53 protein-coding genes, 3 tRNA genes and 1 pseudogene (2 of these 57 running past the window's edge) are annotated in these 55793 nt (G+C 69.8%); 32 read left to right on the top strand and 25 right to left on the bottom strand.

Annotated elements, in window-relative coordinates; genetic code table 11:
• Positions 1-477 carry the 3' portion of a DUF7858 family protein gene (locus CK500_RS02300; RefSeq protein ID WP_095635633.1) on the top strand. 75 nt of this gene lie to the left of the window's left edge, so the window shows 477 of its 552 coding nt (coding positions 76-552); its start codon lies off the left edge, out of view; the stop codon is at positions 475-477.
• 56 nt (positions 478-533) lie between these two features.
• Here the strand turns inward: CK500_RS02300 and CK500_RS02295 are convergent, their stop codons facing one another.
• From CK500_RS02295 to rnz, 4 genes and pseudogenes are all read right to left on the bottom strand, one after another.
• Positions 534-1328 carry an AAA family ATPase gene (locus CK500_RS02295; RefSeq protein ID WP_095635632.1) on the bottom strand — a complete coding sequence of 265 codons (795 nt, stop codon included), beginning with the start codon at positions 1326-1328 and terminating at the stop codon, positions 534-536.
• Between the two features lie 76 nt (positions 1329-1404).
• Positions 1405-1836 carry an HIT family protein gene (locus CK500_RS02290; RefSeq protein WP_095635631.1) on the bottom strand — a complete coding sequence of 144 codons (432 nt, stop codon included), beginning with the start codon at positions 1834-1836 and terminating at the stop codon, positions 1405-1407.
• A gap of 194 nt (positions 1837-2030) precedes the next feature.
• Positions 2031-2525: pseudogene (locus tag CK500_RS02285) on the bottom strand (hypothetical protein); the annotation flags it as partial.
• 142 nt (positions 2526-2667) lie between these two features.
• The gene (gene rnz, locus CK500_RS02280) at positions 2668-3600 is read right to left on the bottom strand and encodes a ribonuclease Z (RefSeq protein ID WP_095635629.1); all 933 of its coding nucleotides are present in this window, start codon (positions 3598-3600) and stop codon (positions 2668-2670) included.
• A 133-nt stretch (positions 3601-3733) separates the two neighbouring features.
• On the opposite strand from rnz, the gene CK500_RS02275 reads away from it, so the two are divergent.
• Positions 3734-4051: a DUF7538 family protein gene (locus CK500_RS02275; protein ID WP_095635724.1), complete on the top strand. Its 318-nt coding sequence runs from the start codon at positions 3734-3736 to the stop codon at positions 4049-4051.
• A 148-nt stretch (positions 4052-4199) separates the two neighbouring features.
• A complete protein-coding gene (locus CK500_RS02270; RefSeq protein WP_095635628.1) occupies positions 4200-6146 on the top strand; it encodes an ABC transporter ATP-binding protein in 1947 nt (648 codons plus the stop codon).
• An 18-nt stretch (positions 6147-6164) separates the two neighbouring features.
• Here CK500_RS02270 and CK500_RS02265 read toward each other — a convergent pair whose 3' ends face one another.
• Positions 6165-6512: a DUF5789 family protein gene (locus CK500_RS02265; protein ID WP_095635627.1), complete on the bottom strand. Its 348-nt coding sequence runs from the start codon at positions 6510-6512 to the stop codon at positions 6165-6167.
• A 170-nt stretch (positions 6513-6682) separates the two neighbouring features.
• Here CK500_RS02265 and CK500_RS02260 point away from each other — a divergent pair, with 170 nt between their 5' ends.
• Complete coding sequence (locus CK500_RS02260) at positions 6683-7444, top strand: creatininase family protein (protein ID WP_095635626.1); 762 nt, start codon at positions 6683-6685, stop codon at positions 7442-7444.
• Positions 7445-7468: 24 nt separating this feature from the next.
• Here CK500_RS02260 and CK500_RS02255 read toward each other — a convergent pair whose 3' ends face one another.
• From CK500_RS02255 to CK500_RS02250, 3 genes are all read right to left on the bottom strand, one after another.
• On the bottom strand, positions 7469-7894 hold the full coding sequence (locus CK500_RS02255; protein WP_095635625.1) for a DUF5790 family protein: 426 nt from the start codon (positions 7892-7894) through the stop codon (positions 7469-7471).
• A gap of 139 nt (positions 7895-8033) precedes the next feature.
• A complete protein-coding gene (locus tag CK500_RS17140) occupies positions 8034-8195 on the bottom strand; it encodes a hypothetical protein (RefSeq protein WP_158224018.1) in 162 nt (53 codons plus the stop codon).
• A gap of 188 nt (positions 8196-8383) precedes the next feature.
• Complete coding sequence (locus CK500_RS02250) at positions 8384-9190, bottom strand: aldo/keto reductase (protein ID WP_095635624.1); 807 nt, start codon at positions 9188-9190, stop codon at positions 8384-8386.
• 106 nt (positions 9191-9296) lie between these two features.
• Between CK500_RS02250 and CK500_RS02245 the strand changes: the two genes are divergently transcribed.
• The 3 genes from CK500_RS02245 (at position 9297) to CK500_RS02235 (ending at position 12464) form a co-directional block, all read left to right on the top strand.
• On the top strand, positions 9297-9851 hold the full coding sequence (locus CK500_RS02245) for a DoxX family protein (RefSeq protein WP_095635623.1): 555 nt from the start codon (positions 9297-9299) through the stop codon (positions 9849-9851).
• Between the two features lie 149 nt (positions 9852-10000).
• Positions 10001-11674 (top strand): methyl-accepting chemotaxis protein, encoded by a 1674-nt coding sequence (locus tag CK500_RS02240; protein WP_095635622.1) that lies wholly within the window; start codon positions 10001-10003, stop codon positions 11672-11674.
• Between the two features lies 1 nt (position 11675).
• Entirely contained in the window at positions 11676-12464 is a 789-nt protein-coding gene (locus CK500_RS02235; protein WP_095635621.1) for a bacteriorhodopsin, read from the top strand.
• Between the two features lie 27 nt (positions 12465-12491).
• On the opposite strand, the gene ahbB is transcribed toward CK500_RS02235, so the two are convergent.
• Complete coding sequence (ahbB, locus tag CK500_RS02230) at positions 12492-13550, bottom strand: siroheme decarboxylase subunit beta (RefSeq protein ID WP_095635620.1); 1059 nt, start codon at positions 13548-13550, stop codon at positions 12492-12494.
• A 72-nt stretch (positions 13551-13622) separates the two neighbouring features.
• Positions 13623-13781: a DUF7317 family protein gene (locus CK500_RS17300; protein ID WP_198951483.1), complete on the bottom strand. Its 159-nt coding sequence runs from the start codon at positions 13779-13781 to the stop codon at positions 13623-13625.
• Positions 13782-14120: 339 nt separating this feature from the next.
• Between CK500_RS17300 and CK500_RS02225 the strand changes: the two genes are divergently transcribed.
• Both CK500_RS02225 and CK500_RS17295 read left to right on the top strand, forming a co-directional pair.
• Positions 14121-15218: an anthranilate phosphoribosyltransferase gene (locus tag CK500_RS02225; protein ID WP_095635619.1), complete on the top strand. Its 1098-nt coding sequence runs from the start codon at positions 14121-14123 to the stop codon at positions 15216-15218.
• Positions 15219-15515: 297 nt separating this feature from the next.
• On the top strand, positions 15516-15665 hold the full coding sequence (locus CK500_RS17295) for a DUF7563 family protein (protein WP_198951482.1): 150 nt from the start codon (positions 15516-15518) through the stop codon (positions 15663-15665).
• Between the two features lie 49 nt (positions 15666-15714).
• Here the strand turns inward: CK500_RS17295 and CK500_RS02220 are convergent, their stop codons facing one another.
• The 3 genes from CK500_RS02220 to CK500_RS02210 form a co-directional block, all read right to left on the bottom strand.
• The gene (locus CK500_RS02220) at positions 15715-16548 is read right to left on the bottom strand and encodes an NAD+ synthase (RefSeq protein ID WP_095635618.1); all 834 of its coding nucleotides are present in this window, start codon (positions 16546-16548) and stop codon (positions 15715-15717) included.
• A 93-nt stretch (positions 16549-16641) separates the two neighbouring features.
• Entirely contained in the window at positions 16642-17232 is a 591-nt protein-coding gene (locus CK500_RS02215; RefSeq protein ID WP_095635617.1) for an NUDIX hydrolase, read from the bottom strand.
• Positions 17229-17612 carry a hypothetical protein gene (locus CK500_RS02210; protein WP_095635616.1) on the bottom strand — a complete coding sequence of 128 codons (384 nt, stop codon included), beginning with the start codon at positions 17610-17612 and terminating at the stop codon, positions 17229-17231. The genes CK500_RS02215 and CK500_RS02210 overlap by 4 nt, the downstream gene beginning before the upstream one ends.
• A 148-nt stretch (positions 17613-17760) precedes the next feature.
• Between CK500_RS02210 and CK500_RS02205 the strand changes: the two genes are divergently transcribed.
• The 4 genes from CK500_RS02205 (at position 17761) to CK500_RS02190 (ending at position 21589) form a co-directional block, all read left to right on the top strand.
• The gene (locus CK500_RS02205; protein ID WP_095635615.1) at positions 17761-18717 is read left to right on the top strand and encodes a DUF5787 family protein; all 957 of its coding nucleotides are present in this window, start codon (positions 17761-17763) and stop codon (positions 18715-18717) included.
• Between the two features lie 253 nt (positions 18718-18970).
• Positions 18971-19378 carry a CBS domain-containing protein gene (locus CK500_RS02200; RefSeq protein WP_095635614.1) on the top strand — a complete coding sequence of 136 codons (408 nt, stop codon included), beginning with the start codon at positions 18971-18973 and terminating at the stop codon, positions 19376-19378.
• Between the two features lie 137 nt (positions 19379-19515).
• Positions 19516-20892: an LLM class flavin-dependent oxidoreductase gene (locus CK500_RS02195; RefSeq protein ID WP_095635613.1), complete on the top strand. Its 1377-nt coding sequence runs from the start codon at positions 19516-19518 to the stop codon at positions 20890-20892.
• A 322-nt stretch (positions 20893-21214) separates the two neighbouring features.
• Positions 21215-21589 carry a tautomerase gene (locus tag CK500_RS02190; protein ID WP_095635612.1) on the top strand — a complete coding sequence of 125 codons (375 nt, stop codon included), beginning with the start codon at positions 21215-21217 and terminating at the stop codon, positions 21587-21589.
• A 68-nt stretch (positions 21590-21657) separates the two neighbouring features.
• Here the strand turns inward: CK500_RS02190 and CK500_RS02185 are convergent, their stop codons facing one another.
• Positions 21658-22131, bottom strand: coding sequence for a deoxyuridine 5'-triphosphate nucleotidohydrolase (locus CK500_RS02185; protein ID WP_095635611.1), 474 nt, complete (start codon positions 22129-22131; stop codon positions 21658-21660).
• 266 nt (positions 22132-22397) lie between these two features.
• On the opposite strand from CK500_RS02185, the gene CK500_RS02180 reads away from it, so the two are divergent.
• On the top strand, positions 22398-24383 hold the full coding sequence (locus CK500_RS02180) for an aconitate hydratase (RefSeq protein WP_095635610.1): 1986 nt from the start codon (positions 22398-22400) through the stop codon (positions 24381-24383).
• Between the two features lie 171 nt (positions 24384-24554).
• Here the strand turns inward: CK500_RS02180 and CK500_RS02175 are convergent, their stop codons facing one another.
• The 3 genes from CK500_RS02175 to CK500_RS02165 all read right to left on the bottom strand — a co-directional run bounded on the left by CK500_RS02175 (position 24555) and on the right by CK500_RS02165 (position 26039).
• The gene (locus CK500_RS02175; RefSeq protein ID WP_095635609.1) at positions 24555-25238 is read right to left on the bottom strand and encodes a DUF309 domain-containing protein; all 684 of its coding nucleotides are present in this window, start codon (positions 25236-25238) and stop codon (positions 24555-24557) included.
• Positions 25239-25387: 149 nt separating this feature from the next.
• Positions 25388-25678 carry a hypothetical protein gene (locus CK500_RS02170; RefSeq protein ID WP_095635608.1) on the bottom strand — a complete coding sequence of 97 codons (291 nt, stop codon included), beginning with the start codon at positions 25676-25678 and terminating at the stop codon, positions 25388-25390.
• Between the two features lie 94 nt (positions 25679-25772).
• Complete coding sequence (locus CK500_RS02165; RefSeq protein WP_095635607.1) at positions 25773-26039, bottom strand: hypothetical protein; 267 nt, start codon at positions 26037-26039, stop codon at positions 25773-25775.
• 449 nt (positions 26040-26488) lie between these two features.
• On the opposite strand from CK500_RS02165, the gene CK500_RS02160 reads away from it, so the two are divergent.
• Positions 26489-28330, top strand: coding sequence for a cation:proton antiporter (locus tag CK500_RS02160; protein WP_095635606.1), 1842 nt, complete (start codon positions 26489-26491; stop codon positions 28328-28330).
• 162 nt (positions 28331-28492) lie between these two features.
• On the opposite strand, the gene CK500_RS02155 is transcribed toward CK500_RS02160, so the two are convergent.
• Positions 28493-28565 (bottom strand) — tRNA-Arg (locus tag CK500_RS02155).
• 132 nt (positions 28566-28697) lie between these two features.
• Between CK500_RS02155 and CK500_RS02150 the strand changes: the two genes are divergently transcribed.
• The 4 genes from CK500_RS02150 to CK500_RS02135 all read left to right on the top strand — a co-directional run bounded on the left by CK500_RS02150 (position 28698) and on the right by CK500_RS02135 (position 32552).
• Positions 28698-29258 (top strand): hypothetical protein, encoded by a 561-nt coding sequence (locus CK500_RS02150; RefSeq protein WP_095635605.1) that lies wholly within the window; start codon positions 28698-28700, stop codon positions 29256-29258.
• Between the two features lie 185 nt (positions 29259-29443).
• Positions 29444-30955 (top strand): single-stranded DNA binding protein, encoded by a 1512-nt coding sequence (locus CK500_RS02145; protein ID WP_095635604.1) that lies wholly within the window; start codon positions 29444-29446, stop codon positions 30953-30955.
• 160 nt (positions 30956-31115) lie between these two features.
• A complete protein-coding gene (locus CK500_RS02140) occupies positions 31116-31547 on the top strand; it encodes a histone (protein WP_095635603.1) in 432 nt (143 codons plus the stop codon).
• Positions 31548-32552, top strand: a complete 1005-nt coding sequence (locus CK500_RS02135) for a histone deacetylase family protein (RefSeq protein ID WP_095635602.1) — start codon at positions 31548-31550, stop codon at positions 32550-32552.
• A 245-nt stretch (positions 32553-32797) separates the two neighbouring features.
• On the opposite strand, the gene CK500_RS02130 is transcribed toward CK500_RS02135, so the two are convergent.
• Both CK500_RS02130 and CK500_RS02125 read right to left on the bottom strand, forming a co-directional pair.
• Positions 32798-32870: transfer RNA gene (locus tag CK500_RS02130), tRNA-Asp, on the bottom strand.
• 29 nt (positions 32871-32899) lie between these two features.
• Positions 32900-32972: transfer RNA gene (locus CK500_RS02125), tRNA-Asp, on the bottom strand.
• A 303-nt stretch (positions 32973-33275) separates the two neighbouring features.
• On the opposite strand from CK500_RS02125, the gene CK500_RS02120 reads away from it, so the two are divergent.
• The 9 genes from CK500_RS02120 (at position 33276) to CK500_RS02080 (ending at position 43612) form a co-directional block, all read left to right on the top strand.
• Positions 33276-33503 carry a DNA-directed RNA polymerase subunit H gene (locus CK500_RS02120; protein ID WP_095635601.1) on the top strand — a complete coding sequence of 76 codons (228 nt, stop codon included), beginning with the start codon at positions 33276-33278 and terminating at the stop codon, positions 33501-33503.
• The gene (locus CK500_RS02115; protein WP_095635600.1) at positions 33500-35065 is read left to right on the top strand and encodes a DNA-directed RNA polymerase subunit B''; all 1566 of its coding nucleotides are present in this window, start codon (positions 33500-33502) and stop codon (positions 35063-35065) included. The genes CK500_RS02120 and CK500_RS02115 overlap by 4 nt, the downstream gene beginning before the upstream one ends.
• Position 35066: 1 nt before the next feature.
• Positions 35067-36896 (top strand): DNA-directed RNA polymerase subunit B, encoded by a 1830-nt coding sequence (rpoB, locus tag CK500_RS02110; RefSeq protein WP_095635599.1) that lies wholly within the window; start codon positions 35067-35069, stop codon positions 36894-36896.
• Positions 36897-36902: 6 nt separating this feature from the next.
• Positions 36903-39824, top strand: a complete 2922-nt coding sequence (locus tag CK500_RS02105) for a DNA-directed RNA polymerase subunit A' (RefSeq protein WP_095635598.1) — start codon at positions 36903-36905, stop codon at positions 39822-39824.
• Entirely contained in the window at positions 39817-41031 is a 1215-nt protein-coding gene (gene rpoA2, locus CK500_RS02100) for a DNA-directed RNA polymerase subunit A'' (protein WP_095635597.1), read from the top strand. Before CK500_RS02105 ends, rpoA2 begins: the two co-directional genes overlap by 8 nt.
• Entirely contained in the window at positions 41031-41450 is a 420-nt protein-coding gene (locus CK500_RS02095) for a NusA-like transcription termination signal-binding factor (RefSeq protein ID WP_095635596.1), read from the top strand. Before rpoA2 ends, CK500_RS02095 begins: the two co-directional genes overlap by 1 nt.
• 45 nt (positions 41451-41495) lie before the next feature.
• On the top strand, positions 41496-42308 hold the full coding sequence (locus CK500_RS02090) for a DUF7537 family lipoprotein (protein WP_095635595.1): 813 nt from the start codon (positions 41496-41498) through the stop codon (positions 42306-42308).
• Positions 42309-42533: 225 nt separating this feature from the next.
• Complete coding sequence (locus CK500_RS02085; RefSeq protein ID WP_004048726.1) at positions 42534-42962, top strand: 30S ribosomal protein S12; 429 nt, start codon at positions 42534-42536, stop codon at positions 42960-42962.
• On the top strand, positions 42959-43612 hold the full coding sequence (locus CK500_RS02080) for a 30S ribosomal protein S7 (RefSeq protein ID WP_095635594.1): 654 nt from the start codon (positions 42959-42961) through the stop codon (positions 43610-43612). Before CK500_RS02085 ends, CK500_RS02080 begins: the two co-directional genes overlap by 4 nt.
• A gap of 591 nt (positions 43613-44203) precedes the next feature.
• Here CK500_RS02080 and azf read toward each other — a convergent pair.
• From azf to CK500_RS02060, 4 genes are all read right to left on the bottom strand, one after another.
• A complete protein-coding gene (gene azf, locus CK500_RS02075; protein WP_095635593.1) occupies positions 44204-45091 on the bottom strand; it encodes an NAD-dependent glucose-6-phosphate dehydrogenase Azf in 888 nt (295 codons plus the stop codon).
• A gap of 99 nt (positions 45092-45190) precedes the next feature.
• A complete protein-coding gene (locus CK500_RS02070) occupies positions 45191-45541 on the bottom strand; it encodes a cell division protein SepF (protein WP_004048756.1) in 351 nt (116 codons plus the stop codon).
• A gap of 61 nt (positions 45542-45602) precedes the next feature.
• Entirely contained in the window at positions 45603-48464 is a 2862-nt protein-coding gene (gene mutS / locus CK500_RS02065; protein WP_095635592.1) for a DNA mismatch repair protein MutS, read from the bottom strand.
• Positions 48465-48529: 65 nt separating this feature from the next.
• The gene (locus tag CK500_RS02060) at positions 48530-49084 is read right to left on the bottom strand and encodes a DUF7344 domain-containing protein (RefSeq protein WP_095635591.1); all 555 of its coding nucleotides are present in this window, start codon (positions 49082-49084) and stop codon (positions 48530-48532) included.
• 319 nt (positions 49085-49403) lie between these two features.
• On the opposite strand from CK500_RS02060, the gene CK500_RS02055 reads away from it, so the two are divergent.
• Positions 49404-50342, top strand: a complete 939-nt coding sequence (locus CK500_RS02055; protein WP_095635590.1) for a hypothetical protein — start codon at positions 49404-49406, stop codon at positions 50340-50342.
• A 623-nt stretch (positions 50343-50965) separates the two neighbouring features.
• On the opposite strand, the gene CK500_RS02050 is transcribed toward CK500_RS02055, so the two are convergent.
• Entirely contained in the window at positions 50966-51529 is a 564-nt protein-coding gene (locus CK500_RS02050) for a DUF7344 domain-containing protein (protein WP_095635589.1), read from the bottom strand.
• 456 nt (positions 51530-51985) lie between these two features.
• On the opposite strand from CK500_RS02050, the gene CK500_RS02045 reads away from it, so the two are divergent.
• From CK500_RS02045 to CK500_RS02035, 3 genes are all read left to right on the top strand, one after another.
• Positions 51986-53515: a vWA domain-containing protein gene (locus tag CK500_RS02045; RefSeq protein WP_095635588.1), complete on the top strand. Its 1530-nt coding sequence runs from the start codon at positions 51986-51988 to the stop codon at positions 53513-53515.
• Positions 53516-53648: 133 nt separating this feature from the next.
• Positions 53649-54992 carry a SipW-dependent-type signal peptide-containing protein gene (locus CK500_RS02040; RefSeq protein WP_095635587.1) on the top strand — a complete coding sequence of 448 codons (1344 nt, stop codon included), beginning with the start codon at positions 53649-53651 and terminating at the stop codon, positions 54990-54992.
• A gap of 118 nt (positions 54993-55110) precedes the next feature.
• A protein-coding gene (locus CK500_RS02035) for a vWA domain-containing protein (protein WP_095635586.1) crosses the window boundary here: on the top strand, positions 55111-55793 show its beginning. 1033 nt of this gene lie beyond the right edge of the window; 683 of the gene's 1716 nt are visible here — the first part of the coding sequence; its start codon is at positions 55111-55113; its stop codon lies off the right edge, out of view.

Below are 55793 nucleotides of genomic sequence, written 5' to 3'. Positions count from 1 at the left end.
GACACGGAGACGCCGCTCGCCGACCGGCTCGCGGAGCACGCGGACGACCTCCCGTGCACGCCCGAGGCGACGGCCACGCTCGTCGACGCTTACACCGCCGGCCGGAGCGTCGGCGACGCCGCCCGCGAGGCCGGCGTGACGCCGATGACGGGCGCGAAGGCGCTCCACCGCTGCGGCGTCGAGGGCGTCTGTCCCCTCGCGCCGAGCCGCCGGGGCGCGGTCCGCGATTGGCTGGACGGTCGGCTCGCACGCAGCGAGGCGGTCGCGCTCGCGGGCGGCGATGAGGCGGAGTTCGCGCTGGCGACGTACGTCGAGACGCACGACCCGCCCGCCGCCGTCGCCGAGGCAGTCGACGCCCACGTCGCCGGCTCCGCCCCGCTCGGCGGCTCCGGCGGCTCCACCGGCTCGGCCGGATCCGCCCGCGGCGACGATGACGCGCTCGGCGGCGCGCTCGGATCGCCCGACGGGCTCCGCTGAGTGGCGCGCTCTTCCGCCGTTTCTCCTCGCTTCCTCTCCGTTTCTCTCCGCCCCGCTCAGGGGGTCAGGCGATCAACCAGCCCGGGCTCCTCGAACTCGATCCCGACCGTCGCGTCGAAGGCGTCCTCGAACGCCGCCGCGACGGCGCGCGCGTACTCTCCCTCCCCCGTCGCCGCCGTCGGCGCGCTCGCGACCTCCGGATCGGTCGGCGGGAGGCGGACGTCGGCGTCGCTCTCCGTTCCCGCCTCACCGTCCTCGCCGTCGACGCCCCGTGCCACCGCGATCGACCGGTCCACCCCGGCGCCCACGTCGGCGACGCGGCCGCGGAGCCGCTGGAGGGCGTCGCGCCCGTGCGTCGTCGCCGGGAACACCGCCGCCGTCCGGTCCGCGGCGGTGACTCCCGCGACAGCCTCGTTCGAGCCGACCGGCGCGGCGTCGACGATCACGGCGTCGTAGTTCGTCGCGGCCTCGTCGATCCGCCGTTCGAGCTTCCGGGCCGCCTCCGCGGTCTTCGCCCGCGCGACCCGCTCGAAGGGCGCGCGGGCCGGGGTCGCGTCGACGCGACCCGGGAGGGCCGGGGTGTCGTCGGCATCGGTGGCGCCCCCGCGGTCCGCGGCGATCGGATAGGTCGCCGCCGACAGCGACGCGCCGGCCTCGTCGGTGACGAGCGCCGTGAGGTCGGTCCCGATCCGGCCGGAGACGTACTCGGAGAGGCCCTGCGTCGTGAACGCGGCGTCGACGACCGCCACGTCGCGGCCGTCCCGCGCGCCGAGTGCCGCCAGTTCGACCGCGGTTCGCGTCGTCCCCGCGCCGCCGGTCGCCCCGACGAGCGCGAGCGTCGTCGCCTGCATGCTCCCGCCTCCCGCCGTCCGATTCTTAAGGGCCGCGAAGGCCGGCGAGAGCGGGGGCCTCCGGGGGCCGTGCCCGTCAGCCGTCGAGCGCGGCCGACACGTCCGCCGCGATCGCGTCCAGCTCGTCGTCGGAGAGGTCGGGCCGGTCGCCGCCGACCGCGTGGAGGGGCGCGCCGCCGTCGCCCTCGAACCGCGGGATGATGTGAACGTGGACGTGCGGGACCTCCTGTCCGGCCGCCTCGCCGTCGTTGATCCCGACGTTGGCGCCGTCGGCGTCGACGGCGGCCTGCACGCGCGGCGTGAGCTCCGTCACGGCCGCGAAGAGGTCGCTCGCGAGGCCGTCGTCGAGGTCGCCGACGTGTTGCGCGTGCGACTTCGGGATCACGAGGGTGTGCCCGCGCGCGAGCGGATTGGCGTCGAGGAACGCCAGCACGTCGTCGGTCTCGTGGACGGTCCGGGCCGGGATGTCGCCGTCGACGATCGAACAGAAGATGCAGTCTGCGGACATACGCGGTGGGTCGTCGCCGCGACCCATCAAGGTTTCCCGGCGCGCGGCGAGCGCGGTCCGGCGCCCGACCCGCGGCGGCCCGCGGTCCGGCGACCGGCTCGCCCCGCGGGCTACCTCTCCTCCTTCTCTTTCTCCTGCTTCCGTTCCTCCTCCTGTTTCCCCTCTTTCTCCTTTTGCTGCCCTTCCTGCTCACCTTCCTCCTCGTCCCCGCGGACGGTCCCGCCGACGACCAGCGCCGCCCCGATGATCACGAGGTTCTTGACGATGTACTGCCCCTCCACGGTCAGTTCGTGGGGGAACGTGGCGAACACGACGTCCGGGAGCAACACCACCGGGAGGAAGGTCCCCGGCATCTGGAGGAACAGGAGCAGGATGCCGACCCGGATCAGCGGGCGGTACAGCAGGCACAGTCCGATGAGCACCTCCCAGACGCCCAAGATCGGGACGAACACCTCCGCCGGAACCACGTACACGGTCGCGGCGACGAGGTCCGCGGCCGGGCTCCCGCCGATCACCTTCAGCCCGCCGAACCAGACGAAGACGACACCGAGCGCGACGCGCAGCGCCGGGATCCCGAGCCGGTTCATCCGCCGCGTTATCTCGCGGTCGACCCGGTCGAACCGCTCCCGGACCGCACGGAGCCTCTCCCCGTCTGTCGAGTCGCCGTCGGCGGTCTCCGGTGACGCCATGATCCCTCTCGTGTCTCGGGACCAGAAACAAAAAACCTCGGCAGGAGCGTTGACGCCGGGGAGACCGTCGTTCCCTCGGGATCGGCCTCCGGGTGATGCCGTTCGGGACGAGCCTCGCTCGTCGACCCGCCGGAGGGGACCCTCACCCCTCGACGTCGGGGAACGGCACCTCGATCAGGTCGCCGTCGTCGGGGAGGAGACACTCGCCGTCGAACGCCTCCCGCGCCTCGCGGCGGATCGGCGAGGCGTCCGCGGCGTACCGCGAGGAGATGTGCACTAACGCGAGCCGCTTCGCGCCGGCGCGCTCGGCGACCGATCCGGCCTCCCGGCCCGTTGAGTGGGCAGTGTCGCGGGCGCGGTCCGCCATGTCGTCGGCGAAGGTGGCGTCGTGGACGAGCAGGTCGGCGTCCGCCGCGGCCTCGACGGTCCCCTCCCGCGGGCGGGTATCGGCGGTGTAGACGAGCTTCCGGCCGGGCCGCGGCGGCCCGACCACCTGGTCGGGCTCGACGACTGACCCGTCCTCTGCTTCCACCGGCTCGCCCGCGTGAAGCCGCCCGAACTTCGGCCCGACGGGGACGCCGAGTTCCTCGGCCTTCGGCCGGTCGAACCGGCCGGGGCGGTCGTCCTCCTCCAGGACGTATCCCTGCGAGACGGTCCGGTGGACCGTCTCGAACGCGCGGACCTCGTAGCCGTCGGCGTCGAGCGCGACCTCGCCGGGCGAGACCTCCTCGATCCGGATCCGGAACGCGGGGTCGTGCCCGACCGCGTGCACCAGGTCGCGGAGGTCGTCTCCGGTCCCCGGCGGGCAGTGGATCGTCAGGGGCTCCGTCCGGTCGTTGAACCCGAGCGTCTGGACCAGCCCCGGAATCCCGAGGACGTGGTCGCCGTGGAGGTGCGAGACGAACAGGTGGTCGATCCCGAACCCGGTCCCGTGCCGCATCATGCCGCGCTGCGTGCCCTCTCCGCAGTCGAACAGGAGGCGGTCGCCCTCGCGGTTGACGAACAGTGCGCTCGGTGCGCGCTCGGTGGTGGGGACGGCGCCGCCCGTCCCGAGGAACGTGACGCGAAGGGACATACACGGGTGTGGGAGCGGGGTTTGTAAACCGGTATCGATGAGAGGGCGCCCGGGAGGCCGGCGAGTAGCGACGCTCCCGATCGCCGCGAGCCGCCGGCGACACCGACATGTGTCCGCCGACCCGAACCCGACCGTGCACGACTCGATCGCCGCGCTGGTCGGACAGGAAGGGTGGCGCGCCGAGGGCGACGCGGCCCGCGTCCACTACGACGGCGGGGGCGACCGGTTCGCCGTGGAGTTCTACGCCGACGCGGAGCGCGTCCTCTACTGGACGGTGCCGACCGCAGGGCCGGACGCGGACCTCGACTCGGACGCGACTGACTCGGACGCGGGCACGTCCACGGCCGCCCCCGTTCCCCGCGAGCGGGTTCCCGACCCCCTCCGGCGGCGCATCCGCGAGGATCTGGACGCCGCCGGCGTCGACCCGGACGTGGAGCGCCGCGCGGTGTGACCCGCGTCCGAAACCGCGTCCCGCCCCCCGGAGTTGCTCCGTTTCGATCCTCCGATCTCCCGTTCTGGCGCCCGTTACCGGAGATTTCCGCCGATGCATTTCGGTTCGAAGGAAACCTATTTGCCGCGCGATACGATAAGAAAGGCTAATGAGTAGCGTCGAATGGGAGGAAGACGACCCCTTCGAGGAACAGCGGGACAAGATCGAGAACCCGATGAAACGGCTGTTCCTCGCGTACGGTCGCGACTACCTCCCGCAGGTCACCGTCGGCATCCTCGCCAGCGTCTTCGCGCGGCTCCTGGACCTCCTCCCGCCGCTCATGCTCGGGATCGCCATCGACGCCGTGTTCTACGAGGACGCGCCCTTCAGCGAGCAGATCCCGCTCGTCCTCTTACCCGACGCGTGGCTCCCGACGGGACAGACCGAGCAGTTCTGGTTCACCATCGCCGTCATCGGCGGCGCGTTCGGCATCGGGGCCGCCTTCCACTGGATCCGCAACTGGGGGTTCAACGCCTTCGCGCAGAACATCCAGCACGACGTGCGGACCGACACCTACGACAAGATGCAGCGGCTCAACATGGAGTTCTTCTCCGACAAGCAGACGGGGGAGATGATGTCCATCCTCTCGAACGACGTGAACCGCCTCGAACGGTTCCTGAACGACGGGATGAACTCCCTGTTCCGGCTGTCCGTGATGGTCGTCGGCATCGGCGTGCTGCTCTTCTGGATCAACTGGCAGCTCGCCTTGGTCGCGCTCCTCCCGGTGCCGATCATCGGCGGGTTCACCTACATCTTCATCAAGACGATCCAGCCGAAGTACGCGGAGGTCAGGTCGTCGGTCGGGAAGATGAACTCCCGGCTGGAGAACAACCTCGGGGGCATTCAGGTGATCAAGTCGTCGAACACGGAGCCGTACGAGTCCGACCGCGTCGACGACGTGTCGATGGACTACTTCGACGCCAACTGGGACGCGATCAAGACCCGGATCAAGTTCTTCCCCGGGCTCCGCGTGCTCGCCGGTATCGGCTTCGTGGTCACGTTCATCGTCGGCGGGCTGTGGGTGTTCCAGGACGCGCCGCCGGGCCCGTTCACCGGCGACCTCTCGGTCGGGATGTTCGTCGTCTTCATCCTCTACACGCAGCGGTTCATCTGGCCGATGGCGCAGTTCGGGCAGATCATCAACATGTACCAGCGCGCCCGCGCCTCCTCGGCGCGGATCTTCGGGCTGATGGACGAGCCCTCGCGGCTCGCCGAGGACCCCGACGCCGAGGACCTCGTCGTCGGCGACGGCGACGTGGTCTACGACGACGTGAGCTTCGGGTACGACGAGGAGACCATCGTCTCCGACATCGACTTCGAGGTCGAGGGCGGCGAGACCCTCGCCTTAGTCGGCCCGACCGGCGCCGGGAAGTCCACGGTGCTCAAGCTGCTGCTCCGGATGTACGACGTCGACGAGGGGTCCATCCGGATTGACGGACAGGACGTGCGCGACGTGACGCTGAAGTCGCTCCGCCGGTCGATCGGCTACGTCGGCCAGTCGTCGTACCTGTTCTACGGCACCATCCGCGAGAACATCACCTACGGCACCTTCGAGGCGACCGACGAGGAGGTCCGCGAGGCCGCGCGGGCCGCGGAGGCCCACGAGTTCATCGAGAACCTCCCCGACGGCTACGACACGATGGTCGGCGAGCGCGGCGTGAAGCTCTCGGGGGGCCAGCGCCAGCGCGTCACCATCGCGCGGGCGGTGCTGAAGGACCCCGACCTCCTCATCCTCGACGAGGCGACCTCGGACGTGGACACCGAGACGGAGATGCTGATCCAGCGCTCGCTGGACCGGCTCACCGCCGACCGCACCACGTTCGCGATCGCGCACCGCCTCTCGACGATCAAGGACGCGGACACCATCCTCGTGTTGGAGGGCGGCGAGGTCGTCGAGCGCGGCACCCACGAGGAGCTGTTGGACAACGGCGGGCTGTACGCGCACCTCTGGGGCGTGCAGGCCGGCGAGATCGACGAGCTCCCGCAGGAGTTCATCGACCGCGCGCAGGAGCGCACCGCGCGCCTGATCGAGAACGCCGAGAGCGACGACGACTGAGGCGCCGAGAGCGGCGGGCTACTCCGACAGCCGGCTCCAGTTGCCCGCGCGGTCGATCTCCGGTGCCTCGCGGTCGTCGCCCTCCCCGTCCGCCGGCTCGCCGCGATACCCGACCACCGCGTCGTCGCCGAGCCTGTCGAGGATCGCGTCCCGGACCTCCCACGGCTCGGAGAACGTCGTCGCCTCGCACCCCTGAAGCGCCGCCTCCAGCCGTCGGTCCTCCGCCGCGGTCTCCAGCTCGAACCCCCCGTACTGCTCGATCAGCTCGCCGACCGTCACCGGGTACCGGTGCTCGCGGAGCGCCCGCTTCAACGGTCCGAACGTCACCCCGTACGCCCGGGCTTGATCCTCGTTGTCGTTGCTCATGGATGGTTTCTCATCGCCCGTCGGATTAATACCCCCGCCCGTGCGGAGCACACGTTCCGCCGGGCTCGCGTAGAACGCGGTCGATTACGCTCTGCGCTCGCGGTCGATTACGCCTCGCAGTCGCGATTGCGGACCGTCGCCTATACGGCGCGTCCCGCCGACCGGCCCGTATGCGACTCGCGGACGCAACCTGGACCGACGTGCGCGACGCCGACGTCGACGTCGCGTTCGTCCCCGTCGGCAGCACCGAACAGCACGGCCCGCACGCGCCCCTCGGGACCGACACGCTCGACGCGGTCGCGGTCGCGGAGGCCGGCGCGGCGGCCTACGAGGCGGTGGAGCGGGGAGGCGACGAGCGAGAGCCCGCCGCGGTCGCCGTCGCCCCGCCGATCCCCGTCGGCGTCGCGGAGGAGCACCGCGCGTTCGACGGGACGATGTGGGTCTCCCCGGAGACGTTCCGGGCGTACGTCCGCGAGGCGGCCGAATCGCTGCCGGACCACGGGATCGACCGCGTCGTGTTCGTCAACGGGCACGGCGGCAACGTCGAGGCGCTCGCCGAGGTCGCCCGCCGGTTCTCCCGCGACGACGCTCACGACGGCTACGCGGTCGCGTTCACCTGGTTCGAGGCGGTCGGCGAGCACGCGGGCGACATGGGCCACGCCGGCCCGCTGGAGACGGCGCTGCTGCGCGCGACGAACCCGGCGCTCGTTCGGGAAGACCGGATCGAGGCCGCCCGCGAGGGCGCCGCGGACCGCTGGGGCGAGTGGGTCTCGGGCGTGAACCTCGCGCACGACGCCGACGAGTTCACCGACAACGGCGTCGTCGGCGACCCGAGCGCGGGCGGCGCGGAGCGGGGCGAGATCCTGCTCGACCTCGCGAGCGACGCGCTCGCGGAGCTCGCGGCGGCGGTCGTCGAACGGGAGTCGGTTTAAAAGAACGGAGGTAACGAGGCGGCGCTACTCCTCGTCTTCCTCGCTCTCGTCCTCGCTCGCCTCCGCCGCGTCCTGCAGCGCGCCGCGGATCGCGGGGACGGTCCCGGTGAGCGAGGCGACCTCCTCCGCGGCGGCCTCGATGTCGCCGACGAGCGACTCCAGCTCCTCGATCTCCGCTTTCAAATCCTCGGCGTCCTCGAAGGCGTCGGCGCGCTCGCCGAGCACGTACGCCTTCTTCGCCGAGCGGACGCTGTCGACCGCGTCGCCGACGTCAAGCGCCGACTTCAGCCCGTTGAGGGCGCCGAGCACGTTGTCCGCGTCCGTCTCCCACACGGCGTCCGCGTCGGGAAGCTCCGCGCGCGCGGCCTGCAGGTGCTCTCGGACCTCGGCACGGGTCTCCTCGGCGGCCTCGCCGAACAGGTCGTCGTCGTCGAACGTGGACTGGCTCATACCCGACTCGTCGTGCCGACGCCTTTTAAAAACGCGCCCGAAAGCGGAAGTGAAACCCGAGTCGACGCGGCGTCTGCGGTCCGGTTCGGTGCGTCCGCGCGTTCAGTTCCGCCCGGGCGGCGCCCGAACCCGCGCTCGATCACAGCCGGACGACGAGCTCCAGCGTGAACAGCCCGACCAGCAGGCCGAGCGCGCCGGCCAAGAGCGCCAGCGTCCGGAGCCACCGCTCCACCCGCTCCGCGCTCGGCGTCGCGGCCAGCAGGACGGGCCGTCCGGGGGAGTCGGTCTCGGTGTCGGTCACGGGTACGGGATCGACGGCTCGGCACGTAAAATCGACTATGAGGGCCGTATAGCGACCCGTACGGGTCCGTACGGCTATATACGGACTCTCGGGATCGCCCGGAATACGCGCCCCCTCGGGATCGCCCGGAATACACGGCCTCCCGAGACCGTCCGGACCGCCGGATCACCGCCGGTTCCGCGGCGCGCTCACGCCTGGTTCCACGACGCCTCCTCGAAGTCGACGACCCGCTCGCCGCGGTCGAGCGCGTCGATCCGCGCGATCTCCTCGTCGGTCAGGTCGATCTCGCGGGCCGCCCAGTTGGCTTCGACGTGATCGACGTCGGCCGCCTTCGGGATCGGAGCGACGCGCTCCTTCGAGAGCAGCCACGCGAGGCTCACCTGCGCCGGGCTCGCGTCGTGGTTCGCGGCGATCTCTTTTAACACGTCCACGTCGGCGACGCGGTTGCGCGCGATCGGCGAGTAGGCCACGAGCCAGTGGTCGTGCTCGACCGCGTACTCGCGCAGCTCCTCCTGTTGGAGCAGCGGGTGGCACTCCACCTGATGCGCGAACACGTCGTGATCCAGCCGGTCGATGGCCTCGTCGAGCTGGTCGGGTCGGAAGTTCGAGAGCCCGATCCGGTCGACGACGCCGTCGTCGACGAGGTCGTCGAGCGCGGGGAGGGTCTCCTCGGGATCGTAGGTATTGATCGGCCAGTGGACGTACAGGAGGTCGATCGAGTCGACGCCGAGCCGGTCGCGGCTCACCCGCGCGGTCGCGGTCGCGTCGTCGTACGAGAGGTTGTCCGTCGAGAGCTTCGTCGCGACGAACAGCTCGTCGCGGTCGACGTCGGTGCTGTCGATCCCCGCAGACACCGACGCCTCGTTGTCGTACCCCTGCGCCGTATCGACGTGTCGGTACCCCGTCTCGATCGCGTGGGCGACGCCGGAGACGCACTCCTCGCCGTCGGCCAGCTTGTACGTCCCGTACCCGAGCCTGTCGAAGGCGTTCGCCATGTTCTCCCACGCGGGCGGCGACGCCCTCAACGTACCGGTTCCGAGCGGATCGCACCGCCTGAGAAGGCTGGTCCATTTTTAATCCTCCTCCGAGAGTCAGGGACGTATGTCATCCAAAGAAGTCGCGCTGCGAAGCACGATCGGTGGCGTATCGGTGGAGGGACGGCTCCACACCCTCAGCGTCTGGTTCATTCTGGCGCTGCGGCTGATGATCGGACTCGCCTTCTTCCAGAGCGGCCTCGAAAAGGTCCTCAGCGGCGAGTTCAACGCCGCGGGATACCTTCAGAACGCGCCCGCCGCGAACGGGAGCCCGGCGGCCGGCCTGTTCGCCGCGATGGGCGAGAACGCGCTGTTCGTCGACTTCGTGAACGTCGCGGTGCCGTGGGGAGAGGTCCTCATCGGACTTGGCGTGATAGTCGGCCTGCTTACCCGGCTCGCCGCGTTCTGGGGCGCGTTCATGATGCTCCTGTTCTACCTCGGGAACTGGGACATCGCGCACGGCTACATCAACGGCGACTTCGCGTACATGCTCGTGTTCCTCTCGGTCGCCGCCTTCGGCGCCGGGCGGATCCTCGGGCTCGACGCGATCGTCGAGGAGTACGAGGTCGGCGGTCGGCCCCTCGTCGAGCGGTACCCGTGGGCGCGGTACCTCCTCGGCTGAGGTTGCCCTCGCTCCTCGGCTGAGGCCGCTTTTGCTCCCGACTGCGGCCGTCCTCGCTTCGACGACCGATATCGGTACCACAGCGTTATCACACGCAATATTCGGGAGACAGTTATTATGTCGATACGATCCCAGTTTTCCCTTACACTATGCAAGAGGGATCGTCCTCCGGCATCCGGTCCAGTTACGGCGCGAAGCTCGCGCTGTCGCTGATCGGTGTCATGGGGGTCTCAGTTTCATACGGGGTCATCGTCTACCTCCGCGCGGACGAGGTCGGGGCCGCGGGCGCAGAGGTGCGCTCCGGACTCATCGGGATGACGCTGTTGACGGTGATCGGGCTCGCGCTCATCGGCGTCACCGTCGGATCGAACACGGTTATCTCCCTGCGACAGCTCACGGCCAAGGCCGAGCGAATGGCCGAGGGGGACCTCGACGTGCGGTTAGAGACGGGACGCACCGACGAGATCGGGCGGCTGTTCCGGGCGTTCGACGCCATGCGAACGTCGCTCCGGTCCGAGATCGACGACGCCGAGGACGCCCGCGAGGAGGCGGAGCGGGCCCGCCGAGAGGCGACCGAACGCGCCGAGACGGTCGAGCGCAAGGCGACCGAGTACGAGTCGGCGATGCGCGCGCTGGCCGACGGCGACCTGACCCAGCGCGTCGACCCCGACAGCGACAACGAGGCGATGGCGCGGGTCGGCGCCGCGTTCAACGAGATGGCCGACGAGCTCGAGGGGACGGTCGCCTCCGTCGCGACCGTCGCCGAGGACACCGCCGACGTGGCCGGCACCGTCGACGACCGCACGGAGAACCTGCGGACGACGACCGGGACCGTGAGCGACGCGGTCGAGGAGATCGCGGAGGGGGCGCGCACCCAGCGCGACGACCTGCAGGCGGCGACCGACGAGGCCGAGAACCTCGCGTCGTCGGCCGAGGAGGTCGCCTCCACCGTCACCGACGTGGCGGAGACCGCGGAGCACGCCGCCGCGGTCGGCGAGGAGGGCCGCGAGGCCGCCGAGGAGGCGCTCGCGGAGATGGACGCGGTCGAGGAGACGACCGCGGAGACGACCGCGGAGGTCGAGGCGCTCGCCGAGGAGGTCGAGGAGATCGGCGAGGTCGTCGACACTATCTCGGAGATCGCCGAGCAGACGAACCTGCTCGCGCTGAACGCCTCCATCGAGGCGGCCCGGTCCGGCGCCGACGGCGCCGGCTTCGCGGTCGTCGCCGAGGAGGTCAAGGCGCTGGCCGAGGAGACGCAGGAGTCGGCGAGCGAAATCGAAGCGCGGATCCACGCCGTCCAGGAGCGCGCGGAGACGGGCGCCGCGGCGATGGAACGCACCGAACAGCGGATCTCCGCCGGCGTCGACACCGTCGAGACGTCGATCGACGCGCTCGAACGCCTCGCGGAGGCCTCCGAGCGGACCGACACGAGCATGACCGAGATCACCCGAGCGACCGAGACGCAGGCCGACTCCGTGGACGCGGTGGTCGGGCACGTGGAGGACGTCTCCGCGATCAGCGCACAGACCGCGAGCGCGGCCGGCGACGTGACCGGCGCGGTCGACGAACAGGAGCGGACCCTCGGCGCGGTCGAAACCGCCGCCGAGTCGCTCTCCGACCGCGCGCTCGCGCTGCGCGACGCGGTCGAGGACTTCGAGTTCGCGGCCGACGACGGCCTCGGCGCCGCGTCCGGCGGACCGTCCGACGGCGCGGGCCCCGACGCGTCCGCCACCGCGGTCTCCGACGGGGGGACCGAGGGCGGGACCGACGCGGGGGACGCGGACGGCTCCTTCGACTTCCCGGACGGGGAGGGGGTGAACTGAGATGCTCGCCGACACCACCGTCTGGGCGTGGATCGGGCTGCTCGCGATGGGCGCCGGCACGGTCCCCCCGCTGTGGGCGTGGTACTCCCGGTCCTCGGAGACCGGCGAGTCGCACGCGGTCTACTACGGGACGCTCGCCGGCGTCACCGGCGTCGCGGCGCTCGCGTACCTCGCGATGGCGCTCGGCTTCGGCACCGTGCCGACGCCGGGCGGCGACCTCCCGGTCGCCCGCTACGTCGACTGGCTGATAACGACGCCGCTGCTCCTGTTGTACCTCGGGCTGCTCGCCCGCCCGTCGCGCCGGCTGCTCGGCGGCCTGATCGCGGTCGACGTGGTCATCATCGCGGGCGGAATCGCCGCCGTCGCTACCGTCGGAACCGTCTCGTGGGTCCTGTTCGGCGTCGCCGCGGCCGCGTACGCCGCGCTCGTCTACGGGCTGCTCGTCTCGCTCCCGCGGTCGGCCTCCGCCGAGGCCGACCGGGTCCGCGCCGTCTTCGGGACGCTTCGGAACATCACCGTCGTCCTCTGGACGCTGTACCCGGTCGTGTGGCTGCTCGCGCCAACCGGATTCGGCCTGCTGACGCCGGCGACGGAGATGCTCGTGTTCGTCTACCTCGACATCGTCTCGAAGGTCGGGTTCGTCGTCGTCGCGGTCGCGGGCGCGGACGCGCTCGACCGCCTCGGCGCCGAGCGCGGGCTCGGTGCGGGCTCCGAGGCCGCGAGTCTCGACGGCGGTACCGCCGCCGACTCCGCCGACGGGGAGCACACGACCGTCCTCGGCGACGACTGAACCGGTTCGTTTCTCCTTTTTCTCTCTCTACTCCCCGTCCGCGACCAGATCCTCGTACCGCGCGCCGGTCTGTTTGAGCGTCTCGGTCGAGTAGAGCCGCTCGTGTGGGACGGGGAGGTGGTCGGCCGCCAGCTCGTCGATCTTCGCGTCGACCGCCTCGGCCTCGCGCCCGTGGATCATGGTGAACAGGTTGTACTCCCAGTCTTGGTCGCTCCGGCGCGGGCGGTGGTAACACAGCGTGACGTACGGGAGGCTCCCGACGGCCTCGCCGCGCTCGTCGAGCTCGTCGTCGGGCACGTCCCATACCACCATGCAGTTGTTCGTGAACCCGGTGACGACGTGGTTGACGACGCAGCCGATGCGCTTGATGCAGCCGTCCGCGAGGAGGCGCTCGACCGCCGCGAGCACGTCGTCGAGGGGGGCGTCGATCTCCTCCGCCACGTCGGCGTAGGGGGTCGGAGACAGCGGGAAGCCGTCCTGGATCGCCAGGAGGAGGTCTCCCTCGAGGGGCGTGAGATCGCCGCGGGCGCTCTCGGAGATGCGGGTGGCGGAGACCGCCGTCCGCTCCAGCGATTCCCGCGCGAACCGGTCGCCGTTGACGACGGGGAACTCCAGATCGATGTAGTAGTCCGTGAGCATCGGGAGGTTCAGCACCTCGCAGCCGGTCCGCTCCTCGATCTCCGCGAGGATCGCGTCTCGCGTCTCCCGCGAGCCCGCCGTGACGACGAACCACTGGTTCCACTCGTGGTCGCGGCGGTAGTTGTGGTTCACCTGCCGGTAGCCGTTGATGACCTCGGCGACCTCGTCGAAGCGGTCCTCGGGCGCGCGCACCGCCGCCAGCGTCGACGACCCGATGACGGGCGGGTTGAGGACGGCCCCGAACCGCCGGAACACGCCGCGCTCTCGGAGGTCGCGCACGCGGTCGAGGACCTCGTCGGCGTCGACCTCGACGCCCGTCTCGGCCGCGATCTCGCGGGCCACCCGCTCGAAGGGGCGCGGCTCGACGGGGAAGCCGCTCTGGTACTCGTCGATGAGGGCCGCGTCGACAGCGTCGAGGTCGGCCCGCCAGTCGGCGTCCAGACTCATTGCCAGAGGTAAGGCGTCGAGGTATCTACGGGTTTCGGAGGCGGTTCGACGGGGACGGGGGTTCGGGGCCGATCAGTCGTCAGCGGGGGCCTCGCCCGGGGCCGGGGCGAACGCCCGGGCGCTCTCCTCGAGCTGCGTCGTCGAGCAGCCGCCGACGGTCGCGGCCTGTTCGAGCGTCAGCGTGCGGGCGCGATACAGCGTGAGCGCGGTGGCGACGGATTTGGACGTCATCGGGAACAACTGTTCTCTAGATGGACGATCATATAGCTCTAACGGCTTTCAAGGTGTATCACAGAATCTAGTAGCGATAGAGTTGGTTGTTCTGGACTTTTATTGAGTTAGAAATAGACATCTGTCTGTTTATACTATGCGACCAAGTACCACGGAACGGGTGCGATCGCCCCCGAATCACCGGGCTCGTCGCTCGCGCGCACTGCGATCGAGGCGGCGACGGGTCCCTCGTCCGAGGCGGCGACGGGTCACGCGTCCCCGCCGACGCGGGGGCTCTTCGGTTCCCAGCGTTCGGGAGGCGAGCGGGGGACTTTTCGTCGGGAAGGCCGAACGGAGCGTATGGCTCAGGCGACTCAGGAGTTCGGCGACTGGCCCCTTAAGCGGCTGATGACCGAGGTCTGCGGCTCCGGCCACAAGTCGGCCGACGACCTCACGCGCGCACAGGCGACCGAGGCGTTCGAGCGGGTTCTCGCGGACGAGCCCGACCCGACGACGCTCGGGGCGTTCTGGCTCGCCAACCGCTGGAAGCGGAACACGCCCGAGGAGCTGGGCGCGTACGTCGACGTGATGTGCGACCGCGTCGAGTACGCCGAGCCCAACGCCGACCCCGTCGACTGCGGCGCGAACTACGACGGGAAGGGGCGGTCCGCGATCCTCGGCGTCGCGGCGGGCGCCGTCGCGGCGGCCGCGGGTACTCCCGTCGTCGTCCACTCCGGCGACCGCGTGCCCACGCAGAAGCAGGACGCCTACAAGCACGTCTTAGACGAGCTGGGCGTCCACACCGAGCTGACGCCCGCCGACTCCGCCGACATGGTCGACGAGACCGGCTTCGGCTTCTACTACCAGCCCGCCTTTAACCCCGCGGTCGACGACCTCTGGGAGCGTCGGGACATGATGGGCGTCCGCACGTTCGTCAACACGATCGAGACGCTGGCGAACCCCGCCGGCGCCTCCACGCACCTCGGCTCGTTCTACCACCTCGCGTTCGCGAAGAAGGTGGTCGACACGTTCGTCGAGAGCGAGTTCCACGACCTCGACCGCGTGCTCATGTTCCAGGGGATGGAGGGGTACGACGACGTGCGCCCCGGCTACACCAAGGTCGCCGAGTGGGACGCGGGCGACGACGCGGACGACGCGGCGGGCTCCGAGGGCGCCTCCTTCACCGACTTCGAGATCGAGACCGCGGAGTACGGGATGGACCTCGAGGAGGACGACCTCGCGGTCGACGACGTCGCGGCCGAGTCGGCCGCGATCACCGAGGCGGTGCTGGCCGGCGAGCGCGACGGCCCCTTCGCCGACGCGGTCGCGGTCAACGCCGCGCTGCGGATCTACGCCGGCGAGGACGCCGACTCGATCGAGGAGGGCCTGGAACTGGCCCGCGAGGCCATCGACGACGGCTCCGCGCACGAGGTCCTCGAAGCGCTCCGCGCGTTCTGACCGCGGCGTCGGTCTCGTCTCTCCCGTTTTTCGCTCGCCGCTTTCCGCCCGCCGTTTTTTCGACTCGCCGTTCGGTCGCGTTCCGTGACCGCTACCGGCGCTTTCGGTTCGCTTTCAGCCCGCTTTCATCCCGATTTCACCCTGCTTTCTCTTCACGCTCATCTCTCTTTCGTCCCGCTTTCACCGCCCGAACCGCCGGATCTGGGTCGAATTTGGGAGAGAATTCGGAAAGGGGTCTTGAGGCCGTAGCGCCAAGTGAAGGTGTACCGAACATGATCCACGATACCGCTCCCCACTATGCCCACGTGTGAACACTGCGAGGCGCACGTCTCCGAACGGTTCGCCCGCGTGTTCGCGGACCCCCGCGGTCGGATACACGCGTGTCCGAACTGCTCGGCGAACGCCGGGATCGCGGAGGTCGCGAAAGAACGGGCGCAGAACGCGTAACTCCCGCTGACCGGTTCGTTCGGCCCTACCGTCCGCTTCCGCCCGCCGCCTACCGCTCGGGCGCGGGCGGCATCGAGCGCTTGTGAGCGCTGCGCTCGTACAGCTCGACCACGCGGTCGACGGCCTCCTCGGGCACGTTAAGTTCGCGAATCGTCGCCGCCCGCGAGAGCCCGCCGTCGACGTGGACCGCCAGGATCGCGTCGACGGTGTCGTAGTCGAGCCCCATCTCCGCGGCGTCGGTCTGTCCCTCCCACATGCCCGCGGTCGGCTCCTGCATCACGAGGTCGCGCGGAACGCCGACGTGGGCGGCCAGCTGGCGCACCTGCTGTTTGTACAGGTTCCCGATGGGGTTGCAGTCGACCGCCTGGTCGCCGTACTTCGTGAAGTAGCCCGTCATCGCTTCGGCCCGGTTCCCGGTCCCCAACACGACCCTGTCCTCGGCGTTGGCGACGAAGTAGTTCAGCACCGCGCGGGTCCGGACGTAGACGTTGCCCGCCGCCGTGCGGTCGCCTTCGGCCTCGGGGAACGCCGAGAAGAACGCCTCCGCGATCGGCTGGATCTCGACCACGTCGTACTCGATCTCGAGGTCGTGGGCGACGCGCTCGGCGTCGCTCATCACGTCCGGGTCGTTCACCTCCGCGGGCATCGTGATCCCGTGGAGCCCGTCCTCGCCGAGCGCCTCCACGGCGAGGTACGCGGTCAGCGTCGAGTCGATCCCGCCGGAGAGCCCCAAGACGGCGCCCTCGGCGCCCGCGTCGTCGACGAGGTCGGCGATGAAGGAGACGATGCGCTCGCGGGTCACCTCCAGCTCCCCATCCGAGAGGCGGAGGTCGAGCGGGGGGTCGTCCGACAGCAACACCGACTGGTCCGAGGTCCGGCTCATGAGGAGAGTCTGGGACCGAGGCGACTAATACCTCCCCGTCGGCGCGGGGAACTGGACGCGCGTCGGGTTCCGCCGGAGTCGCTCGTGTTCGGCCTACAGCAGCCCCTCGTGTTCGGCCAACAGCAGTCCCTCCAGCGTCGCGTCGTTCGTCGGCGCCTCCCGGGCGATCGCCAGCGCCTCATCGATCGGGACCGACCGCGGGACGAGGAACTCGTTGCTGTCGTGGTCGACGTCGACCGGCTCTAACCCCTCCGCGAACACGTAGCCGCGCTTGTGGCGCAACACGCCCGTCGAGCACCACACCTCCTGGAGCAGCGCGGTCGACGACGGCTCGAAGCCGGTCTCCTCGGCGAGCTCGCGGGCCCCCGCCTCGGTGTACGACTCGCCGGCCTCGACGATCCCAGCGGGGAGCTCCAGCTGGGTGTTCCGCACGGTCGGGCGGTACTGCTCGACGAACAGCACCCGGTCGTCGGCGACCGCGACCACGACCGTCGCGGGCGACAGCTCCGCCCAGTAGTACTTCTTCTCCGTCCCGTCGGGCTGCTCGACGCGGTCGTAGCCGCCGACGAACCACCCCTCGTCGTACTCGACGACGACCTCCCGGACCGGCCACTCCGGCTCGCCGGGCAGCGAGTGGTTGCGGCCGTCGTCGAAGGCCGGCAGGTCGCGAAGGTCGTCGCTCACGGCCGAACCACCTCCACGTGGTAGACCCGCCCGTCCCGGCGGACGCGGACCCCGTCGTCGGTCGCGGCCTCCGGCACCTGCCGAGTGAGGGCGTCCACCTCGTCGAACGGGGTGTGGGTGAACCACTCCTTGATCCCGTACGAGTCAGCCAGGTACGGGTCGGACCGCCCGTCGTCGCTCGCGAGGGCGCTCGTGAGGAACGGGTACCGCCGGTCGGAGACGTTGTTCACGTCGGCCGCGGTCTCGTTCGTCTCGATCGGCTCGGCGGTGAGGTAGTACGGGTCGCCGCTCCCGAGGTAGCTCGGGAGCGCCCCCAACGCGAGCAGGGCGACGGCGACCAGGGCGATGGCGACGAGGAGGTTCCGGGTGACCCGGCGCATGGTCCGCGTTGGCGCCGCCGGGGAATACCGGTTTCGACCGCGGCGGTCACCGCCTCTCCCGCCACGTCCCGTCCTCGACCTCGCCACGTCCCGCCCGCGACCCCGCTGCGGCCGACGCGCTTTACTCGCCCGCGGCCCACGCTCGCCCATGGAGTTCCGGTTCGAGCTGGCGCTGTGTGCCGCGCTCGAATCCCCGGACCGCGTCGTCGCCCGCCAGCTCGGGGCGGGGATCGAGAACCCGGGCGGCCGGATCGTCGACGTCTGCGTGCTGACCCCCGGGCCGGCGTTCGACCGGCGCGCAGCGATCTCGCCCGCCCGGATCCCGGACCCCGCGATCGAGGCCGCCGTCGGCCCGGGCGAGGCGGTCCCCCTCGCGGAGGCGTTCGACCTCCCCCCGGACCGCGCCGAGGCGGTCGCCGAGCGCGCGGCCGAGGTCGGCTACCTCGAACGCGAGCGCCGCGACGGGCGCCCGGTCGTGCGCGCGACCGCACGGTACCCCGACGACTGGGTCGGCTCGCTGACAGCGATCGAGAACAAGCCGGACCTCGGCACGCCCGGCGACCTGTCGGCCCAGCTGCGGTACGACGCCGCGCTGGGACTGTTCGACGAGGTCGTGCTCGCGACCGCCTCGTACGTCACCCGCGCGCACCTCAACCGGATCCCGGAGTCGATCGGCGTCTGGCGGTTCGACCCCGAGTCTGGCGACCGCGAGGTCGTCCGGGAGCCGACGCCCCTCGATCCCGGCGCGCCCGGCGTCGAGATCCGCGAGGAGCGCGGGCTCCGGACCGACGTGGCGCTCGTCGACCCCGCGGCGAAGGCGCGGAAGCGCCGCCGGATCGCCGAGCGCGCCTACGGGAAGGGGTGGCGCCCGGACCCGCCGGCCTGCGCGCACGCGACGACGACCGCCGACGGGCGCCCGTACTGCGACCGGTTCGACCGGGTCGTCGACCCCGGGCGCGACTGCGGCGCGGCCTGCGACGCGTACGAGCCCGCGGATCCGCCCGCGACCGACCGAGACCGCCTCCGCGACGAGCGGACCGCGTGGGTGGCCGACCCCGCGGGAGCCGGCCCGCGGCGTCAATCCGGGCTCTCGCGGTTCCTGTAAGCGATCGCCCCGTCTCCCCACCCCTTCCCCCACCACCGTCCCTACCCCTGCCCTCCTCGCCCCTACCCCTGGCCCCACCCTCGCCACTCCCCCCACTTCCACCCCTTCCCCTACCACCGTCCCTACCCCTGGCCCCACCCTCGCCCCTACCTCCACCCTCGTCTCTACCTCCGACTTCCCCGACCTCCCCGACCCCGCCGACCACCGGATCCGCGTGGCAACGCTTTATACGTCGACGGCGGAACGTATGGGTATGGACGAGATCGAAGATGTGTTCGTCGCGCGGCTGATGACGAGCGACCTGTACACGGTGACGCCGGACACGCTGGTCGAGGACGCGGCGGCCGTGCTGCTCGACAACGACATCAGCTCGGCGCTGGTCGTCGACGACGACGGCGCCTTGGTCGGCATCCTCACCACGACCGACTTCGTTGACATCGTCGCGAAGAGCCAGCCGAAGGCTGAGACCACGGTCGAGCGCTACATGAGCCGTGACCCGATCACGGCGAGCGCGCAGGACTCCGTCTCGGCGGTGGCCGCGACGATGGTCGAACACGGGATCCACCACGTCCCCGTCGTCGACGGCGACGAGCCGATCGGGATCATCACCACCTCCGACTTCGCCGCCTACGTCTCCTCGCCGGAGGCGAAGTCGGCGTAGGTCGGTCGCCCCTTCCGCTCGGTCCGTCTCGGACCGCGGCGTCACCGACTATCGCTTCCTCGAGCGCCGCGTCCCCGACGCCGACAAGTGCCGCCCCTTTCTGTGGGGTATTACCCGCGGATCGCGTACCGCACGCTATGTCCGATCACCTGCACCTCAACCTCTTCACCATGGCCTCGGTCGAGCACGTCTCGCCCGGGTCGTGGACTTACCCCGGCGACCGGTCGCCGGAGTACACCGATCGCGAGTACTGGACCGAGGTCGCGCGCACCGCCGAGCGCGGCGGCTTCGACGCGGTGTTCTTCGCCGACGTGCGCGGGATCTACGACGTGTACGGCGACGACCGCGAGACGGCCGTCGAGAAGGCGGTCCAGACGCCCGCGAGCGACCCGCAGCTCGTCGTCCCCGCGATGGCGGAGGTCACCGACGACCTCGGCTTCGCCGTGACGCGCTCGACGACCTACACGCACCCCTACCAGCTCGCGCGGGAGTTCTCCACGCTCGACCACCTCACCGACGGGCGGGTCGCGCTCAACGTCGTCACCTCCTACTTGGAGTCGGCCGCCGAGAACCTCGGGCTCTCGGAGCGGATGGACAAACAGACCCGCTACGATCGGGCCGACGAGTTCCTCGACGTCTGTTACAAGCTCTGGGAGGAGTCGTGGGAGGAGGACGCCGTCGAGGTCGACCGCGAGGCGGGCCGGTACACCGACCCCGAAAAGGTCTCGGCGATCGACCACGAGGGCGAGCACTTCTCGGTTCCCGGTCCCCACGGCTGTGAACCCTCTCCGCAGCGCACGCCCGTAATCTATCAGGCGGGCTCGTCGGACCGCGGGCGCGAGTTCGCGGCCGCGAACGCCGAGGGCGTCTTCGCCAGTCAGCCCACCGAGGAGGGCGTCCGCGAGTACATGACGGACGTGAAGTCGCGGGCGGCGGACCACGGGCGAGACCCCGAGAGCCTCCGCTTCTTCATCGGCGTCGTGCCGATCGTCGCCGAGACGGAGGCGGCCGCCGAACGGAAACACGAGGCGTATAAGAGCCACGTCGACGTCGAGGCGACGCTCGCGCTCCTCTCCGGCTTCCTCGACATGGACCTCTCGGAGCTGGACCCCGACCAGAAGGTCGAACACATCGAGACCGACGCGATTCAGGGGACGATGAACGCGTTCACGAAGGCCCAGCCGGACCGCGAGTGGACCGTCCGCGAGGTCGCGGAGTTCTGCGGGCTCGGCACCACCTCCCCGAAGATCGTCGGCACGCCGGAGCAGGTCGCCGACGAGCTGGCGTACTGGCACGAGGAGGTCGGCGTCCACGGCTTCAACGTGAAGGAGGTCGTCCGCCCCGACTCGCTGACCGACTTCGTCGACCTCGTCGTTCCCGAGCTGCGCGAGCGCGGGCTCGTCCCCGATCCGGACGACGCGGGGGGCGCGCCGCGCGGCGACGGCACCCTCCGCGAGCGGCTCCTCGGGACGGGGCAGTCCCGGCTCCGCGATGACCACCCGGCGAAGCAGTGACCGAGGGCGGTTCCCCCCGTCGCGACGATCTCACCGGGCCCCTACGGCGACAACGCTGCCGCCCCCGGCACGCTTAAGTGCATTCCCCCGCTTGTCTCAGGTGACGCTTCGCTTGGAGGGCCGAAGCGTCAGCGGGGACCTACTGAACGACACGCTCGTGCCACCTTTTCCCGGCACGGGCGTGCCGTTCGTTCCTTTGATTACTCGAGAGCGGCCGGTCTCTTTCGGTGGTGAGATTCGCGACCGTGTGGCTCGACGATCAACCGTAGCGACGCGCCCGTCTCGCCGACACGTCAAAGAGCCTCGGCGTCGACTCCCGCGTATGCCGCTCTTACAGTTCTCGACGAGCCTGTCGCTCTCGCCGGCGGAGCGCGAGTCGTTCGCCGCGTTTGTCACCGACCGGTACGTCGAGGAGATGGAGACGACCGCTGGGCACGTCGCGGTGACGGTCTCGGAGCTGGACCGCTCGGCGATGGGCCTCGGCCGCGCCGTCGACGGACCCCTGCTGTTCCTCGACGCCGAGATCAGGGAGGGGCGCCCGTTCGAGTACAAGCGCGCGTTCGCGCTCGCCGTGATGGAGCACGCGGTCGCCGAGTTCGGCGTCCCGGAGCCGAACGCGAAGGTCGTGTTCACCGAGCACGCGGGCGCGGACATGATGGGGATCGACCGGGTCGGCGGCGACTGGGCGGGCGAGTGACGGGAGCGACGGCTCCTCGGAGTCGCAGCTTCCGGCAGCCTTCGCCGCGATCGCGGCCGCCGCTCGGCTCAGAGCCGCTCGCCCTGGTACGTCCCGTCGTAGGTCCCGTCGTGGTCCGCCCGCGCGAGGACCAGCTGGGCAATCCGCGCGCCCGGCTCGATCTCGATCGGGTGGCCCACGTCGAGCCGCCCCTCGCCGACCCCCTCGTAGCCCGCGTCCCAGACCGCGGTGTCGAGGGTACAGGAGTTCCGCAGCAGCGTCGACCGCGGGAGCACGAACCCGATCCGCTCGTCCGGGATCCGCACGGGCTCGCCGTACCGGACCACGTACGTCCCCGCGTCCAGCCGGTACGCGCCGTCCTCCGGCTCGATCTCCTCGCGCTCCCCCACTCGCTTCCCGTCGCGGCGGACCGCGCCCGGCTCCGTCTGCTCGAAGACGGCGCCGACCGTGAGGTCGACCCCGTTCGGCTGTCGCTGCTCGTCGTCGAGGTCGGCGTCGCCTCCTTCGAGCGCCGCCGCGACCCTCGCTCCCGAGTCGAACATGCTCGACCGGACCCGCGGGCGAGACTAAACGGTGTCGCCCGCGATCGCGACCCCGATCGCTCAGATCGCGGTGTTCGCTGAAACCCTCGATTTCGGACGATATAGGCCTTTATCGGCCTTATACACTCGTTACGTCTATCCCTGTCATGGTGGGTGGTACCAGTCTCGCCTGTCCGCAAAATCCGCCGGTTCGACCGATCTAACACGGTCGATCTTGCAGAAAACTCGCGGGTTTTATATCCTCGGGAGAGCCAACTTCGGATGATATGGGACAGACGATTACGGAGAAAATCCTCGATGACCATCTCGTCGAGGGCGAGCTGACGCCCGGCGAGGAGATCGGCATCGAGATCGACCAGGTGCTGACGCAGGACACGACGGGGACGATGGTGTGGCTCCAGTTCGAGGCGCTGGAGATGGACGAGGTCCAAACGGAGCTCGCCGCGCAGTACTGCGACCACCAGACGTACCAGTTCGACTTCAAGAACACCGACGACCACCGGTTCCTCCGCTCCGCGGCCGGCACGTACGGCGCGTACTTCTCCCGGCCCGGCAACGGGATCTGCCACCAGGTCCACAAGGAGAACTTCGCGGCGCCCGGCAAGACGCTGCTCGGCTCCGACTCGCACACGCCGACCCCCGGCGGGCTCGGCCAGCTCGCGATCGGCGCCGGCGGGCTCGACATCGCCGTCGCGATGGGCGGCGGCCCCTACTACGTCGAGATGCCCGAGGTCGTCAACGTCCACCTCGAAGGCGAGCTCCCCGAGTGGGCCACCGCCAAGGACATCGCGCTCCACCTGCTCGGCGAGCTGACCGTCAAGGGCGGCGTCGGCAAGATCTTCGAGTACACCGGCCCCGGCGCCGAGAACCTCTCGATCCCCGAGCGGACCACGATCACGAACCTCGGTACCGAGCTCGGCGCCACGTCGTCGATCTTCGCGACCGACGAGAAGACCAAAGACTGGCTCGCGCGTCAGGACCGCGAAGACGAGTACGTCGACCTCCAGCCCGACGACGACGCGGAGTACGCGGAGACGATCGAGGTCGACCTCGACGAGCTCGAGCCGCTCGTGGCCGCGCCGTCCATGCCCGACAACGTCGCCCCCGTCAGCGAGTACGAGGGCACCGACGTCGAGCAGGTCATCATCGGCTCCTGTACCAACGGCGCCTACGAGGACATCCTCCCCAGCGCGAAGATGCTTGAGGGACGCGAGGTCTCGAAGAGCACCGAGATGATCGTCGCGCCCGGCTCCAAGCAGGCCTCCGAGATGCTGGCCCGCGAGGGCTGGACCGCCGAGATGATGGCGGCCGGCGTCAACTTCTCCGAGGCGACCTGCGGCGCGTGTATCGGTATCGGTCACGTGCCCGCCTCCGACTCCGTCTCGCTGCGCACCTTCAACCGCAACTTCGAGGGTCGCTCTGGCATCGAGGACGACTCCGTCTTCCTCTGCTCGCCCGAGGTCGCCACCGCGGCGGCCATCACCGGCGAGATCGTCGACCCGCGCGACCTCGCCGACGACCTCGGCGACCTCGAGGCGCCCGGCCTCGAGATGGGGACGAAGTACGGTCCCGGCATGGGTCAGGACGACTCCGACATCATCTCGCCCGACGAGGCGATCGACGACGGCCTCGTCAAGGGCCCGAACATCGGCGACGTGCCGATCAAAGACGGGATCGACGTGGACGGCGGCGAAGCCCTCCTCAAGATGGAGGACAACATCACCACCGACCACATCATCCCGGCGACGGCGGACATCCTGAAGTTCCGCTCGAACATCGAGAAGCTCTCCGAGTTCACGCTCTCGCGCGTCGACGACACGTTCGCGCAGCGCGCCCTCGACGCCGACGGCGGCGTCCTCGTGGCCGGCGAGAACTACGGTCAGGGCTCCTCGCGCGAGCACGCCGCCCTCTGTCCGATGTACCTCGGCATCGAGGCGGTCTTCGCCCAGAGCTTCGCCCGCATCCACAAGGCGAACCTCTTCAACTTCGGTATCGTCCCGCTCGCGATCGACGCGGAGACGTACGAGAAGATCGACCAGGGCGACGACCTCGAGATCGTCGACGACGTGCCCGCGGGCGTCCGCTCCGGGCAGGAAGAGTTCACCGTGAGCGTCAACGGCGAGTGGGAGTTCACCGCCGACCTCGACGCCTCCGAGCGCGAGCGCGACATCCTCGCGGCCGGCGGCAAGCTCTCGTGGGTCAAACAGCAGCACGCCGACGGCGGCTCCGGCGCGGCGCCGGCCGACGACTGAGCGCGCTGTCTAGCGAGACTCACCGGTCCGTTTTCCACATTTTTCGACGCGTCCGTCCTTCGAGCGGCGGTTGTGCGGATCGCCGGAGTGACGCGGCTCTCGATGTTTAAATACCGTCTTTCCCTCGCCACCCTGCGAGACTCACTCCCGACATCGATCACCGCGGTCCGATCAGAACAGGTCGTCGACGTCGCGCCGCTTCCGCTCCGCCAGTTCCACGTGGTCCGCGAGCCGCGCGGCCACCTGCGGACGGGCCTCCGGCGTGCGGAGGAACGCGAACAAAAGCTCCGCGAACGTCGTCCGGCCGGTGCCGCGCTCCGCGTGCGCGAGCGCCGCCGCGGCCTCGAACGTCTCCTCGTCGCCGGGGGCGACCGCGCCGGCCAGCGCCGGCGCCGCGAGGCGCGCGGCCGCCAGGTCGAGGTCGCCGAACCGCGGCACCGCGCCCCCGATCCGGAGCGTCGGCGGGGCCGCGCGCTCGATTGTCTCGGGATCGGTCGCGAGCCGGCGACACCAGTCGCGGACGGGGGCGACGTCGACCCCGCGCGGCGCCGGCCCGACCCCGTCGAGGTACTCGACCGCGTTCTCGGCGCAACTGACCGCCCCGGACCAGTTGCGGGCGCCGGCGTGATGAGTCGCCGCGGCGGTCGCGATCAGCCCGTGGAGGAGGCGCTCGTCGGGGTCCTCGGCGAGCGGGAGCCACGCCGCCTCCCACGGGTCGTGCGCCGCGAGGACGTGTCCCTCGTTGAACAGCGCGGCGCCGGCGCGGAGCGCGGCGGAGACCGGCGGATCGGCGTCGCCGGGGGTGGCTCCGTCGGCGGCCGCCCCGACGCCGGGCCCGCGGTCGCGGTCGGTCATATCCGTCCGTCGGGGACTCCGACGGATAAGCGATGAGGATGCCCGCGGTGAGCGCCGGGATCGGAAGGGCGGGCGGAACGGGAAGGGAAGCGTCAGCGGGAGGCGAAGGTTGGAGGGCGAGCGTCAGCGGGATCGGTGGTTCGTCGCGATCAGCCGTCGGCGGCGCCGGCCGGACCGTCGCCGGGCGCCGACCGCGCGCGGTCGACGACGCGGTCGAGCGCGTCCGGGTACCGACGCTGGAGGGCGACACCGGCGACCGCGCCGGCGACGGCGGCCGCGGCGAACGCGGCCGCGGTCGGGAACGCGGCGACCGCCAGCGTCAGGACCGGCACGGCGGCGAGCGCGGCCGTCGCGCGCCACGAGGGCGCGCGGTCGGCGGGCGCCGGACCGGTGTAGAGGTCGGGGTGTCTCGTGCGTCTGGAGGGTGAATCTCGTGTCATCGTGTGTCCTGTGTTGGTGGCGCGAGTCCTCGCGCCGCGGTCGGAGTCGGTGCGTCGGTCGGGGACCGCGGAGACCGAGAGCGGCCGGCGTCCGCTACCGGGGACGCGCCTCGTGGACCCCGACGATCTCGGTGAGGTCGTCGACCTCGGCGTCCGGCGCGAGCCGGAGCGAGGCGTCGACCTCAACCGTGAGGTCGTTGAGGCGCGGCCGGAGGGCGACGATGTCGACGCGTTCGACGTCGACGCCGTCGCGGCCGGCGAGCTTGTCGCGAACCCCGGCGTGGAGGTCGCCCGCGGCGTCGCGGGGAACCGCCAGCCGGAGCGCGATGTCGGTCGCGCGGTGGCAGGGTTGGACTGCCATACGGACCCGGGAGGGAGTCGATTCCTCACCCCGAGGCTCTGCCGCTTGAGCTACCGGGTCCAACTGTCGGAAGGGGGGGAGAGAAGACGGCGCTCGCTCCGACGGGCGAAGCCGACCGCCCCCGCGTCGGGGTTTACGCGGCGACGGCGTCGAAGCGAGCGACGACCGTTCCGCGACCCCGCTTCCCGACGCTCCAGAGGGGGGCGAGCGCCGGGATGGTGTCGCGGACGGTCATGGGTGGGGCACCCGGCGGAGGGATCCGCGCGGGTGTAGATTGACCAACAGGTGGAACCGAGTTAATAGTTGCTCGTGTGTGCGAATCAATGGCGTGATTCGTCGGCGCGAGAATATTCTCTTCAGTTATCGCGTGCGAACAACGCGGGACGGCTCCGGCCACCAGTACACTAAGAAGGGCGGCGGTCGTACGTTCGGTAGACGTGTCCAGCCTGTTGCCGGTCATCGCGGCGATCCTCGTGTCGGGACTCGTCGTCCAACTGATCGCTCACCGTCTGAAGGTGCCGAGCGTCATCTTCTACCTCCTCATCGGCGTCGTGTTGGGGCCGGAGGTGCTGGGGCTCGTGACCCTCGAGACGTTCGGGGGCGGGCTCGAGATCATCGTCGGGCTCAGCGTCGCGATCATCGTCTTCGAGGGGGCGTTCGCCCTGCGGATCGATCGGATCCGGGGCGCGTCGACCGTCTCCCTCCGGCTGGTGACGGTCAGCGCCCTCGTGATGTTCCTCGGGACGGCGGCCGCGGTGCGGTTCCTCGAAGGGGCCAGCTGGGAGATCGCGCTGCTCATCGGGGCGCTGCTCGTGGCGACGGGGCCGACCGTGATCACGCCGATTCTCAACGTCGTCCGCGTCAGGGACCACGTCGCCACCGCGCTGGAGACCGAGGGGATCATCAACGACGTGACCGCCGCGATCGTCGCCGTGGTGATCTTCGAGACGCTGCTGCTCGACGACCTCGGCGTCCCCGCGACCCTGCTCTCGTTCCTCCAGCGGCTCGGCGTCGGCGTGGGCGCCGGGGTGCTCGCGACGGTGGTTATCTACTACCTGTTGAACAGCGAGTTCGTCCCCGAGCGCGACGTGCAGGCGTCGCAGTTCCTCGTGCTGGCGGCGGCGGTGGGGGCGTTCGCGGCCGCCGAGGCGGTCGCCGCCGAGGCGGGGATCGCGGCGGCTGCGACGAGCGGGATCATCCTCGGCAACCTCGACATCGACAACAGAGAGGAGATCGAACGGTTCGCGGAGAACACGACGCTCGTCGTCCTCTCGTTCGTGTTCATCTCGCTGGCCGCGCTGATCGACATCGAGGCGATCGCGGCGCTCGGCGTCGGCGCCGTCGGGCTCGTCTTGGTGATCATGCTCGTGCTCCGGCCGCTCGGAGCGATCATCGCCACCGCCGGCGTCGAGCGGTTCACGTGGCCGGAGCGGCTGTTCATCGCAGGCGTCGGCCCGCGCGGGATCATCCCCGCGAGCGTGGCCACGCTGTTCGCGATCGAGCTGGAGCTGGCGGGCAGCGTCGAGGCGGGCGAGCTGCTGGTCGGGACGGTGTTCGCCGTCATCTTCGCGACGGTCGCGATCGAGGCCGGGCTGGCGCGGCAGATCGGCGACGTTCTCGGAGTGTCACCAATGCGCACGATAATCATCGGCGGCGGTCGGGTCGGCCGGGCGCTCGCCACACGGCTGGAGCGGCGGGGCGAGTACGTCGTCATCGTCGAGATCGACGACGAAGAGATCGAACGCGCGCGCTCGGACGGGTTCACCGTGTACGAGGGCGACGGCAGCGACACGGAGGCGCTGCGGGGCGCCGGTATCGAGGACGCCAAGCGGGTGATCACGGTGACCGGCGACGACGACATCAACCTCCTCGCGTGCCAGCTCGCGATCACGAAGTTCGATGTCGAATCGGTGTACTCCCGGGTGAACGAGCCGGACAACGTCGACGCGTTCGAGAGTCTCGGCGTCAAGGGCATCGACTCGCCGACGGCCACCGCCGTCGCCATCGACGACGAGATCGAGCGTCCGGCGATCACCCACTGGATGAACGAACTCGGCGACAGCCACGACGTACAGGAGGTCGAGGTGACCGCGGAGGACCTCGCCGGGAAGACGATCCGCGACCTCAACGCGGAGATCCCCGACGGCACCTTCGTCGCCGTCGTCAGCCGCGACGGCGAGAATCACGTGCCGTCGGCGGACAGCGTGCTGGAGTACGGCGACCACGTCACCTTCATCGGCGACACGGACGCCGTCAAGCGCGCGATGGAGCGGTTCCATCCGCACGACTGACGGCGGGCCCCGCGGTCGTCGATGTGGACGCGGCTCACAGGATTCGCCGTTCGACGTGTCCAAAATCGTCCTGACGGAGTCCTGCGGAGCGAAGCGAGCGCAGGGCACGTCAGGGCGCGAACGCAGCGGCTGACGAACGAAGTGAGTCAGCCGCAAAGTGAGCGTCCTGACGGAGATTTGAACTCCGGTCCCTGGCTCCGCAAGCCAAGAGGATAGTCCACTACCCTATCAGGACTCAAATACACGTATCGCGCTAGTACTTAAGACGGTTACGGTCCGCGGGACGCGTGGCGAACGGTCGCATGCGGCGCGGTCGGGGGCCGGCAATGGGTACCCGTTTATCTCCGTTGCGCCCCTCCGGCCCGGTATGAACAGGCGTTCCCTCCTCGCGGCGGCCGCGGCGCTCTCCGTCGCGGGTTGTGTCGGTGCCGGCGGATCGCCGGGCGGGGCGGGCGGGACGGACGCCGAGTCAGGGGCCGACGCCGCCGACGCCGACGGTGGCAACACCACCGCGGGCGAGGGGACGGACGAGAGCGTGCCGGAAACCGCCGCCGACCCCGACCTCCTGTCGACCGACCTCGTTGAGGTCGAGTCCGACCCGTCGGAAGACACTGGATCGGCCGGCGGCGAGGCCGCGATCGGATTCGCGCCCGACGAGGTCGCGGTGGCGGGGACGGTCGTCGGGGAGACGGGATGTCACGGGGCGGAGATCGCGGACGCGGCCGTCGACGACGACGGCGCGTTCCGCGTGGTCGTCGCCGCGGTTGACCGGTCCGCGCCGGACCGGCTGTGCACCCAGTCGCTGACGGCGGTCGGCTACGAGCTGGAGGCGCGGTTCGACGGCGGGGTCCCCGAGACCGTGGCGGTGGTCCACGACGACGCGGGGGGCCGCGAGACGGTCGCGACCGATCGGCCGGACGACGCGTAGGAGGGAGACGGGGCGGCCCGGATTGCACACCTTTTGTACCGACGGGACCGATGGACGGGTATGACGATGCATCGACCCGCGCCGGCGACGCCGCGGGGCCCGCGGAGCGAGCGCCCCGATTCGACCGCGAGACCCCCGCAAGGACAACGCTTATCCGCGGACTCGACAACCGAGGTGGTACGCGTATGGGAGTGATAGAGGACGTCTACGAGGATCTCGACACCGACGTCGAGTTCGAGGAGTTCGAGGCGGCCGTCGAGGACAAGGTCGAGCAGATGGGCGGGCTCGCCGACGAGGAGACGGCCGCGATGCTGATCGCCCACGAGCTGCGCGACGAGGAGGCCGACACGATCGCCGACATCGAACCGGGGATGAACGAGGTGAAGTTCCTCGGGAAGGTGACCGCCATCGGCGACGTCCGCACGTTCGAGCGCGACGACGAGGACGCCGAGGAGGGCCGCGTCTGCAACGTCGACGTGGCAGACGCCTCCGGCTCCGTGCGGGTCGCGCTGTGGGACGACATGGCCGCGGCGGCCGAAGAGGAGCTCGAGGTCGGCCAGGTGCTCCGCGTCATGGGCCGCCCGAAGGAGGGGTACAGCGGCCTCGAGGTGAGCGCGGACAAGGTCGAGCCGGACGAGGACGCCGAGGTCGACGTGCAGGTGCTCGACACCTACCGGGTGGAGGACCTCTCGCTCGGCGCCTCCGACGTGGACCTCGTCGGACAGGTGCTCGACACGGACGCGATCCGGACGTTCGACCGCGACGACGGCTCCGAGGGGCGGGTCGCCAACCTCACCGTCGGCGACGAGACGGGTCGCGTGCGCGTGACGCTGTGGGACGGCAAGGCCGACCTCGCCGAGGAGTTCGAGGCCGGCGAGGTCGTCGAGGTCGGCGACGGCTACGTCCGCGAGCGCGACGGCGACTTGGAGCTCCACGTCGGCGACCGCGGCACCGTCGAGCGCGTCGACGAGGACGTGGAGTACGTCCCGGAGACCGCCGACATCGCGGACCTGGAGATCGGCGAGACCGTCGACATCGGCGGGGGCGTCATCGAGACCGACCCGAAGCGCACGTTCGACCGCGACGACGGCTCCGAGGGGCAGGTCCGGAACGTCCGGATCAAAGACGACACCGGCGAGATCCGCGTCGCGCTGTGGGGCGACAAGGCCGACCGCGAGATCGACTTAGCCGATCGCGTCGTCTTCACCGACGTGGAGATCCAGGACGGCTGGCAGGACGACCTCGAGGCCTCCGCGAACTGGCGCTCGACGGTCACCGTCCTTGAGGAGGGGAGCGACGCGGCCGGCGGGGGCGCGGACGACGCCCGCGGAGCCGGCGCTTCCGACTCCGGGAGCGACGACCGCGGCGGGAACGAGACCGGACTCGGCGCCTTCGCCGAGGACGGGCAGAAGGCGGCCGCCGAGGCCGTCGCGGGCGAGACCGCCGACGGCGACGGAACCGGCGGGACCGGCGGCGAGAGCGGGGGCGCCGGCGGCGCCGCGGCCGCGACGGCGGAGCGGTCGACCGAGGACGTCGAGTTCACCGGGACGGTCGTCCAGACCGGCGATCCCGTCGTGTTGGACGACGGCCAGCGCACGAAGAGCGTCGAGACCGACGCGAGCCTCCGCCTCGGCGAGGAGGTCACGGTGCGCGGACCCGAGCGAGACGGGACGATCGACGCCGACGACGTGTTCTGATCGGGCGGGCGCGCGGCGCGCGGAACAGCCGGCGACGGAGCGACGGTCAAGCGGGGACGGCGGCCGCCGACGGGAGCGACGGAGTAGCGCCGACGCAGTCGCTCGGCGGCGGAGAGCGGGTAACGGAAACGTTTTACGGCGACCGGACGCGACTGTGTGTATGAGTGTCGAGTTGCCGTTCGCGCCGGTCGACGGGATCATCCGGCGGAACGCCGGGGACCTCCGCGTGAGCGCGGACGCCGCCGAGGAGTTGGCTCGCCGGATCCAAGCGCACGGCGCGGAGCTGGCGATCGACGCGGCCGAACGGGCAACCGAGGACGGACGGAAGACGCTGATGGCGTCCGATTTCGGCGTCGAACAGGTGATCAGCCGCGAGGATCTCACCCTGCCCGTCGCCCCCATCGACCGGATCGCGCGGCTCCGGATCGACGACCGGTACCGCGTGGGCGTCGACGCGCGGATCGCGCTGGCCGACATCTTGGAGGACTACGCCGACAACGTCGCGAGCGCGGCTGCGACGCTCGCGCGCCACGCCGACAGACGGACCGTACAGGCCGAGGACATCGAGACGTACTTCGCGCTGTTCGAGTAGATGCGCTTCGGCTACAGCGAGCGGTGTCTCGAACACGACACCGGCGAACGGCACCCGGAGAACCCGGACCGGCTGCGCGCGATCCGCCGCGGGCTGGCGAAGCGGCACGGCGTCGAGTACGCCGAGGCGGACCCAGCGACGCGCGAGGAGGTCGTCGCGGTCCACGACGCGGAGTACGTCGACGAGCTGGAGGCGTTCGTCGACGACGGCGGCGGGAACTGGGACCCAGACACCGTCGCGAGCGAGGGGACGTGGGACGCCGCGCTCACCTCGGCGGGGCTCGCCCAGTGGGCGGCTCGCTCCGCGCTCGACGGCGACGACGGCCGCGACACCCCCTTCGCGCTCGGCCGGCCGCCGGGCCACCACGCGGTGCCCGACGACGCCATGGGGTTCTGCTTCTTCAACAACGCCGCCGTCGCGACCCAGACCGTCCTCGACGAGGGCGCCGCGGACCGGGTCGCGATCTTCGACTGGGACGTGCACCACGGGAACGGCACCCAGGACGTGTTCTACGAGCGCGGCGACGTGCTCTACGCGTCGATCCACGAGGAGGGGCTCTACCCCGACACGGGCGCGCTCGACGAGACCGGCCGCGACGAGGGCGAGGGGACGACGGTGAACCTCCCGCTCGCGGCCGGCGCGGGCGACGCCGACTACCTCTACGCCATCGACGAGGCGGTCGCGCCCGCGATCGAACGGTTCGACCCCGACCTCGTGATCGTCTCGGCCGGGTTCGACGCCCACCGCCACGACCCCATCTCGCGGATGCGCGTCTCCTCGGAGGGGTACGCGCTGATGACCGACCGGATCCGGTCGGTCACCGACGAGGTCGGTGCCGCGAACGCCTACGTGCTCGAGGGCGGCTACGGGCTCGACACGCTGGCCGAAGGCGTCTCGATGGTCCACGAGACGTTCGACGGGCGCACTCCCGTCGGCGACGACGATGACCCCGACGACGAGACGGAGTCGCTGGTCGCGGAGCTGCGGGAGCTCCTCGATCTGTAGAACGGAACCGCGATCGTCGCCCGGGAGTCGGTTTTTGAAGGTTTCGTCGACGCCGGACCCGCGGTTCGCGATGCTCACCGCTCGTTGATCGGTAAGAACGAAAACGCCCGGAGCGGGATTTGAACCTCAGTCGTTCCGCTCGTTTCACTCGCTCCACTCTCTGGTTCAAATCCCTTGTCTGGGTTCGTCGACGCCGGACTCGCTCGTCGCTGACGCTCCTCGCTCGTAGTCGGCGTCGACAGGAACGCCCGGAGCGGGATTTGAACCCGCGTCACGACCGTGACAGGGTCGTATGATGGGCCACTACACCATCCGGGCAAACAGCGACAGACCCCGAAGCGTCGGGACGCCCGGAGCGGGATTTGAACCCGCGTCACGACCGTGACAGGGTCGTATGATGGGCCACTACACCATCCGGGCTTGTCGCAGTCATTCGTACCCCTGTCTGGCAAATAAGGCTTGTCATCCCCGCCGACGATGGTGACCGGTGACAGGGACCGACGGCGGCGCGGTTGGTCGTGGCGAGGCCGATCGCAGCCGGATCGGTCGCGTCCAAGTCGATCGCGGCGGTACCCTTTTGTGTGATACCCGCGTGAGTTAGGGTATCGCACGCCCCCGTCGCCGTGAGCCGTGCGCGGCGGAGCCGCTTGGCAAGCCTTATGCCGTTGGCGCATATAGCGATCTGTAGTATCTCGTGATAGCTTCTCTCAATAACCACCACCCATGGTAGACGTAAGCCAACACGAACTCGTCCCGGATCACGTCCTCCTCGAACCCGAAGAGGTCGACGAGGTTCTGGCGGAGTACGACGTGAAACGGACGAACCTACCGAAGATCAAACGCACAGATCCCGCGCTCCCCGACGAGGCCGAGGTCGGTGACGTGGTGAAGATCACTCGAAACTCTCGCACGACCGAGGAAGCGGTCGTGTACCGATTAGTCGTCTCATGAACAGGCAAGACCGACGCGTGGTGTCACGCGAGTATTTCTCGGACGAACGGCTCGCCGAACACCACTTCCGATCGTTCAACAACTTCCTGGACCGCGGGATGCAGGAGGTCGTCGACGAGAAGGAGACGATCGAGACCGACATCGGCGACAAGGAGGGCCAGGAACCCGTCTACGTCGAGCTCGGTGACGTGCGGATGGTCACCCCGCGCGTCCGCGAGGCCGACGGCTCCGAGGAACTGCTGTACCCCCAGGAGGCCCGCCTCCGGAACATCACCTACTCGGCGCCCGTGTTCATGGAGATGTCCATCGTGCGCGGCGGCGAGGAGGAGCCCGAGCAGGTCGTCGACACGACCGAGACCAAGGTCGGCCGGATGCCGATCATGGTCGGCTCGGACAAGTGTAACATGGCCGGCTTCTCCGACGAGGAGCTCATCGACATCGGCGAGGACCCCGTCGACCCCGGCGGCTACTTCATCGTCAACGGCTCCGAGCGCGTGCTGATGACCTCGGAGGACCTCGCGCCGAACAAGATCCTCGCCGAGTACGACTCGAAGTACGGCGACGAGATCCAGGTCGCGAAGACGTTCTCTCAGCGCCGCGGCTACCGCGCGCTGGTGCTCTGCGAGCGCAACCGCGAGGGGCTGCTCGAAGTGTCGTTCCCGTCCGTCTCGGGCTCGATCGACTTCGTGACCCTCGTCCGCGCGCTCGGACTGGAGTCCGACGAGGAGATCGTCCACCGCGTCTCGGACGACCCCGAGATCGTGAAGTTCATGCTGGAGAATCTGGAGGAGGCCGACGTGCAGACCACCGAGGAGGCCATCGAGACCCTCGGTGAGCGCGTCGCCTCCGGCCAGGGGAAGAACTACCAGCTCAAGCGGGCGAACTACGTCATCGACCGCTACCTCCTCCCGCACCTCCACGAGGAGGGCGTTGACGAGGAGGACGTGCGGATCAACAAGGCGTACTACCTCTGCCGGATGGCCGAGGCGTGCTTCGAGCTCGCCTTAGACCGCCGCGAGGCCGACGACAAGGACCACTACGCGAACAAGCGCCTGAAGGTCTCCGGCGACCTGATGCGCGACCTGTTCCGGACCGCGCTGAACAAGCTGGCGCGCGACGTGAAGTACCAGCTCGAGCGCGCGAACATGCGGAACCGCGAGCTCACCGTCAACACGGTTGTCCGATCCGACGTGCTGACCGAGCGGCTCGAACACCCGATCGCGACGGGGAACTGGGTGGGCGGCCGCTCGGGCGTCTCCCAGCTCGTCGACCGGACCGACTACATGGGCGTGCTCTCGCACCTCCGGCGCCTGCGCTCGCCGCTGTCGCGCTCGCAGCCGCACTTCAAGGCGCGGGACCTCCACGCGACCCAGTGGGGTCGCATCTGTCCCTCCGAGACCCCGGAGGGACCGAACTGCGGGCTCGTGAAGAACTTCGCGCAGGCGATGGAGCTGTCACAGACCGTAGACGACGAACAGGGGCTGAAACGAGAACTGGCGTCGATGGGTGTCGAGGGGATCCCCGGCATCGAGGGCGTCGAACGACAGACGGCGGACGACTAATATGGCTCAGGCAGAACGCGAAGCGAAGGTGTACGTCAACGGGAGCCTCGTCGGGACCCATCCGGACCCCGAGGCCCTCGCCGAACAGATCCGCGAGGCCCGCCGGCGCGGCGACGTCTCGGAGATGGTGAACGTCTCGGTCAAAGACCGGACCCAGGAAGTGATCGTCAACGCGGACGCGGGGCGCGCCCGCCGCCCGCTGATCGTCGTCGAGAACGGCGAGCCCCTGCTGGGCGACGAGGAGGTCGAGGCCCTCGAACGCGGCGAGGTCGAGTTCGAGGACCTCGTCGAGCGCGGCTACGTCGAGTTCATCGACGCCGAGGAGGAGGAGGACATCCTCGTCGCGGTCGACGAGGGGGACGTGACCGAGGACCACACGCACCTCGAGATCGACCCGCAGCTCGTGTTCGGTATCGGCGCGGGGATGATCCCGTACCCCGAGCACAACGCGAGCCCGCGAATTACCATGGGCGCGGGGATGATGAAGCAGTCGCTCGGGCTCCCCTCGGCCAACTACCGGATCCGGCCGGACACGCGTCAGCACCTGCTGCACTACCCGCAGCTGGCGATGGTGAAGACGCAGACGTCCGACCAGATCAGCTTCGACAAGCGGCCGGCGGCGCAGAACTTCGTCGTCGCCGTGATGTCCTACGAGGGGTTCAACATCGAGGACGCGCTGGTGATGAACCAGGGGTCCGTCGACCGCGCGCTCACCCGCTCGCACTTCTTCCGGACCTACGAGGGCGAGGAGCGGCGGTACCCCGGCGGGCAGGAGGACCGCTTCGAGATCCCCGAACAGGACGTGCGCGGCGCGCGCGGCGAGGACGCGTACACCCACCTCGACGAGGACGGCCTCGTCAACCCCGAGACGAAGGTGGACGAGTCCTCGGTGCTGCTCGGCAAGACCAGTCCGCCGCGCTTCTTGGAGGAACCCGACGACATGGGCGGGCTCTCCCCGCAGAAGCGCCGTGAGACCTCGGTGACGATGCGCTCGGGCGAGTCGGGCGTCGTCGACACGGTGACGCTGATGGAGGGCGAGGACGGCTCCAAGCTCTCGAAGGTGAAGGTGCGCGACCAGCGCGTCCCCGAGCTGGGCGACAAGTTCGCGTCCCGACACGGCCAGAAGGGCGTCGTGGGCCACCTCGCGCCCCAGGAGGACATGCCGTTCACCGAGGAGGGGGTCGTCCCCGACCTCGTGATGAACCCGCACGCGCTCCCGTCGCGGATGACGGTGGGTCACGTGCTGGAGATGCTCGGCGGCAAGGTCGGCTCGCTGCGCGGCTCGCGGGTCGACGGCACGCCGTTCCAGGGCGAAGACGAGGAGGAGCTCCGCGGCGGCTTAGAGGAGCACGGCTTCAAGTCCTCCGGCAAGGAGGTCATGTACTCCGGCGTCACCGGCGAGAAGATCGAGGCGGAGATCTTCGTCGGGACGATCTTCTACCACAAGCTGTACCACATGGTGTCGAACAAGCTCCACGCCCGCTCGCGCGGTCCGGTGCAGGTGCTCACGCGCCAGCCGACCGAGGGGCGCGCCCGCGAGGGCGGCCTGCGCGTCGGGGAGATGGAGCGCGACACGATCATCGGCCACGGCGCGTCGATGGTGCTCAACGAGCGGCTCTTGGAGTCCTCCGACGCGGAGACGGTCCACGTCTCCGCGGAGACCGGGCTCGTCGCCGTCGAGGACCGCGAGCAGCGCCGGGTGTACGACCCCGTCACGGGCGACGAGGACGACATCCACGAGCTGGAGGTCAGCTACGCGTTCAAGCTGCTGCTCGACGAGATGATCGCCCTCGGCATCCGACCGAAACTCGAACTGGAGGACGCGATTTAAATGTCAATGCAAACACCGAAAGTGCTCGGCGGCATCGACTTCGGCCTCATGGACCCGGAGACGTACCGGGACATGTCCGCGACGAAGGTGATCACGGCCGACACGTACGACGACGACGGCTACCCGATCGACATGGGGCTGATGGACCCGCGGCTCGGCGTCATCGACCCCGGCCTGGAGTGTCGGACCTGCGGCTCCCACTCCGGCTCCTGTAACGGCCACTTCGGTCACATCGAGCTGGCCGCGCCCGTCATCCACGTGGGCTTCACGAAGCTCATCCGGCGGCTGCTCCGGTCGACCTGCCGCGAGTGCGGGAAGCTCGCCTTAGACGAGGCGCAGCGCGACGAGTTCCGCGACCGCTACGAGCGGGCGCAGGAGCTCGGCGACGACGAACACGACGTGCTCAAGGCCGCCGTCCGGCAGGCCCGGAAGGCGTCGACCTGCCCGTTCTGCGGCGAGCCGCAGGCGGACATCAAACACGAGAAGCCGACCACGTACTACGAGGTTCAGGACGTGCTCTCGGGCGACTACTCCGAGCGCATCGCGGCCGCGATGCAGCCCGACGAGGAGGAGGACGACCCGGGCACCTCGCCGCAGGAGCTCGCCGAGAAGACCGACATCGCCTTAGACCGGATCAACGAGATCATGGCCGGCGAGTTCCGCCCGCGCAAGGAGGACCGCCGCGCCATCGAGAAGGCCCTCGACGTGGACCTCACCGAGGAGGACATGAACAAGCTGATGCCCTCGGACATCCGCGACTGGTTCGAGGACATCCCGGATGAGGACCTGGAGGTGCTCGGCATCGACTCCGAGCACTCCCGACCGGAGTGGATGATCCTGACGGTCCTCCCGGTCCCGCCGGTCACCACGCGCCCCTCCATCACGCTGGACAACGGCCAGCGCTCCGAGGACGACCTCACGCACAAGCTGGTCGACATCATCCGGATCAACCAGCGGTTCATGGAGAACCGCGAGGCGGGCGCCCCGCAGCTGATCATCGAGGACCTCTGGGAGCTGCTCCAGTACCACGTCACCACCTTCGTCGACAACGAGATCAGCGGGACGCCGCCGGCGCGCCACCGCTCCGGCCGCCCCCTCAAGACCCTCAGCCAGCGGCTGAAGGGGAAGGAGGGTCGCTTCCGCGGCTCCCTGTCGGGCAAACGCGTGAACTTCTCCGCCCGGACCGTCATCTCGCCGGACCCGACCCTCTCGCTGAACGAGGTCGGCGTCCCGGACCGGGTCGCCAAGGAGATGACCCAGACGCTCAACGTCACCGAGCGCAACGTCGAGGAGGCGCGGCAGTACGTCCGGAACGGGCCCGAGGCCCACCCCGGCGCGAACTACGTGCGCCGCCCCGACGGTCGCCGCCTGAAGGTGACTGAGAAGAACTGCGAGGAGCTCGCCGAGAAGGTCGAGGCCGACTGGGAGGTCAACCGCCACCTCGTCGACGGCGACATCGTGATCTTCAACCGGCAGCCCTCGCTGCACCGGATGTCCATCATGGCCCACGAGGTCGTGGTGATGCCGTACAAGACGTTCCGGCTCAACACCGTTGTCTGTCCGCCGTACAACGCCGACTTCGACGGCGACGAGATGAACATGCACGCCCTCCAGAACGAGGAGGCCCGCGCCGAGGCGCGCGTCCTCATGCGCGTCCAAGAGCAGATCCTCTCGCCGCGGTTCGGCGGGAACATCATCGGCGCCATCCAGGACCACATCTCCGGGACGTACCTGCTCACGCACTCGAACCCCGAGTTCACGGAGACGCAGGCGCTGGACCTGCTGCGCGCGACCCGCGTCGACGAGCTGCCCGAGGCGGACGGCGTCGACGACGACGGCCGCGAGTACTGGACCGGCCGCACGCTGTTCTCGGAGCTGCTCCCCGACGACCTCTCGCTGGACTTCACCTCGTCGACGGGCGACAGCGTCCTCATCGAGAACGGCCAGCTGGTCGAGGGGACGATCGACGAGGACGCCGTCGGCGCGTTCGGCGGCGAGGTTGTCGACACCCTCACGAAGGAGTACGGCGAGACGCGCTCGCGCGTGTTCATCAACGAGATCGCGTCGCTGGCGATGCGCGCGATCATGCACTTCGGGTTCTCGATCGGGATCGACGACGAGTCGATCCCGCCGGAGGCCGAAGAGCAGGTCGACGACGCGATCCAGAGCGCGTACGACCGCGTCCAGGAGCTCATCTCGACCTACGAGGCCGGCGAGCTGGAGTCGCTCCCCGGCCGCGGCGTCGACGAGACGCTGGAGATGAAGATCATGCAGACGCTCGGGAAGGCCCGCGACTCGGCCGGCGAGATCGCCGACCAGCACTTCGGCGACGACAACCCGGCGGTCGTGATGGCCCGCTCCGGCGCGCGTGGGTCGATGCTGAACCTCACGCAGATGGCCGGCTCCGTCGGCCAGCAGGCGGTCCGCGGCGAGCGGATCAACCGGGGCTACGAGGACCGGACGCTCTCTCACTACCGGGAGAACGACCTGTCCGCGGAGGCGCACGGCTTCGTGGAGAACTCCTACCGTGGCGGGCTCACGCCCGAGGAGTTCTTCTTCCACGCGATGGGCGGCCGCGAGGGGCTGGTCGACACGGCGGTCCGGACCTCCAAGTCCGGCTACCTCCAGCGCCGGCTCATCAACGCGCTCTCCGAGCTGGAGGCGCAGTACGACGGCACGGTCCGGGACACCTCGGGCCGGATCGTCCAGTTCGAGTTCGGTGAGGACGGCACCTCGCCGGTCAAGGTCTCCTCCGGCGAGGGCGACGGCATCGACGTCGACGACATCGTCGACCGCGTCGTCGACGCCGAGTTCGAGTCCGACGACGAGAAGGACCGCTTCCTCGGCGAGCGCGCGCCGCCGACGAACCTCTCGGAGCACTCAGGGCCGGGCCTGAACAAGGCCTCGGGGGTGGAGTCGGATGACTGAGTACGACCACGTCACCGACGACATCGAGGCGGTCGTGGAGGCCACGGAGCTTCCCGCCCGCCTCAAAGACGAGGTGTACGAGGCGATCGACCGGAAGGCCGAGGAGGCGGGCGAGGTCACCGTCGAGCAGGCCACCGACATCGCGACCGGCGTCGAGAACCGGTACATCGAGACGCGCGTGGACCCGCTAGACCCGGTCGGCACCGTCTCCGCGCAGTCGATCGGCGAGCCCGGGACGCAGATGACGATGAACACGTTCCACTACGCCGGCGTCGCGGAGATCGACGTGACGCAGGGGCTCCCCCGGCTCATCGAGCTGGTGGACGCCCGGAAGACGCCGGACACGCCGATGATGACCGTCCACCTCGAGGGCGAGTACGCCACGGACCGCCAGAAGGCCCACGAGGTCGTCTGGTCGATCGAGGCGACGCGCATCCTCGCGCTCGGCGACGTGTCGACGAACGTCGCGGACATGCTGGTGCGGATCGACCTGAACGACGACACCCTCCTCGAACGGTGGCCGACCCACTCGGACCCGTCGGAGGTCGCCGCGATCATCGCCGAGACGATCGAGGACTCGCTCGGCGTCAACACCCGGCAGTCGGGGACCGTCGTGGAGTTCGGGCCGAACGAGCCGAGCTACCGCGAGCTGCTCCAGCTCGTCGAGCGGCTCCGCGAGATCGTGTTCAAGGGGATCGAGGAGATCGAACGCGTCGTCATCCGCAAAGAGGAGATCGACGGCGAGGAGGAGTTCGTCCTCTACACCGAGGGGTCGGCGTTCGGCGACACCCTCGACATCGAGGGCGTCGACGCCTCGCGCACGACGTGTAACAACATCCACGAGATCTACCGCAACCTCGGGGTCGAGGCGGCCCGCGAGACGATCATCGACGAGACGAAGAACACGCTCGAAGAGCAGGGGCTCGACGACGTGAACGTCCGCCACCTCATGCTGGTGGCCGATATCATGACGAACAACGGCGAGATCGAGTCGATCGGTCGCCACGGCATCTCGGGCTCGAAGGACTCCGTGCTCGCGCGCGCGGCGTTCGAGGTGACGGTCAACCACCTGCTCGACGCCGCGATCCACGGCGAGTACGACGAGCTCGACGGCGTCATCGAGAACGTCATCGCCGGCAAGCCGATCTCGCTCGGTACCGGCGACGTCGACCTCCGGATGGGGTCGCGCGTCGTGGGCGACGACTAATGTACGTCGAGCTCTCCGACGAGGCCCGGCGCTATATCGGTCGCTTCGACGAGCTGACCGGGGTCGCGCCGAAGGACTGCCTCGTGGAGAGCGACCGGCTCGTGTTCCTCGTGCCGGCCGGCGAGATGGCCGCCGCGATCGGACAGGCCGGCGAGACCGTCGAGGAGGCGGAGCGCCGGCTCGGCAAGTCCGTCGACTTGGTCGAGGACGCGGACACGGCGGAGGCGTTCGTCGCGAGCGCGCTCTCGCCGGCGGCGGTCAACGCCGTCACCATCTCGGAGCAGAACGACCGGGTGGCGTACGTCGAGGTGCCGGAGGCGGACCGCGGCGTCGCCATCGGCGCGGAGGGCGCCAACATCGAGACGGCGCGGACCCTGGCGGAGCGCCACTTCGACATCGACGACATCCAGCTGACCTGAGGTCGGAACCCACGCCCTTTTGCCGACGCGCTCGCTTGTCGCGACATGGACCGGAGACGCTTCCTCGTCGGCGCCGGAACCGGAGCCGCTATCGGACTCGCCGGCTGTCTCGGCGGCGGCGGCCCCGATCGCCCGTTTCCCGAGGCCGACTGGCGCGACGAGGACGGCCTCGACGTGGCGGTCCTCTCGGAGCGCCACGTCGAGGCGATCGTCGAGGCGGGCGGCGCCACGCTGTTCTCGACCGCGGAGACGAGCCACGACGGCGACGCGGAGCCGAGCCCGTGGCTCCCCTCACAGGAGTACGAGTCGGCGTACGACCTCGAAAACGGGCGGCAGTACGTGCGACAGGAGCTGACCGAGACCGAGGAGACCGACGTGTCGGAGCTGTACGTCGCCGACGGCGACGCGCTGGTCCGCCAGCGGGTCGGCGACGAGACGCAGTACGGGAGACAGGCGGTCGACCGATCCGCCGACGACCTCGAATCGGCGATGCGCTCGGAGGTGGTGACGGGGATCCGCGTCGAGGGACAGACGGAAGGCGGCGAGACGGAGTACGAGGGGCTGAACCTGTGGAACCCGACGAGCGACGGCGAGGGCGAGGTGGGCGGCGAGCGGACGGCGCGGTTCACCGCGGACGCCTTCGAGGGCGACCGGAACGTCCCCGAGACGGTCGAGACGGCGTCGGCGACCGTCCACGTGTACGAGTCCGGCGTGGTGCCGCGGCTCGAACAGTCGTGGGCGGGCCCCCACGACGGGCAGGAGGCGACCGTCGACGTCGACATCGACTACCGCGACCTCGGCGCGACGGTGGCGGAGCCGGAGTGGGTCGAAGCGGCGCGCGAGGAGACGAGCGCCTGACTCGGGGACGCGCTCTCGGCCGCGAGCGCGACTCGCTTCCAGTCGAAACGACGGGCGCTCGCTTCCGTTGAGCCGGTAAGCCGACGAGAGCGCCCGTCGTTTTCGATCGCTCGGTCCCGCAAAACACTCTCAGAACGGACGAGAGGTACCGTTCGAGCGATCTGAGGGCGTTTCTCCGCGTCGAAAGACGACGCTTAAGTAGCTCCGTTCGGAAGTAGACGTACGATGGCGAACGGCAAATACGCGGCCCGTAAGCTCAAACAGGACCGGCAGAAGCGCCGCTGGTCCGACTCCGAGTACGCTCGGCGAGAGCGCGGGCTCAAGAAGAAGTCCGACCCCCTCGAGGGCGCCCCGCAGGCCCGCGGGATCGTGCTGGAGAAGGTCGGGATCGAGGCAAAGCAGCCGAACTCGGCGATCCGAAAGTGCGTCCGCGTTCAGCTCATCAAGAACGGGAAGCAGGTCACCGCGTTCTGTCCCGGTGACGGCGCCATCTCGTTCATCGACGAGCACGACGAGGTCACGATCGCCGGGATCGGTGGGGCGAAGGGTCGCGCGATGGGCGACCTCTCCGGCGTCAACTACAAGGTCGAGAAGGTCAACGGCGTCTCCATGATCGAACTGGTTCGCGGAAACGCGGAGAAGCCCGTCAGATGAGCGGTGAGGAGACCGAGGCGCCGTCCGACGCGGACGTCGCCGCCGACGAGCCGGACCCGGACGCGCCCGCGTCCAGCGAGGCCGCCAACGAGAACGCCAAGCTGTTCGGCGTCTGGGACGTCACCGAGATCGCCTACGAGGATCCCTCGACGAAGCGCTACATGACCGTGACGCCCATCGCCCACACGATGGGTCGCCACGCGTCCAAGCAGTTCAAGAAGTCCGAGATCTCTCTGGTCGAGCGGCTGATCAACCGCCTGATGCAGACCGAGGAGAACACGGGCAAGAAACAGCAGGCGACGCGGATCGTCCGCGACGCCTTCGACATCATCCACGAGCGGACCGAGGAGAACCCGGTCCAGATCCTCGTGACGGCCGTCGAGAACGCTGCGCCCCGCGAGGAGACCGTCCGCCTGAAGTACGGCGGGATCTCCGTCCCGAAGGCGGTCGACGTCGCGCCCCAGCGCCGCGTCGATCAGGCGCTTTTGTTCATCTCCGACGGCGTCGCCAACGCGACGTACAAGTCGACGACCTCCGCCGCCGAGGCGCTCGCCAACGAGCTCGTCACGGCCGCGGACTACGACGCCGAGCGCTCCTACTCCATCTCGCAGAAGGAGGAGCGCGAGCGCGTCGCCGCCGCGGCCCGCTAACGCCGGTTCCGACTCGGACCGACGGGACGCGTTTTCGCGGTTTTTCGTTTCGACCCGCCGCGCGGAGCGGCGGCGCCGGTCGGCGTTGAGGCGTGCGGGTCGACCCGAGACGGCGATCGATAGCGGGAGTGAGTATTGCAGATCGGTAGGGGCGAGACGGTATTTAAACAGCCGTGAGCGGCGTCGACGACTACTTATAAAAACGGTGCGGTGGCGCGTGCCTCCGAGGCCGCTTCGCGGCCGAGGAGCACGCGCGAGGGAGTCGCTGGCGCCTTATAAGGCGCCAGCGACGAGGCTGGGGAGGCGTGAGGCTGCGGTCTGCGGTCGGGTGGGACTCAAAGGGGTAGTCGCGAGGGCCGCTTAGGCGACGCTAAGCACCGCAGTGAAGGAGCGACAGCGACTGAGCGAGGCGCGCAGCGAGCGTGCGCCCCCCGCAGCGACTGGGGCTTTGCAGGTCTTCACCGCAACACCGTCGATCACTTATAAACAGCCGACAGCAACATCACAAACTCACTTATAAACAACCGATCAGCCAATTTGCTATACCCACTCCCGCAATCGATCACGAAGCGCCGTCAGCAACCGCCCGCTTCACGCGCCGTCGGTGGGCGTGTCGGGGTCAGTCGGGAAGTTGGGTTCGGCCGGACCGTCGCGGTCGCCCTCGGCGGTTTCGCCGTCCTCGTCGTCGCCTCCGGCCTCGCCTTTCGGCTCCCCCTCGAAGGTGTAGTCGGCGGAGTTGTCGGCCGGGTCGTAGCCGAGCGCCTCGCGGGCGCGCTCGATCGAGTAGTAGCGCCGGTCGTTGTTCGAGATGCCGTAGACGATCTCGTAGCCGTAGTCGGCCTGCAGACACCGGTCGAACAGGTGCGCGCAGTCGCGGTGCGAGAGCCACATCGCCTGCCCGCGCTCGTACTCCCGCGGCGGGTGGTCCTTCGTGAGGTTCCCGATGCGGACGCAGACGACGCTCATCCCGTGTTCGTCGTGGTGGAAGCGCCCAAGCGACTCCCCGGCCGCCTTCGAGACGCCGTAGAGGTTCCCGGGGCGGGGGAGCTCGCTGCCGTCGAGCCGGTAGTCGTCGTCGGTCCGGTACAGCTCCGGCGTGCGGTCCTCGGTCTCGTAGCCGCCGACAGCGTGGTTCGACGAGGCGAACGCGAACTTCTCGACGCCGGCGTCGACGGCGGCCCGCATCACGACCTGGGTCCCGTCGATGTTGTTCCGAATCACCGAGTCCCACGGCGCCGTCTTCCGGGGGTCGCCCGCGAGGTGGATCACGGCGCCGACCCCGTCCATCGCCTCACGGACCGCCCGATCGTCGGTGATGTCGGCGACGAACCGGTCGGCGTCGGTGACCCCGTCGGGCACCTTCGCCGCCGGGAGCGGCTCCCTGTCGAGGAGTCGCCACTCGTAGTCGTCGCCGATGCCGCGGAGGATGGCCTGCCCCACCCGTCCGCCGGCGCCCGTCAGGAGGACCGGCTCGTCCATTCGGTCGTGCATGGGCGCGAGACGGGCATATAATGCACGGTTCGGCCGCGATGCGCTGCATCTCCGGTGTCGACCCCCGGATCGCTGGTCGTCAGCGCCCTACAGCTTCTCGCGGGAGATCGAGACGCCCGTGGGCGTGACGACGATCTGGTCGTCGCCCTTCTGGACGATGTCGCCGTCGACCTCCTGGGCGACCTGCCGCAGCTCGTCGATGATGTGTTCGATCGTCCGGTCCGACGTGGAGTGGCGGGTGATGTCCGCGATGACGAAGTCGCCGTCGTAGACGGCGTCTTTGATCGGGATCACGTCGCCCTGGTCGCCGATCTCCGCGATGTGTACCTGCATGCCCGTGTCCGCATGTGCCTCGGCGAAGTCGTCGAGGTCGAGCTCGACGTAGTCGTCGACGGAGCGGTTCCCGCCGCCGCCGAGGATCTTGCTCATAATGCCCATACACACCACACGACGAGGTTAGACATTAGTTCTTACGTCAGACGCATCCGCGAGCCGGTCGTCAGCGGGTCTCGTCGAGCCGCTCCTGCCACTCCTGGACCCGCGACAACAGCTCCACCGGGGCGGTCGCCGCGACGTCGACGTCGGCCAGCTCCTCGATCACGGCCCGGGTCTCGGGGTCGAGTCGGTCGGCCGCCGCGGCCTCGGTGGTCTCTGCGCGCCCGGGAGACTCGGCGGTCCCCTCGACGTCTGCGGACGCCCGACCCGTCCCGTTCCGGCCTCGCTCGGGATCGGAGGCGTCCGCCTCGGCCGCTCCGGCCGCTCCGGCGTCGCCGCCTTCCGAGAACGACCCGGACGAGAGGTCGAAGACGACCTGTTTCGTGTCGCCGGCGGCGTCTCCGCCCTCGCTTCCCGCCTCTCCACCCTGCGCGTCGCCCCGCGATCCGCCCCTCGCCTCGATCGCCTTCTCCTCGCGGAGCCGGTCGAGCACCGCGTCGGCGCGGGAGACCACCGGCGCCGGCACGCCCGCGAGGTCGGCGACGTGGACCCCGTACGACCGGTTCGTCGGGCCGTCGCGCACGGTCCGGAGGAACGTCACCTCCCCGTCGCGCTCGTCGACGGCGACGTGGACGTTCTCGACGCGCGGGAGGTGGTCCGCCAGCGTCGTCAGCTCGTGGTAGTGGGTGGCAAAGAGGGTACGCGCGCGCACCTCGTTGTGAAGGTACTCGGTCGCGGCCCACGCGATCGAGATCCCGTCGTAGGTGGCGGTGCCGCGGCCGACCTCGTCGAGGATGACGAGCGAGTCGGCGGTCGCCGAGTGGAGGATGTTCGACAGCTCCTGCATCTCCACCATGAACGTCGAGCGTCCCTGCGCCAGCTCGTCGAGGGCGCCGACGCGCGTGTAGATCCCGTCGACGAGCCCGACCGTCGCCGCCCGCGCGGGGACGAACGACCCCGCCTGCGCGAGCAGCTGGATCAGCGCCGCCTGCCGCATGTACGTCGACTTCCCGCTCATGTTCGGGCCGGTGACGATCAGGAAGCCGCGCTCTCCGTCGAGCCGGAGGTCGTTCGGCACGAAGTCGGTCGTCCGCTCGACGACTGGGTGGCGCCCGGCCTCCACGTCGAGCCGACGCTCGTCGGTCAGGTCGGGCCGCGTCCAGTCGTTGCCGGCGGCGTGGGTCGCCAGCGACGCGAGCGCGTCGATCTCGGCGACCGCCCGCCCCGCGTCCTGCAGGAGTTCGGCGTCGTCGGCGACGCGCTCGCGGAGCTCCTCGAACAGCTCGTACTCCAGCTCGCCGCGGGCCTCCTCCAGCCGGAGCACCTCGCGTTCCCGCTCTTCTAACTCGTCGGTGACGAACCGCTTCGAGTTCTTCAGCGTCTTGATCTCGCGGTAGTGCTCGGGGACCCCGTCGGCCGCGGACTTGCCGACCTGGATGTAGTAGCCGTCCGTCTTGTTGCGGTCGACGGTGACGTGGCTCAGTCCGTACTGCCGCTTCTCCCGTTCCGCGAGCGTGTCGAGCCACTCCTCGGCCTCCTCGTGGCGTTCGATCAGGTCGTCGAGCTCGCCGTCGTACCCCTTCCGGAGGAGCCCGCCCTGCGTCTTCGTCTTCGGCGGGTCCTCCGCCAGCGCGTCCGCGAGCTCGTCGTGGAGGGCGGCGGCGCGCCCGCGGTCGATCCGCTCGAGCACCGCGGCGACCGGGGAGTCGGCGAGCGCGGTCCCGGAGACGGCGTCGGCGAGCGCCGGCACCAGCGCGAGCGAGTCCCGCACCGAGAGCAGCTCCCGCGCGCCCGCGCTCCCGCTCGTCGCTCGCGCGGCCAGCCGTTCGAGGTCGTACGCGTCGCCGAGCGTCTCGCGCAGGCGGTCGCGGGCGAGCGCCGCCGACGCCAGCGCCCCCACCGCGTCGAGCCGCCGGCGGAGCTCCTCGCGGTCCCGCCGCGGGCGCGTGATCCACTCGCGGAGGAGCCGGCCGCCGGCGGCCGTGACGGTGTGGTCGACCGTCTCGAACAGCGAGCCGTCGGTCTCGCCCCGCATCGTCTCGGTGAGCTCGAGGTTGCGCTGGGTCGTCGCGTCGACGGCGACGTGGTCGTCGTCGCCGTAGGCGGTGAGCCGGGTGATCGACGCGAGCACGCCCGCGCCGGTCTCCTCGACGTAGCTGAGGACCGCGCCGCCAGCGCGCAGCGCCAGCTCGGAGTCGATGCCGACGCTGTCGGCCGTCTCCCGACCGAACTGCTCGCGGACCGCGTGCGTCGCGCGCCCCGGCGCGAACGCCTCCGCGTCGAACAGGGAGACGGAGCCCGACAGGTCCTCGCGGACCGCCCCGAGCAGTCGGTCGTCGTTCCGGACTGCCGGCCCCGGGAGCACCTCCGCGGGGTCGAACCGGTACAGCTCCGCGCGCAGGTCGCCGAGGGTCTCGACCTCGGTGACGAGGAACCGCCCGGTGGTCACGTCGGCGAGCGCGAGCCCGTAGGGGCCGTCGGCGTCGCCCTCGGCTCCCGCCCCGCTCGCGGCGGGAGCGCCCCCCGACGCGCCTCCGGCCCGTCCGCCGCCCTCTCCCCCGCGGACGACCGCCGCGAGGTACCGCGCGTCGTCGTCCGCGGTCTCCAGCAGGGTCCCGGGCGTGACGACGCGGGTGATCTCGCGGGCGTGGCCGTCGTCCGTCTCGTACTGGTCCGCGACGGCGACGCGGTAGCCCCGCTCGACGAGCGCCTTCACGTAGGGGGTCAGCTCGGAGAGCGGCACGCCCGCCATCGGGTACGACGACCCGTGCGAGGACTTCTGTGAGACGGTGAGGTCCAGCTCGTCGGCGACGAGCTCGGCGTCGTCCGCGAAGAACTCGTAGAAGTCGCCGCACTGCATCGCGAGGACGTCCGCGTCGGTCTCCGCCTTGAGATCGAGGAACTCCCCGACGATCCCCGTTGCCATATACCCGTACTCCCGCCGTGGGCGGCTAAAACCCTGCGGGTGCGGCCGGCCGCAACGGCGACGCGCTACCCCACCCGGTTCCGGCGCGTCGACGCCCGGTGAACGAGTCCCGAGACGCCGAAAAGCCCCGCGAACAGGACCGCGTACGCGTATCCGGAGACCGACGCGAACGGGGCCGTCCCGATCCACGCCGCGCCGCCGAGCAGCCCGCAGACGACCGCGAGCCCGACGTAGTACTCTCCCCACAGGATCTCGTTTCCGGAGACCACTTCGAGGTACACCTCGAGCTGACGGCTCTCCTCGGTCAACGACACGATCCCGCGGTCCGGTTCGTAGTCGATGAACCCGCCGTCGGCCAGCTTCGGCAGGTGCGACTGGTGGAGCGCGGTGTACACCCGCTTGCGCTGTTTGTACGTCACCTCCGGGATCTCGAGATCGTTCTCCCACGCCGCCAGCTGCTCGGCGATGTCCCTGACCCGCGCGTCGTCGCCGTGCTGTTTCAGGTACGTGATCACGTTCCGCCGCCGCCGGTTGCTGAGCGCGGTAAACACCTCGTCCCGCGAGGCTCCGTCGGCCTCGCCGGTCGTCGATTCCGCCCCTCCTATGAGTTGTGGTGTCATGGCTCAGTCACGTGCTGAATCACATTCCCCATCGAAACCAACCCACATATCTCTATCTATTATCACATTCTTGATTGAAGGGTTGGTTCCTCGGTGCTCTCGGGAAACGATATGTATGGCCCTGAAAACGCGAATATGGGCTGCCTGATCGTGTCTATACTCGCTCTTTGGGGCGTTATTATAATGTTCTTGAATCTACGATCGCAGTTCGCCCGTCCGCGATCGGCGCGATCTCAGTCTCGCCTTCGCTCTCGCTCCCGGCCCCTGAACGGGGCGGTAGGCCGCGCATACATAGGCCCTCTCACCGCCAACGGCGGGCATGACGGCATCACACGACACCCGTCTCGATCGGCTTCGGCGACCGGAGTACACCGGCGAGAACCGCTGTCTCCCCTGTACGGTCGTCAACGTCGCGATCGCCGCGGTCGGCTCGGCCGCGGTCGGCGCGCTGGTCGCGGTCGAACTCGGAGGGGTGGTCCTCGTCGCCGCGCTCGCGGCGATCTGGCTGCGCGGCTACCTCGTGCCCGGCACGCCCGAACTCACGAAGCGGCACCTCCCGGAGCGCGTCCTGCGGCTGTTCGGGAAGGCCGACGATCCCGGGCCGCCGCCGGTGATCGACGCGGAGTCGTACCTCCTGTCGGCCGACGTGGTGGTCGAGACGGCGGACGGGAGCGACCTCGCGTTCGCGCCGGCGTTCGAGTCGGCGTGGCGGACGCACCTCGCCGCGCTGCGCGACGCGGCCGACGCGGGGTTCGGCGACGCGGGATTCGGCGACGCGGGGGGAACCGCGGACGCGGATCGCGACGACGCTTCGCCCGCAGGGCTCGCCCCCGACGGCACGCGTCCCGCCGCCCCCGCGGACGTGGCCGCCCTCGCGCGGCTCACCGGGCTCGACGAGGAGGGGGACGACCTCTCGCTCCGCTGGCGCGGCGACGCGGCGTTCGCGCACGCCGCCGACGAGCGCATCGGCCACTGGGAGTCCCGGTCGGCGTTCCTCGCCGACGTCGCCGCCGACCGCGCGTTGACGGCGACCCTCGACGACTGGGCGTCGCTCCCGCTCGCCTCGCGGAGCGGCGTGCTCGGCGCGCTCCGACTGTTCGTCGAGCGTTGCCCCACCTGTGACGGACCGGTGCAGCTGGAAGAGCGGGTCGTCGAGTCGTGCTGTTCGAGCTACGAGGTCGTCGCCGGCCGGTGTACCGCGTGCGACGCGCGGCTGTTCGAGATCGACCTCCCGCCGTCGCTGGCGAGCGAGCGGTAGGGCGCGTCCGGTTTTCGAACAGTTCGCCGGACGGTGACCGATGCCGCGAACGCACGTTTATAAGCGGTCTGCTGCGGCGTCGAGTGTTTATAAATCGGCGCTCGTGACTCGTCGGTGAACGCTGCCGAAGCCCCAGTCGCTCGTTTTTAAGCGGTTGTTGGCGGATCGACGCTGAACACGTCAAAGCCCCAGCCGCGAGGCGGGCGCACGTTCGCTGTCGTTCGAAAGGCGCGAAGCGCCTTTCGTGATGTCGTCAGAACGCGAAGCGTTCTGACTGCTAGCCAGAAATCTCCGATTTCTGGCGATGACGAGACGCCGGAGGCGTCTCGAACCACGCTCCTCACTCGGTCGCTACCGCTCCCTCGTTGCGGTCCTTGCGTCACCTGTGCCCGCCTCGCGGCTGCCCCTTTGAGTCCCGCCCCATCCCGCCCCGCCCAACGCCTCGCGCCTCCCCAGCCTCGGTCGGCGGCGGCCGCGGAACCGCACCGCATCGCGGCCGCCGCCGACCTCCCTCGCGCGTGCGGCTCGCGGCCTGTCGGCCGCTCGCCGGCGCACGCCGCGGCACGGCCGTTCATTTATAAGCGTCAGTCGTCGCCGCTGTGTCGCGACAATCGGCGTCCGATTCAGCCGCGTCGTCGCAGACGGAAGGCGCGGTTCCGTCCGGCCCGGAGCTGCCGGAGCACGGAGAAGCGGTTGATCCACAGCTGGTAGGCGCTCGCGGCGGCGAACAGCGCGAGCGCGAGGCTCGTCAGCAGGACCGGATCGGCCGCGGAGACGAAGGGGACGCCGAGCAGCGCCGCGAGGACGACCGTCAGCGAGGCGACGCCGAGCGCGCGGTACAGCTCCGACCACGTGACGCCGGCGCTCGCGACCACCTCGGTGTACAGCGCCACGTCCCGCGCGTGGCGGGACACCTCGATCGTCTGGGTCTCCCGGTCGTACTCGATCACGCCGAGCTCCTCCAGCTTCGGAAGGTGCGTCTGCACGAGCGACGTGTACACGCTCTCGCGACAGCGCTTCGGCGGCGGGCTCTCGCCGGTCTCGCGGCCCGCGACCAGCGCCGACAGCTCGTGGACCGTCACGGCGCCGCCGACGCTCCCGAGCTGTTCGAGGGCGCGCCGGCGGCGCTCGTTGGCGAGGATCGTGTACACCTGTTCGGCCGGAAGGAGGTCTGTTCGGAGTTTCATGGGTGTGAGCCGCCGACGCGCCGCGTCACGCGGAGATCGGTCGTTGGCCCTACATCTTCCGTCCGGGGTATATGTATGCGCTCGCTACGCTCGCGCAGGCCCCCGTCCGGCGTCGTCCCGGACCGGAGAACCGCGTCGCCAAATCGGTACCCTGCGACGCGATCGACGACGCGATTCCGTCCCGATCGACGTCGGTCCGTCCGGCGGTGCGGCACGGCCCCCGTACCGGCGATCTCGTGTGAAGTACGGGATCCCTGCCGCCGGTTTCGCCCCGAGTAGGGACGACGGACCGTTCGTCGAACGCGGCGTTTGACCGTGTGAACCGTCCGTTCTACCGGATCGAACCCCTGGTTCGACGGTGACGTGGCTGCGCGTAACTACGTGGGTGTCTCTCGGAGGGGGGAGTAACCGATTCGGCTGCCCGATCGTGGGCGGGGGCGAGTCGGGGGAGCAACCATGAATCCGGACACAACCGACACCATCGGACTCTCGCGGCGCAAGCTGCTCGCCGGCCTCGGGGCGGTCGGCGTGGCCTCCGCGGGCGCGGGACTCGGTACCACGGCGTACTTCAACGACACGGAGACGTTCGAGGGCAACACGCTCACCGCGGGCGAGCTCGACTTGAAGCTCGACTACCGCGCCACGTACGCGGGCGGGACCGGGCGCATCGACGAGATCAACGGCTGGTACAGCGACGAGGGCCCCGGCGAGCCCTTCGACGTCGTCGAGGAGGACGATGGCGTCTACCTCGTCGGCGAGGTCCCGAACATCGACGAGGGCGAGTGGCCCGACGTGGTCCAGGAGCGCGACTTCTGTGCGCCCGACGTGGACCTGGTCAACGGCGACGAGATCCCGGTGTTCGTCCTCGACGACGTGAAGCCGGGCGACTGCGGCGAGGTGACGATCAGCCTCCACATCTGTGACAACCCGTCGTGGGTGTGGATGAACGGCGAGCTGACGGCGGACGACGAAAACACCGTCTCGGAGCCGGAGGCGGGAGCCGACGGCGAGAGCAACGCGCTCGGCGACGACGGCGACGGCCCGATCAGCGGTCAGGGAGAACTCGCCGACGCCATCGACGTGACGATGTGGTACGACGAGGACTGCGACAACGTCTACGAGCCCGGAGGGGAAAGCGGCGGTCCGCTCTGCGTGCAGATCGTCCTCGACGCGTCCGGCTCGATGTCCGGCGCGCGCAACACGCAGGCGATCGAGGGCGCGAAGACGCTCGCGGAGAGCATCCTGCAGGACGGCCCCACCGGCAGCAGGGTCGGCGTGACGTTCTTCAGCGCGGCCGGCTACAGCAGCGGCGCGCAGGTCGTCCAGCCCCTGACCGACGACTTACAGACCGTGCTCGACACGATCGACGATCTCCCCGCCGACGGGAGCAACACCGCCATCGGCGAGGGGATCGAGACCGCTCAGGGCGACCTCGAGAACTGCGACGAGGGCGAGTCGCCGACGATGGTCGTGTTGACCGACGGGTCCAACAACGCGGGGACGTCCCCGTCGGGAGCCGCGGCCGCGGCGAAGGGAGACGGGACCACGATCTACGCGCTCGGCGTCGGCGGCGCGGAGGTCTCGACGCTCAACGCCATCGCCAGCGACCCCGACGAGGACTACGTCTTCTTCGCGAGCGACGAGGGCGCGCTCGAGCAGGCGTTCGGCCTGATCGGCGAGTCGCTGCTCGGGGAGTCGATCATCTTCGAGGGCTCGCTCGCGGACGCGATGGCGGAGCTGGAAGCCGGAATCGCGCTCGACGGCAACCGCGCCACCGAGGCACGGGACCCCTTCGACGGCGGCCTCACCCAGTGTATCGGCTTCGAGTGGTGCCTGCCGACCGACGTGGGCAACGAGGTCCAGACCGACTCCGTCGCCTTCGACCTCGGCTTCTACGCCGAGCAGTCGCGGCACAACGACGAGCCGGACGTGACGTTCAACGGGACGGTCCCGACCAGCAACAGCACCGGCAACGCGTCGCAGTAGGCGCGCGACTCCGAGCGGGACGCCCGCTCACCCCCGGACGCGACCTCGTCCGGTTCCCGGTTCGGCGCCTTCGGGCGGCCGACGCGGCGGTTCGCGACCGCCGACGGGAGTTCCCCTCAGGGGATGATACACAATGAACGACGACACAATCGGACTCTCGCGGCGCAAGATGCTGGTCGGACTCGGGGCGGTCGGCGTCGCCTCCGCGGGCGCGGGACTCGGCACCACGGCGTACTTCAACGACACGGAGACCTTCGAGGACAACGCGCTCACCGCCGGCGAGCTGGACCTGTTCGTCCACGTCGACTACTCCGAGGACCAGGGGAGCTACGGGAGCTGGTCTACCGACCCCGGAACCTACGTCGACGGCAACGTCGTGGGCGGCGAGGAGGACGGTGAGCCCCTCAGCATCGAGGTCTCCGACCTCAAGCCCGGCGACTCCGGGGAGGGCGAGTTCTGCTTCTCGATCGTCGACAATCCCGCGTACATGTGGATGTGCGGCGAAGTGACGGCGAACGACGAGAACGGCCAGACCGAGCCCGAGACGGACGCCGACGCGACGGGCGGCGACCCCGGCGAGGGCGCGGGCGAACTCGCCGACGCGATGGAGGTGACGGTCTCGTACTGCACCGACGGGGAGGTCGGTGACGAGATCATCTCCGGGTCGCTGGCGGAGGTCATGGCCGCGCTCGACAACGGCGTCCCCCTGGCCGGTGACGGCGACGCGGACGCTCCGCTCGTCGACCGCGAGCCCTTCGAGGGCGTCGAGTCGGCGTTCGACGACGAAGACAATCCGGTCACCGCCGAGCAGTGCGTCTGCTTCGAGTGGGTCGTTCCCACCGATGTCGGCAACGAGATCCAGACGGACTCCGTGGCGTTCGACTTCGAGTTCTACGCGGTCCAGTCGCGCCACAACGACGGCTCGGCGAACCCCTGCATCACCTCCCGGGAGGTCGAGGGCTTCGGGAAGTTCGCGTACGAGGAGGACGCCGACGTGCTGTGGATCTCCAAGGCCCGCAACGGCGGCTCGAACACTTTCGAGCTGATCGTGGGTGACGACAACGCCAACAGCGACACCGCCGACTACGACTTCGGCGGCAGCAGCTTCACCGGAGGCCTCACCGTCGCGTACGACGCGGACACCGGCGAGGCGACCTTGGAAGTCGCCAACGGCACCACGACTGACGTCAGTTACGCCGTCGGAAACCCCGACGGCGACGTGATCTCCATCGTCGCGCGCGGCAGCGACGCGAGCCACCTCGCGAGCGTCTCGAACGTCCGGGTCAACGGGAGCGCCCCGACCGGCCCCGACGCGGTCGAGGCGGACGGCAGCGAGACCGTCTCCCTGCTGATCGAGGACGTCGACGCCAGCACCGACTGGGAACTGACCGCGGACGTGGCGTTCGAAGGCCTTGACAACGCTCCGGGCGCCTCGGACGAGAACCCCGCAGTGTACGTCGAGGTGTTCGACGCGTAGAACAGTCGGCACGGACACGTGGGGATCCGTTCCCCCACTTCCCACTTCGGACCCGCGCGGGCGGCCGAGACGACGGTTCGATCCCGTCGGTGGGACCTCCCCTCGGGGAATCACACTCATGACCGAAAAAGACGCAATCGACACGATCGGACTCTCGCGGCGGACGCTCCTGGCCGGCCTCGGGGCGGTCGGCGTGGCCTCCGCGGGAGCGGGGCTCGGCACCACGGCGTACTTCAACGACACCGAGTCGTTCGAGGGCAACACGCTCACTGCGGGGCAGCTCGACCTCCTAGTCGACTGGCAACAGACGTACGACTTCGGCGAGGGCCAGACCTTCGTCAGCGCGCACCCGGACCACGACGGCGACGGCGAGCAGTCGATCCTCGACCCGGAGACCGAGGAAGTGCTCCGGTACAGCGACTTCCCGGACGAGGAGGACGAGGACAGCAACGGGGCGAACATCCCGGTGCTGGACTGCGAGACGATTCCGCCGACCGAGGAGGCGGACTTCGGAATCGACCCGGTCACCGGCGAGGAGATGGAGACGCTGGTGCAGTTCACGGACGTGAAACCCGGCGATTCCGGCGAGATAACCTTCTCGCTGCACCTCTGTGACAACCCCGGCTACATCTGGATGCAGGCCGGCAACCTCACTGAGGACGGCGGCGCACACACCGAGCCCGAGTCGCTGGTGGACGCGGACAACCTCCCGGACCTCGCGGACGCGATCGACGCGAAGCTCTGGTACGACGAGGACTGCGACAACGTCCACGACGGCGCGGAGCCGGTCGACATCATGCT

Source organism: Halorubrum salipaludis (genome assembly GCF_002286985.1).
Lineage (GTDB): Archaea > Halobacteriota > Halobacteria > Halobacteriales > Haloferacaceae > Halorubrum > Halorubrum salipaludis.
This window is presented reverse-complemented; position numbering and strand designations above follow the sequence as displayed.

What these genes read in the sequence shown, in the direction of transcription:
- CK500_RS02175 (WP_095635609.1), bottom strand. Translation starts at nt 25,238, where the DNA reads ATGACCGACCGCGACCGCGGGCCCGGCGTCGGGGCGGCCGCCGACGGA.
- CK500_RS02170 (WP_095635608.1), bottom strand. Translation starts at nt 25,678, where the DNA reads ATGACACGAGATTCACCCTCCAGACGCACGAGACACCCCGACCTCTAC.
- CK500_RS02220 (WP_095635618.1), bottom strand. Translation starts at nt 16,548, where the DNA reads ATGAGCCGGACCTCGGACCAGTCGGTGTTGCTGTCGGACGACCCCCCG.
- CK500_RS17300 (WP_198951483.1), bottom strand. Translation starts at nt 13,781, where the DNA reads ATGACGTCCAAATCCGTCGCCACCGCGCTCACGCTGTATCGCGCCCGC.
- CK500_RS02200 (WP_095635614.1), top strand. Translation starts at nt 18,971, where the DNA reads ATGGACGAGATCGAAGATGTGTTCGTCGCGCGGCTGATGACGAGCGAC.
- CK500_RS02060 (WP_095635591.1), bottom strand. Translation starts at nt 49,084, where the DNA reads ATGACACCACAACTCATAGGAGGGGCGGAATCGACGACCGGCGAGGCC.
- mutS (WP_095635592.1), bottom strand. Translation starts at nt 48,464, where the DNA reads ATGGCAACGGGGATCGTCGGGGAGTTCCTCGATCTCAAGGCGGAGACC.
- CK500_RS02210 (WP_095635616.1), bottom strand. Translation starts at nt 17,612, where the DNA reads ATGCGCCGGGTCACCCGGAACCTCCTCGTCGCCATCGCCCTGGTCGCC.
- CK500_RS02135 (WP_095635602.1), top strand. Translation starts at nt 31,548, where the DNA reads ATGCGCTTCGGCTACAGCGAGCGGTGTCTCGAACACGACACCGGCGAA.
- CK500_RS17295 (WP_198951482.1), top strand. Translation starts at nt 15,516, where the DNA reads ATGCCCACGTGTGAACACTGCGAGGCGCACGTCTCCGAACGGTTCGCC.
- CK500_RS02270 (WP_095635628.1), top strand. Translation starts at nt 4,200, where the DNA reads ATGAGTAGCGTCGAATGGGAGGAAGACGACCCCTTCGAGGAACAGCGG.
- CK500_RS02055 (WP_095635590.1), top strand. Translation starts at nt 49,404, where the DNA reads ATGACGGCATCACACGACACCCGTCTCGATCGGCTTCGGCGACCGGAG.
- CK500_RS02080 (WP_095635594.1), top strand. Translation starts at nt 42,959, where the DNA reads ATGAGCGGTGAGGAGACCGAGGCGCCGTCCGACGCGGACGTCGCCGCC.
- CK500_RS02260 (WP_095635626.1), top strand. Translation starts at nt 6,683, where the DNA reads ATGCGACTCGCGGACGCAACCTGGACCGACGTGCGCGACGCCGACGTC.
- CK500_RS02205 (WP_095635615.1), top strand. Translation starts at nt 17,761, where the DNA reads ATGGAGTTCCGGTTCGAGCTGGCGCTGTGTGCCGCGCTCGAATCCCCG.
- CK500_RS02250 (WP_095635624.1), bottom strand. Translation starts at nt 9,190, where the DNA reads ATGGCGAACGCCTTCGACAGGCTCGGGTACGGGACGTACAAGCTGGCC.
- CK500_RS02190 (WP_095635612.1), top strand. Translation starts at nt 21,215, where the DNA reads ATGCCGCTCTTACAGTTCTCGACGAGCCTGTCGCTCTCGCCGGCGGAG.
- CK500_RS02290 (WP_095635631.1), bottom strand. Translation starts at nt 1,836, where the DNA reads ATGTCCGCAGACTGCATCTTCTGTTCGATCGTCGACGGCGACATCCCG.
- CK500_RS02115 (WP_095635600.1), top strand. Translation starts at nt 33,500, where the DNA reads ATGAACAGGCAAGACCGACGCGTGGTGTCACGCGAGTATTTCTCGGAC.
- CK500_RS02090 (WP_095635595.1), top strand. Translation starts at nt 41,496, where the DNA reads ATGGACCGGAGACGCTTCCTCGTCGGCGCCGGAACCGGAGCCGCTATC.
- CK500_RS02050 (WP_095635589.1), bottom strand. Translation starts at nt 51,529, where the DNA reads ATGAAACTCCGAACAGACCTCCTTCCGGCCGAACAGGTGTACACGATC.
- CK500_RS02150 (WP_095635605.1), top strand. Translation starts at nt 28,698, where the DNA reads ATGAACAGGCGTTCCCTCCTCGCGGCGGCCGCGGCGCTCTCCGTCGCG.
- CK500_RS02265 (WP_095635627.1), bottom strand. Translation starts at nt 6,512, where the DNA reads ATGAGCAACGACAACGAGGATCAAGCCCGGGCGTACGGGGTGACGTTC.
- rpoA2 (WP_095635597.1), top strand. Translation starts at nt 39,817, where the DNA reads ATGACTGAGTACGACCACGTCACCGACGACATCGAGGCGGTCGTGGAG.
- CK500_RS02255 (WP_095635625.1), bottom strand. Translation starts at nt 7,894, where the DNA reads ATGAGCCAGTCCACGTTCGACGACGACGACCTGTTCGGCGAGGCCGCC.
- CK500_RS02245 (WP_095635623.1), top strand. Translation starts at nt 9,297, where the DNA reads ATGTCATCCAAAGAAGTCGCGCTGCGAAGCACGATCGGTGGCGTATCG.
- CK500_RS02095 (WP_095635596.1), top strand. Translation starts at nt 41,031, where the DNA reads ATGTACGTCGAGCTCTCCGACGAGGCCCGGCGCTATATCGGTCGCTTC.
- CK500_RS02145 (WP_095635604.1), top strand. Translation starts at nt 29,444, where the DNA reads ATGGGAGTGATAGAGGACGTCTACGAGGATCTCGACACCGACGTCGAG.
- CK500_RS02235 (WP_095635621.1), top strand. Translation starts at nt 11,676, where the DNA reads ATGCTCGCCGACACCACCGTCTGGGCGTGGATCGGGCTGCTCGCGATG.
- ahbB (WP_095635620.1), bottom strand. Translation starts at nt 13,550, where the DNA reads ATGAGTCTGGACGCCGACTGGCGGGCCGACCTCGACGCTGTCGACGCG.
- rnz (WP_095635629.1), bottom strand. Translation starts at nt 3,600, where the DNA reads ATGTCCCTTCGCGTCACGTTCCTCGGGACGGGCGGCGCCGTCCCCACC.
- CK500_RS02185 (WP_095635611.1), bottom strand. Translation starts at nt 22,131, where the DNA reads ATGTTCGACTCGGGAGCGAGGGTCGCGGCGGCGCTCGAAGGAGGCGAC.
- CK500_RS02105 (WP_095635598.1), top strand. Translation starts at nt 36,903, where the DNA reads ATGCAAACACCGAAAGTGCTCGGCGGCATCGACTTCGGCCTCATGGAC.
- CK500_RS02085 (WP_004048726.1), top strand. Translation starts at nt 42,534, where the DNA reads ATGGCGAACGGCAAATACGCGGCCCGTAAGCTCAAACAGGACCGGCAG.
- CK500_RS02140 (WP_095635603.1), top strand. Translation starts at nt 31,116, where the DNA reads ATGAGTGTCGAGTTGCCGTTCGCGCCGGTCGACGGGATCATCCGGCGG.
- CK500_RS02240 (WP_095635622.1), top strand. Translation starts at nt 10,001, where the DNA reads ATGCAAGAGGGATCGTCCTCCGGCATCCGGTCCAGTTACGGCGCGAAG.
- CK500_RS02180 (WP_095635610.1), top strand. Translation starts at nt 22,398, where the DNA reads ATGGGACAGACGATTACGGAGAAAATCCTCGATGACCATCTCGTCGAG.
- azf (WP_095635593.1), bottom strand. Translation starts at nt 45,091, where the DNA reads ATGGACGAGCCGGTCCTCCTGACGGGCGCCGGCGGACGGGTGGGGCAG.
- rpoB (WP_095635599.1), top strand. Translation starts at nt 35,067, where the DNA reads ATGGCTCAGGCAGAACGCGAAGCGAAGGTGTACGTCAACGGGAGCCTC.
- CK500_RS02045 (WP_095635588.1), top strand. Translation starts at nt 51,986, where the DNA reads ATGAATCCGGACACAACCGACACCATCGGACTCTCGCGGCGCAAGCTG.
- CK500_RS02195 (WP_095635613.1), top strand. Translation starts at nt 19,516, where the DNA reads ATGTCCGATCACCTGCACCTCAACCTCTTCACCATGGCCTCGGTCGAG.
- CK500_RS02225 (WP_095635619.1), top strand. Translation starts at nt 14,121, where the DNA reads ATGGCTCAGGCGACTCAGGAGTTCGGCGACTGGCCCCTTAAGCGGCTG.
- CK500_RS02120 (WP_095635601.1), top strand. Translation starts at nt 33,276, where the DNA reads ATGGTAGACGTAAGCCAACACGAACTCGTCCCGGATCACGTCCTCCTC.
- CK500_RS02070 (WP_004048756.1), bottom strand. Translation starts at nt 45,541, where the DNA reads ATGGGCATTATGAGCAAGATCCTCGGCGGCGGCGGGAACCGCTCCGTC.
- CK500_RS02040 (WP_095635587.1), top strand. Translation starts at nt 53,649, where the DNA reads ATGAACGACGACACAATCGGACTCTCGCGGCGCAAGATGCTGGTCGGA.
- CK500_RS02295 (WP_095635632.1), bottom strand. Translation starts at nt 1,328, where the DNA reads ATGCAGGCGACGACGCTCGCGCTCGTCGGGGCGACCGGCGGCGCGGGG.
- CK500_RS02165 (WP_095635607.1), bottom strand. Translation starts at nt 26,039, where the DNA reads ATGGCAGTCCAACCCTGCCACCGCGCGACCGACATCGCGCTCCGGCTG.